We start from the raw sequence: 56,301 nt of genomic DNA on the forward strand, positions 1-56,301 counted from the left end.
CGTACGCGCACAGTAACGGCCGGGGCCGCGATCCATGAGGATCGCGGCCCCGGCCTTTTGTCGTCCCGTTCCGGTGGTTCCCCGGGCCCGGACGACCGGGGCGTCCCGGACGACCGGGGCGGCCGGCGACTCGGCCGGCGAGAACAGGGCTGGGAAAAGAGAAGAGCCGCGTACGGACGCCCTCACCGACGTCCGTACGCGGCGTCTCCGCCTGCCGGGGCGCTCTGCGCACCGCTCTCGCCCGTCCGCGTGTCATCGCGGCCGCGGCCTCCCCGGCGGCACCGCTCCCCGTCCCCAGGGGTTCGGTGCCCGTCTTCGACCGGCCTCGGGGCCGGAGTCCTTCTTTCCCCGCTCAGCGGGTGATCAGATCGGCGACGGCCTGGGCCTGGTTCGCCATCTGCTCCCACCCGCCGAACAGCAGCACCAGGAGCACGGCGCACGGCAGGGCCATGGCCAACGCAACGGCGGGGTGCCGCGTGGGCTGCTCGGTGGACCGGGACTGGACGGAGGCCGGCCGACGGCGGGGGGTTCCCGTGATCTGCGGTGCCATGTCCTTGCTCCTGATCCGGTCGAGTTGGCGCGGTGGACGGCTTACCTCGGGGGACGAGCTCCCCGTCCACCGCTGGACACAACGCTATTGGCCGGAGGGTCCTCCGGGCGTCATGCCGTCGTACTGTTCCTCGGACGTCCGGGAGGATGACGATCCGACTCGGGGCCTACTACCGCAGGGGGACGGAAGGCTCATCCGACCCCCGAGGGAACCCTGAGGGGCAACCCCGAGAAGCCCTTCGACGTCCTTGTGACCTGCAGGTCAACGCAAGATCCGACAATCGCACGGTGGCTTCAGGTGTTGCGTATCAGCACACCGCAGCGGGCAGTCCGTAAGCTGTGCCAGACAGGAACTGACGATGGCCCAACCGACGGGGCCTCACCCACAGGCTGACGGGGAACGAAACATGGCGATGATGCGGCTGAGGCGTGAGGACCCCCGCATCGTCGGGCCGTACCGCCTGCACCGGCGACTGGGCGCCGGCGGCATGGGCGTGGTCTACCTCGGCTCCGACCGCCGCGGGCAGCGCGTCGCCCTCAAGCTGATCCGCGCCGAGCTCGCCGAGGACCAGGAGTTCCGCACCCGCTTCGCCCGCGAGATCGCCGCCGCCTCCCGGATCCGGGGCGGCTGCACCGCGCGCGTGGTCGGCTCGGACATCGAGACCGAACGGCCCTGGCTGGCCACCGCGTACGTGCCGGGGCCCTCGCTCTACAAGCGGGTCGGCGACGAAGGACCGCTCAACTGGCCCGAGGCCGCCCGGATCGGGGCCGCGCTCGCCGACGGACTGGTCAAGGTGCACGAGGCGGGAGTGGTCCACCGGGACCTCAAGCCGTCCAACATCCTGCTCTCGCCCCGAGGCCCGCGGATCATCGACTTCGGCATCGCGTGGTCGCGCGGCGCCAGCACGCTCACCCACGTCGGCACCGCGGTCGGCTCCCCCGGCTTCCTCGCGCCCGAGCAGGTGCGCGGGGTCGCCGTCACGCCCGCCACCGACGTCTTCGCCTTCGGGGCCACCCTCGCGTACGCACTCACGGGGGACACCCCGTTCGGCTCCGGGGCGTCCTCCGAAGTGATGCTGTACCGGGTCGTCCACGAGGAGCCCGACCTCTCCGCCGTACCGCCGCAACTGGCGCCGCTGATCCGGGCCTGCCTGGCCAAGGAGCCCGCCGAACGCCCCGGAGCCGCCGCGCTGCACGAGCGGCTCAGCGAACTGGCGGCGCGCGGTGCGGCCGCCGGGAACGCCGGCGGCGCCCGCGGCACACGACCCGCACGGACCGCCCCCGCACCCGCACCCGCCCAGCAGGAGAACGGCCGGCAGAGCGTGCCGGCCCCCGGACGCCCGCCCGAGCCGCCCGCCGCGGCACGGGCCCGGGCTGCGGCGGGCCGCCCCGGCGCGCAGGCGGCCGGGGCCGCCGGACGGCGACCCCAGGGACCGGCCGCGCCCGCGCCGCGGCCCGAAGCCACACCGGTGACCCGCCCGCTGCGGGCACGTCCGGACCGTCCGCAGACCCCGCCCCCGGGCCGCCCCGGCCCCCACGACCGGGCACGCCCCCGGGACCGCCAGCACACCCCCGCCCCCGGCGGGCGGCCCGGCACCGCCCGGCAGCGGCTGCTCCGGCAGCGGCTGGTGGTCTTCGTCACCGTGACCATCGGGGTGGCGCTGGCCATCGCGGCGGCGCAGGGCTGCGAGAACCGGGACAACCGGAGCGTGCGGCCACCGAGCGCGGTGGTGGTGAATACGGGCTCCGGCGGCGAACAGGCGGTGCCGGGGACCTCGGCCGACGTCGTGCCGCAGTCCTCGACCGCGCCACAGGCCTCGACCGCGCCGCTCCCGGCGGCGGCGCGCGGTGGCGCGGACAGCGGGCTGACAGCCCCGCAGGCGCCCGTGCCACCGGTGGACTGGCCCAACCGCGGCTACCCCGACGGGGCCGGCGGACCGGCCGTCGCCCTGCAGAACGGGCACTCGGTCGGGCCCGGGCCGCAGGTCACACTGAGCGCGGTGCTGCCGGCCCGGTACAAGGGCCTGCCGGCCGCGGTGGTCGTCCTGCGGCGGGCGGAGGGTTCGACCCAGGTCGACCTCGTCCAGCTCTACACCTTCACCGGGGACACCCCGGTCGCCACCACCTCCCGCACCTCGGTGGCGGACCCGCAGGCGGCGGCCACCTGGCGACTGGACGGCAGCACGGTCGTCCGCGAGGAACGCTCGGCCGTCACCGGCGCCGTCGCCTCCACCCGCTACACCGTCCGCCCCGACGGCACCCTCGACGAATCCTGGCCCGGCGCCACTACCCCACCCCCCGCCGCCGCCCCGGCCCCACCCACCTCCCCCACCGGCTGAAGCCACCCGGACCCCGTCCGCACCACGACGGCCGACACGAGAAGTCGGGCGGGCCGACTTCTCATGCGGCGCGGCTCCGGAAGACGCTGCGGGCGAGCGCCTGGAATGCGGTCTCGGCAAAACCGGCACGCGCGAGAAGTCGATCCAGCCGACTTCTCGTGCAGGGCCCCCGGAGGACGCTGCGGGCGGGGGCGGTGGGGGCTCCGGTGGACCGGGCGTGCGTGAGGAGTCGGGCGGTCAGGGAGTGGGGGTGGTGACGGCGTAGAAGGCCACGGCTGCGGCGGCGCCGACGTTGAGGGAGTCGATGCCGTGGGCCATGGGGATGCGGACGGGGTGGTGGGCGGCGGCGATGGCACGGGGGGTGAGGCCGTCGCCCTCGGCGCCGAGCATCAGGGCGGCCTTGGGGAGGCCGTGCGGGGTGAGGGTGTGGAGGTCGACCGCGGCCTCGGCCGGGGTGAGGGCGAGCAGGGTGAAGCCGGCCTCGCGGACGGTGTCGAGGGCGGCGGGCCAGGGGTCCAGGCGCGCGTACGGGACCGCGAAGACGGCGCCCATGGAGACCTTGACCGCGCGCCGGTAGAGCGGGTCGGCGCAGTCGGGCGAGAGCAGGACGGCGTCCATGCCGAGGGCGGCGGCGCTGCGGAAGATGGCGCCGAGGTTGGTGTGGTCGACGAGGCCCTCCAGCACGGCGACCCGGCGGGCCCCGGCGAGCACCTCGGCGGCGTCGGGGAGGGGCTTGCGCTCCATCGAGGCGAGGGCGCCGCGGTGCACGTGGTAGCCGGTGACGGCTTCGGCGAGCGCGGGCTCGACCACGTGGACGGGGGCGTCGGCCTCGGCGATGACGTCGCCCATCACCTCCAGCCACTTGGAGGTGAGCAGCATCGACCGCATCCGGTAGCCGGCGGCCAGGGCGCGGCGGATGACCTTCTCCCCCTCGGCGATGAAGAGGCCCTCGGCGGGTTCGCGGCGGCGGCGCAGTTCGACGTCGGTCAGGCCGGTGTAGTCGGCGAGGCGGGGGTCGGCCGGGTCGGTGATGGTGCGGGGTTCGGACACCCTGCGATCTTGCCAAGCCCGGGCGGGGAAGGCCAAACGGCGGAGGGAGCGGGGTGGTCCCCGGCTGGCCGTAGTGCAAATATGACCGTATGGCCCGAAATCCGGGCCGATCCTGGGCTCCGTCGGCCTCTGGCGCCACTGGCTCCGCCGGCTCCCCCGGTGGGCGCCCACACGGTCGGCCACAGCTGCCGCACGCGAAGCGGCGGTGGCCGGTCTGGCACCGGTCGGTGGCGGGGCAGGTCTTCGCACTCCAGGTGCTGGTCGTGCTGCTGCTCGTGGTGGCGGCCGCGGTGGCACTGGTGGTGCAGTCGCGCAACGACGCCACGCACGAGGCCCGCAACCGTTCGGTGGCGGTGGCGCAGACCTTCGCCAACTCCCCGGGCATCGTCGCCGCGCTGCGCTCCCCCGATCCGACGGCCCTCCTGCAGCCGAGCGCGGAAGCCGCACGGGTCGCCTCGGGCGTGGACTTCATCGTCGTGCTGAACGACCAGGGCATCCGCTACACCCACCCGAACCCGGCCCGGATCGGCCAGAAGTTCGTCGGCGTCTACGAGCCCGCCCTGCACGGGCAGGTGGTGACGCAGCAGGTCTCGGGCACGCTCGGCCGCCTGGTGCAGGCGGTGGTCCCGGTGTACGCGCCGGACGGCTCGGTGGTCGGGGCGGTCTCGGCGGGCGTCACGTTGAAGAACATCAGCAGCGCCAGCCAGCGGCAGCTGCCGGTGGTGCTGGGCGCGGCGGCGGCCGCGGTGGGGCTCGCCACGCTGGGGACGGCGCTGATCAGCCGGCGGCTGCGGCGCCAGACGCACGGGCTGGGCCCGGTCGAGATGACCAGGATGTACGAGCACCACGCGGCGGTGCTGCACGCGGTGCGCGAGGGCGTGATGATCATCGGCGGGGACGGGCGGCTGCTGCTCTGCAACGACGAGGCGCGCCGGCTGCTGGACCTGCCGCCGGACGCCGAGGGCCGCCCGGTGACCGGGCTGGGCCTGGAGCAGGCGCCGCTGGAGCTGCTGACCGCCGAGCGCCAGGTGACCGACGAGGTGGTGCTGGCCGGGGAGCGGCTGCTGGCGGTGAACGTCCGGCTGATCGACCGGCCGGGCGGCCTGCCCGGATGCGTCGCCACGCTGCGCGACTCCACCGAGCTGGCGGCGCTGTCCGGCCGGGCCGAGCGCGCGCAGCGGCGGCTGCGGCTGCTGTACGACGCCGGGGTGACGGTGGGCAGCACCCTGGACGTGACGCGGACGGCGGAGGAGCTGGCGCAGGTCACGGTGCCGCGGTTCGCGGACTTCGTCACGGTGGACCTGGCGGACCAGGTGCTGACCGGCGAGGAGCCGCCGCCGGGCCCGTCGCTGGGGCGGATGCGCCGCGCCGCGGTGGCGGGCGTACGGGACGACGCGCCGTTCTACCCGGTCGGCACGGTGCTGGACGTGGTGCCCGAGACCCCGCTGGCCGGGGCGCTGCACAGTGGTGAGCCGGGCATCGAACCGCACCTGGCGGAGGTGGACGAGTGGCGGGACCAGGACCCGGAGCGGTCGGCGCAGGTACTGGCGTACGGGGTGCACTCGCTGGTGCGGGTGCCGCTGCGGGCGCGCGGGGTGCTGCTGGGGGTGGCCCGGTTCTGGCGGGCGCAGCGGGCCGAGCCGTTCGAGGCGGACGACCTGGCGCTGGCGGTGGAGCTGGTCGCGCACGCGGCGGTGTGCATCGACAACGCCCGCCGCTACACCCGGGAGCACACCATGGCGGTGACGCTCCAGCACAGCCTGCTGCCGCGCAACCTGCCGGAGCAGACGGCGCTGGACGTGGCGCACCGCTACCTGCCGGCGCAGGCCGGGGTGGGCGGGGACTGGTTCGACGTGATCCCGCTGCCGGGTGCGCGGGTGGCGCTGGTGGTCGGGGACGTGGTGGGGCACGGGCTGCACGCGGCGGCGACGATGGGCCGGCTGCGCACGGCGATCCACAACTTCTCGACCCTGGACCTGCCGCCGGACGAGCTGCTGGGGCACCTGGACGAGCTGGTGAACCGGATCGACCAGGACGAGGCGGCGGGCGGCGGGCGCGCGGAGCTGGCCGGGGCGACCTGTCTGTACGCGATCTACGACCCGGTGTCGCGGCGCTGCACGCTGGCCACCGCCGGTCATCCGCCGCCGGCCGTGGTGGACCCGCAGGGCCGGGTGGTGTTCCCGGAGCTGCCGACCGGGCCGCCGCTGGGGCTGGCGGTGCTGCCGTTCGAGACCGCCGAGCTGGAGCTCGCCGAGGGCAGTCGCCTGGTGCTGTACACGGACGGGCTGGTGGAGGACCGGGAGCGGGACATCGACGAGGGGCTGGAGCTGCTGCGGGCGGCGCTGACCGGGCCGCCGCGCACGCCCGAGCAGACCTGCGCGGACGTGCTCGGGGCGATGCTGCCGGCGCACCCGCAGGACGACATCGCCCTGCTGGTGGCCCGGACCAGGGTGCTGGCCCCGGACCACGTGGCGCAGTGGGAGGTGCCCTCCGACCCGGCGGCGGTGCGCGAGGTCCGGGCCGCGGTGGCGGAGCGGCTGACGGCGTGGGGGCTGGAGGAGGCCGCGTTCGTCACCGAGCTGATCCTGAGCGAGCTGGTGACCAACGCGATCCGGTACGGCTCCGGGCCGATCCGGGTGCGGCTGCTGCGGGACCGTTCGCTGATCTGCGAGGTGTCGGACGGCAGCAGCACCTCGCCGCACCTGCGGTACGCGGCGACCGAGGACGAGGGCGGGCGCGGGCTGTTCCTGGTCGCGCAGTTCGCGGACCGCTGGGGGACGCGCTACACGGCGACCGGGAAGGTCATCTGGACGGAGCAGCCGCTGGAGTAGCCGCGGAACGGCCGCGGAACGGGAGGTCGGACCGGCCGACTTCCCGCTCCGGCGCGTTGGCCGCAGCGCGTTCGCCCCCGCGGCCGCTGCGGCGCGTTCGCCCCGGCGGGTCGACGCCGGCGGGTCCGCGCCGGCCTACGGCTGGAAGGCCGCGGCCAGCACGTTGACGACGTCGCCGATGACGATGACCGCCGGGGGCTTGACGCCCTCGGCCTCGACCACCGCGGCGACGGTGCCGAGGGTGGCGTCCACCCGGCGCTGGGCCGCGGTGGTGCCCTCCTGGACGACGGCGACCGGGGTGTCCGCCGGCCGGCCGTACTCGACCAGCCGGGCGGCGATCGCGCCGATCTTGTCCACGGCCATCAGCAGCACCAGGGTGCCGCTCATCCTCGCGGCGGCCTCCCAGTTGGTGAGCGAGCGCTCGTCGTCCGGGCCGACGTGGCCGGAGATCACGGTGAACTCGTGGGTCATGCCGCGGTGGGTGACCGGGACGCCGGCCGCCGCGGGGACGCTGATCGAGCTGGAGATCCCGGGCACCACGGTGACCGGAAGCCCGGCCTCCGCGCAGGCCAGCAGTTCCTCGCCGCCGCGGCCGAAGACGTACGGGTCGCCGCCCTTGAGCCGGACCACGAACTTGCCGGCCTTGGCGTGCTCGACCAGCGTGCGGTTGATCGCCTCCTGGGCCATGAAGCGGCCGTACGGGATCTTGGAGGCGTCGATCACCTCGACGTGCTCGGGCAGTTCGGCGAGCAGCTCGCGCGGGGCGAGGCGGTCGGTGACGACCACGTCGGCGTCGGCGAGCAGCCGGCGGCCCCGCACGGTGATCAGGTCCGGGTCGCCGGGACCGCCGCCGACCAGGGCCACGCCGGCGCCGTGCGCGCGGTACTGGCGGGCGGCCAGCGAGCCGTCCCGCAGGCCGTCGACGATGGCGTCGCGCAGGGCGGCGGAGTGGCGCGGGTCGCCGGTGAGGACCGCGACGGTGGCGCCCGCGTCGCGGCCGCTGGCCGGGGTCCAGGCGGTGGCCGCGGCGGCGTCGTCGCTGCGGGAGCAGAACACCCGCTCGCGCTCGGCCTCGGCGCTGACCGCCGCGTTGACGGCCGGGTCGTCGGTGGCGACCAGGGCGTACCAGGTGCCGGCCAGATCGCCGTCCCGGTACGGGCGGGCGTGCCAGGTGAGCTCGCCGGCGTCAGCCATCGCCTGGACGGCCGGGGTGGTGGCCGGCGATATCAGGTGCAGGTCGGCACCGGAGGCGATCAGGGCCGGCAGCCGCCGCTGGGCGACCTGGCCGCCGCCGACCACGACGACGCGGCGGCCGGCCAGCAGCAGGCCCACCGGGTAGGGGGTACGGCCCTCGGTGCTCGGGTGCGGGGTGGGCGCGCTCATCGGCGGTGCTCCTGATCGGGGGTGAGGGTTGGGGAAGGTACGGCACCGCTCCGCGGTCCGGCGCGCCCTCGGGCCGGTCCGCGGAGCGGTGACGGGGTGCGTCAGGCCTTCTCGGTGACCCCGGCGGAGTCGAAGGTGGCTACATCGTGCATCGCCCGGGCCGCGCTCTGCACCAGCGGCAGGGCCAGCAGGGCACCGGTGCCCTCGCCGAGCCGCAGGTCCAGGTCGATCAGCGGGCGCAGGCCGAGCTTCGCCAGCGCGGCCTGGTGGCCGGGCTCGGCGGAGCGGTGCCCGGCGATGCAGGCGGCCAGCACCTCGGGGGCGATGGCCTTGGCGGCCAGCGCGGCCGAGCCGGCGATGACGCCGTCCAGGACCACCGGGGTGCGCAGCGAGGCGGCGCCCAGCAGGAAGCCGGCCAGGGCGGCGTGCTCCAGGCCGCCGACGGCGGCGAGGACGCCGACCGGGTCGCTCGGGTCGGGCCGGTGCAGGGCCAGCGCGGCGCGGATGACCTCGATCTTGCGGGCGTGGGTCTCGTCGTCGATGCCGGTGCCGCGGCCGGTGACCTCGGCCGGGTCGAGGCCGGTGAACACCGAGATCAGGGCCGCCGAGGCGGTGGTGTTGGCGATCCCCATGTCGCCGGTGACCAGTGCCTTGTTGCCCGCCGCGACCAGGTCGCGGGCGGTCTCGATGCCGACCTCGATGGCCTTGAGGGCCTCCTCGCGGGTCATCGCCGGGCCCTGGGTCATGTCGGCGGTGCCGGGGCGGACCTTGCGCGGCAGCAGGCCGGTGGCGCGGCCCTGCTGGACGGCGTCCGGCAGCTCGGCGGCGACGCCGACGTCGACCACGCAGACCTCGGTGCCGATCTGCTTGGCGAAGGAGTTGATCACCGCTCCCCCGGCCAGGAAGTTGGCGACCATCTGGGCGGTCACCTCCTGCGGCCAGGGGCTGACGCCCTGGGCGTGCACACCGTGGTCGCCGGCGAAGATCGCCACGCAGGCGGGCTCCGGGATCGGCGGCGGGCACTTGCGGGACAGCCCGCACAGCTGGGCGGAGATGATCTCCAGCATGCCGAGCGAACCGGCCGGCTTGGTCATCCGCTTCTGACGGTCCCAGGCCTCGCCGAGCGCCTTGGCGTCCAGCGGCCGGATGCCGCGCAGGGTCTCGGCGAGCAGGCTCTGCGGCTCCTCGCCGGGCAGCGCGCGGTTGCCGTACTGCTCCTCGTGGACGACCCAGGACAGCGGGCGCTTCTTGGCCCAGCCCTGCTGCTCCAGCTCGGGCTCGTCCGGGAACTCGTCGACGAAGCCGACGCACAGGTAGGCGACGACCTCCAGGTGCTCGGGCAGGCCGAGTTCGCGGACCAGCTGCTCGTCGTCGAAGAAGCTCACCCAGCCGACGCCCAGGCCCTCGGCGCGGGCGGCCAGCCAGAGGTTCTCGACGGCCAGGGCGGCCGAGTACGGGGCCATCTGCGGCTGGGTGTGCCGGCCCAGGGTGTGCCGGCCGCCGCGGGTGCGGTCGGAGGTCACCACGATGTTGACCGGGGTGTCGAGGATGGCCTCGATCTTGATTTCCTTGAACTGCTTGGCCCGGCCCTTGGGCAGCGAGTCCGCGTACGCCTCGCGCTGGCGCTCGGCCAGGGCGTGCATCCGCTTGCGGGTCTTCGCCGAGCGGATCACCACGAAGTCCCAGGGCTGCGAGTAGCCGACGCTGGGCGCGGTGTGGGCGGCCTCCAGGACGCGGATCAGCACCTCGTGCGGGATCGGGTCCGGGCGGAAGCCGTTGCGCACGTCGCGACGCTCGCGGATCACCTGGTGGACGGCCTCGCGGCCGGCCTCGTCGTATCCGGGGGCGGCCGGGCCGCGCGGCTCGGCCGGCTCCTCGGGCTGCTGCTCCGGCTGCTCCTGCGCCTCCTCGGCGGCGGTGCCCTCAGGGGCCTCAGGAGCCTCGGTGACCTCAGCGGCGTCAACGGCCTCAGCGGCGGGCTGCTCGACGGCTCCGGCGGTCGCCTCGCCGGCCTGCTCCTGGGCGGGCTCCGCCTCCGGAGCGGCGGCGGCGGCCTGCGCGACGGCGGCGGGTTCGGCCTCGGCCGGGACCTGCGCCGGCTCGGCGGCCGGCTCCGCGGGGGCCTCGGCCTCCGCGACGGCCTCGACGGGCTGCTCGACGGCGCCCTCGGCGGGAGCGGTCTCCTCGGCCTCTCCGGCCGGCTCGACGGCCTCGACGGCCTCGGCCACGGGCTGCTCCACGGCTTCGGCGGGCTGCGCCGCCGGAGCCTCGGGGGCGGCCTCGGCCGGAGCCTCGGCGGGCGACTCGGGGGCCGGCTCGACGGCTTCGGCGGCCTCGGCCTCCGCGGGCGCCTCCACGGCCTGCTCCACGGCCTGTCCGGCGGGTGCCTCGGCCTGGACCTCGGCCTGCTGCTGCGGCTGCTCGGCCTCCGCGGCGGGCTCGGCGACGGCCTGGCCGGAGGGCATCTCACCGGTGCCCGCGGCGGTCTCCGCGACCGGCTCGGCGACGGCCTCCGACGCGGTCTCCGCCGGGTGGGCCTGCTCGGCGGCCTCGGCCACCACGGCGACCGGGCCGGACTCGGCGACCGCGACGGCCTCGGCGGGCTGCGCGGAATCAACGGCCTCGACGGCCTCGACGGCTTCGACGGCCGCGACGGCCTCGGCCGCGGGCTGCGGCGCGTCGGCGGCCGCTATGGGCGCGGGCTGCTGCGGAGCCGTCTCCTCGACGACCTGGGCCTGCCCGGCCTTCTCGACCTTGGGCAGGCCGTGCGGGGTGGGAGCGGCCAGGAAGGCGGAGATCCGGCGCGGCTGGCCGGCCGGGGCCGCGGCCTCGGTCTGCTCGACGGGCACGGCGGCGCCGTCGGCGGCCACGGCCTCGGCGGCAACGCCCTCGGCGACGGGCTCGACGACGACGGGCGCGTCGGCCGTCCCGGCCACCGGCTGGGCGGACTCGGCCGGGGCGGCCTGCGCCGCCACGGCGACGGCCTCCACGGCCTCCACGGCGGGCGCGGTGGCCTGGGCGGCCTGGGTGGCCTGGGCCGTCACGTCCTGCGCGGGCTGGACCGGGTCGGCGTGGACGGCCTCCGGCGTCTCGACGACCTCGATCACCTCGATCGCCCCGACCGTCTCCACGGCCAGCACGACCTCGACCGGCGGCCCGGCCAGCGGCACCTGCTGGGCGTGCTGAACCTGCTGGAAGTCCTGCGCCTGCGGCAGCTGCTGCCCGTCCACGACCGGAACCCCGGCAACCGCCGGGGCGACCGGCGCCGTCGGGACGGCCTGCGGGGCGGCGGCGTGCGCCGGGGCGACGGCCTCGGCCATCGGCGGGCGGCCGACCACCGGGATGCCGTGCGCGGGCGTGCCGCCCTGCGAGGGGCCGCGGTCGGCCAGCGAGCGGACCGGCACCTGGCCGGTCATCAGCGACGGGTCCGGGATCGGCGGGCCGGCGTGCAGCGGCCGGCGCGGCTGCTGAGCCTGCGTCATCGGCTGCTGCGGCTGCGTCTGGACGGGCTGCTGCGGAACGGCGTGCTCGGCGCCGAGCACCGGCGGGTCCACCGGCGGCCAGGACGGCTCGACCGGCGTGCCGTCCTGCTGCGGCGCGAGCGGCATCTGCTCGGCCGGCACGGCCGGCTCGCCCCAGGAGCCCTGCGGGCCGGGCATCAGCAGCACGTCGTCATCGTCGTCCAGGCCGTCCGGCGTGTCGGGCTGGTCGAGGAAGTGGAAGGCCGGGCGCGGGGCGCCCTGGTCGACGGCCCAGCCGTCGCCGGGGTGGCCGGGCTGGGGCACGCCGGGAACGCCGTACCCGTGCTGGCCCTGCGGCGGGATGACGCCCGCACCCGGGGGCATCGCGCCGGGGACGCCGCCGACCGGAGCCGGGTTCGGGATCGCACCGCCGTCCGTCGCGACGCCCTGGAGGGGTGCAACGCCCGCGACGCCCTCCGGTCCGCCGAGCGGGTCATGCCCGGCGTGCAGGTGCTCCGGCAGTCCCTCGCCCGGGACGTGGCCGCCATCGGTCATTGTCAAAGCTCCTTCCAGGCCGCTGCCGCGCCCTCGGCGACACGATCACCGATCGCAGCGCCCATCCGCACGGGCCGCACCAGCACCGGCCCGCCCCTAACCACACGCGGCCGCCGCGCCGTGGCGCTGCGGCCCAAGTCCATCCGGCGCACTGCGGCACCCCGGCCCGGCGCGCCGCCCGTACGGGGCGGCACATCGTCTGAAACAACGACAACCCGGAGCAACCGGCACGACCGCACCGGACCCTACGGCATTCTCCAGGTCCGGCACGCGGCCCGTCGAATTGCCCACACTCCGAGCGGAATCGGATTGCACCGCGTCAAAAAGGTGACAAACCGACCGAATCGGGTGGGTCGCCGACCGATACGGCCGTCCAGGACGTCACACTACCGGCACGGCGCGGTCACCTCTCGAATCGGTGTCCGGATGCGACCTGGATCACCGTCGGCGCCACCGGACGGCCCCGGCACGCGCCCACGGCCTTCACACGATCTGCTCACCCCAGAGCACCAGCGCGCCGGTCCCGCCGGCCCCCAGCGCCAGACCGTCGCCCTCCCCCACCGGCCGCAACGGGGTCGCCTGGAGCAGCGCGCCGTCCGCCCGGTAACCGGCCCCGGCGATCGCCCGGTGGACCTCCTGCGCCTCGGCGAGGGTCCGGGGCAGCGCGACGAACCGCTCGGGCCGGCGGGCCAGGACGGCGCGCACCACGTCGAGTCCGCCGGACTCCACCACCGCCGCGTCCGGCTCCGGCAGGCCGCCCAGCACCTCGGGGCCGCTCCCGTACACCGTCTCCACCTCGACGCCGTAGCGGCGGGCGTTGACGGTCAGCCGGGCGCAGGCCGAGCGGGAATCCTCGACCGCGACGACGGCGGCGCCGAACCGGGCCGCCTCCACCGCGAGGGCGCCGCTGCCGGCGCCGACCGACCAGACCAGGTCCCCGGGGCGCGCGCCCAGACGGGCCAGTACCAGGGCGCGCACATGGGCGGGGAGCGCCTCCGGTGCGCCCGGCTCACCCTCCGTGCGCCCGGCGCCCGCATAGGCGTCACCGGGGAGCGCCCAGCCGCGTTCCGCGCCGGGGTAGCCGACCGGGCGCCCCGCGAGCCAGCCGGCCGCCTCGTCCACGGCGGAGGCCTGGGCGCCGCCGCCGATCACCAGCACCACGTTCGGGTCGCGCCACACGTGGTCGGCGATCCGGTCGGAGGTGAGGACGGTGACGTCCTCGTCCGGGGTGCCGAGGGCCTCGCAGACCACGAAGGTCCGGTGCACCCCGCGCAGCATCAGGGCGAGTTCGGCGGGCCCGGCGCCGGGCGCGGTGAGCACCGCGACCTTGGGGTGGGCCCGGCAGATGTTGGCCGCACGGCGCAGCCGTCCGCCGTGGACGCTGACCACCTGGGCGTCCTCCCAGGGCATGCCGGCCCGGGCGAAGGCGGCGGCCACCGAGGAGACGGCGGGCAGCACCTCCAGTTCGAGGCCGTACTCGGGGCGGCGCAGGGTGCGCACCACCCCGAAGAAGCCCGGGTCGCCCTCGGCGACCACGACGGCGGCGCCGCGGTGCTCGGCGATCCGGCGGGCGGCCTGCCGGACGTTGCCGAGGGTGATCCGCTCGGCGGCCTCCGGCACCGGGAGGGCGTTCAGTTGGTAGGGGGCTCCCGCCACCAGGGTCGCCGCGGCCAGGGCCGCGCCGGCGGCCTCGGTCAGCGGTGTGCCGTCCCACCCGATGACCGTGATCCGGTCAGCCATCTGCGGCCGTTCTCCCTCGCCTCGGTGCGCCACGCGATCCGCCGTCGTGCGGTGCCGGTCCAGAGGCTACCGGGTGCGGTACCCCGGACCCCGACATCTCGCACACATGTCCACGCCGGGTCAGGGGCTTCGGGGCTCAGTCGCGGAGCACGTAGCGCTGGTCGCCGTGCCAGCCCCCGCGGAGCGGCTCGGGCGACTCCAGGTCCTCCGGGAGCAGGCTCCACAGGATGAGGTCGCTGCGGCTCTCTCCCCCGGTCCGGCCGCCGGGAGATGCCTCCGGCACCGCCTCGCCGGACTCTCCCCGGACTATCCAGGCGCTGCGCAGCACGCCCTCGCTGATGCCGCCGATCTTCTGGGCGACCTGCTGGGCGGCGGTGTTGCCGGCGGCGGTGCGCAGCTCCAGGCGCAGGAAGCCGCGGTCCTCGAACAGCCACTGGGCGACGCCGAGGACGGCCTCCGGGGCGTAGCCCTCGCCGCGCGCCCAGACGGCGGTGACGTAGGAGATCTCGGTGCTGCGCAGCCGCCAGTCGGTGTTGCGCAGCTCGACCAGGCCGACCAGGCGCTGGGTCAGGTTCTCGGTGACGGCGAAGACGATGCCGCGCCCGGCGGCCCGGTGGGCGGGGGCGAGGGTGCGGGCGAGCTCGGCCGCGTACTCCTCGGTGAAGGGGTGCGGCAGGTCCGTCCAGGCGAGGACCAGGTCGTCGGCCATCATGGTGGCCAGCCCGGGGGCGTCGTCCTCCGCCAGGGGCCGGAGCAGCAGCCGTTCGGTGCTGATGGCGGTCTCGGGGAAGCTCGCTGCCATGCCGTCTCTCCTCGCCGGGTCGTGAACACAACACCGTACGCCTCCGTCGTGCCCCGGGTGCCACGCGGTGCGCTGCCCGCACGACGGTACGTCAGAACGCGGTCGGCCGGAGTGTCCCTGCCGCATACTGCCCGACCGGGCCCCCGCCGAGGTGCGGCGGGGGCCCGGTCGGGATCGGGGTGTCGAGCGGACCGCGGCTCAGAAGGCCGGGATGACCGAACCCTGGAAGGTGTCGTTGATGTACTTCTTGACCTCGTCGGAGTGCAGCAGCTCGGCCAGCTTCTTGACCCGCGGGTCGTTCTCCTTGCCCTTCTTGACGGCCAGGATGTTGGCGTACGGGTTGCCCTCGGCCTTCTCCAGCACCAGGGCGTCGGTGGCCGGCTTCAGGCCGGAGTCGATCGCGTAGTTGCCGTTGATGACGGCGGCGTCGAGGTCGGCGACGGAGCGGGGCAGCTGGGCGGCCTCCAGCTCCTTCCACTTGAAGTTCTTCGGGTTGCCGGTCACGTCCGCCGGGGTGGCGGCGGTGGTGACGCCGTCCTTGAGGGTGATCAGCTTGTTGTCCGCGAGCAGCTTGAGCGCGCGGCCCTCGTTGGTGGCGTCGTTCGGCAGACCGATGGTGGCGCCGTCCGGCAGGTCGGCGATCGCCTTGACCTTCTTGGAGTAGACGCCCAGCGGCTCCAGGTGCACGGGCTCGACCGACACGATGTCGGTGCCGCGCTTCTTGTTGAAGTCCTCCAGGTACGGGACGTGCTGGAAGTAGTTGGCGTCGGCCGAACCGTCCTGCACCGCCGTGTTGGGGGTCACGTAGTCGGTGACCTCCTTGATGTCGAGCTTGAGGCCCGCCTTCTCCGCGAGGTTGTCCTTGACGAACTTCAGGATCTGACCGTGCGGGGTGGGGCTGGCCACGACCTTGAGCGGCGCGTTCGCGTCCGACGAGGAGGAGGACCCGGAGCTGCCGCAGGCGGCGAGCGAGAGGGCGACGCCGGCGGTGGCGAGGATGCTGGTGAACTTCAGAACGTTGCGCACGAAAAGTGCCTTTCTGCGTGGAACGGGGAGCCGCGCCCGGGGTCGGACGGGGGAGGTCTAGGAGGCGACGAGGTCCTCGTCGGGAGTCGTCCGGGAGCGGCCGAGCAGCCGGGTCCGGCCGCCGGTGCGCCCGCGGTGGGAGAGCCGCTGGACGACGAAGTCGCCGATCAGCTGGACGGCGGTGACGATGATCACCAGCTCGGCCACGATGACCCACATGAAGGTGGTCTCGAAGCGCTGGTAGCCGTAGTTGACGGCGAGGGTGCCGAGGCCGCCGCCGCCGACCGTGCCGGCCATCGCGGAGTAGCTGATCAGGGTGATGACCGTGGTCGTGACCGAGGCCACGATGCCGGGCAGGGCCTCGGGCAGCAGGGTCTTGCGGACGATCGTCCAGGTGCTGCCGCCCATCGACTGGACCGCCTCGACCAGGCCCCGGTCGACCTCACGGACCGAGGTCTCGACCAGGCGGGCGAAGAACGGGATGGCGCCGATGGTCAGCGGCACGGTCGCCGCCTGCCAGCCGATGGAGGTGCCGACCAGCCAGCGGGTGAAGGAGATCAGCGCGATCATCAGGATGATGAACGGCACCGACCGGGCGAGGTTCACGACGAAGCCGATGCTCTTGTTGACGGCCCGGTTGGCCAGCAGGCCGCCCTTGTCGGTGAGCACCAGCAGCACGCCCAGCGGCAGGCCGAGCAGGACGGTGACGACCGCGGACACCCCGACCATCTGGAAGGTCTCCTGCGTGGCGGGCCCCATCAGGGCCCACATCTCGTCCCAGGTCATGCCACCGCTCCGTCCGTCGCACCGATCACGTCCACCTGCAGGCCCTGCTCGCGCAGGTAGCCGATCGGCACCACGTTGTCCTGGTGGCCGCCGGACAGCTCGACCCGCATCCGGCCGACCATCCGGCCGGCGATGGTCTCCACCGCGGCGCCGAGGATGTTGATGTCGATCTGGTAGGTGCGGGCGAGCTGGGAGACGAAGGGCTGGGCCGAGCTGTCGCCCTGGAAGGTGATCTCCAGCACGGTGGAGCCGGGGTGGCCGGTGCCGAACTCGCTGAGCGGGAACAGTTCGCGGGCCAGCTCGGAGCCGGGCCTGGCGAGCAGGTCGGTGAGCTCGCCGGACTCGACCACCCGGCCGCCGCGCATCAGGGCGGCGGAGTCGCAGACGGACTTGATGACGTCCATCTCGTGGGTGATCAGCAGGACGGTGAGGCCCAGCTGCTGGTTGAGCTCGCGCAGCAGCTTGAGGATCGAGCGGGTGGTCTCCGGGTCGAGCGCCGAGGTGGCCTCGTCGGAGAGCAGCACCTTGGGGTCGCCGGCCAGCGCCCGGGCGATGCCGACGCGCTGCTTCTGGCCGCCGGACAGCTGGTTGGGGTAGCTGCGGGCCTTGTCGCCCAGGCCGACCAGGTCGAGCAGTTCGGCGGCCTTGCGGCGGCGCTCGGTGCGGTCCAGGCCGATGATCTCCAGCGGGAGCTCGACGTTCTGCTGCACCGTCCGCGAGGAGAGCAGGTTGAAGTGCTGGAAGACCATGCCGATCCGGCGGCGGGCCTCGCGCAGCTCCTTGCCGGCCCGGTTCTCGCCGCCGGCCAGCGCGGTCAGCTCGACCCCGTCCACGGTGACCGTGCCGGAGGACGGGCGCTCCAGCATGTTCACGCAGCGGATGAGGGTGGACTTGCCGGCACCGCTGGTGCCGACGACTCCGTAGACCTCGCCCGGGCGGACGTGCAGGTCGACACCGGCGAGGGCGGTCACCTCGCGGCCTCGGGAACGGTAGACCTTCGTCAGGTCCGTGGTGGTGATCACAGCGGCTTTCCGTGGGTCGGGGGCGGGCGGCGCGGGTCGACCGCCCGACCTGCTTGCGGTCGGCGGGGCGACCTCACGGCGCTGCGCCAGGAGGGTCCGGACCTGGCGTCCCTCGATCGTGGCCGTTGGACGCCGGGGCCGCGCGACGGCGTGGCCCCAACGGGTCAACGGCACCCGCGCGGATGCGGGCACGACGGGGGAAGGGGTCCGGGAGGAGGGGCGCGCTCGCACGGGCGGGAGCGCTGCCGGAGTCTCGCTTCGGGGCGCGAGGGGGAGGCGCCCTCAGCGGGGCGCCGGGGGCGGTGGCCCTCAGCAGTGACACATTCGACGACACATGGCACGCTCACCTGCCGGCAGGGTGCCGGTGGGGGTCCAGTTCGTCGTCGCAGTCATGTGAGCCAGTAAAACAGATGGGTCGAATTCCGCCCAATTGTTTGGCGGAGCTGTCCGCAATGCGGACAGATACCCCTGTGACCTGCATGGATACGGCTCGGCGCCGCCACCGGTGGTCCGGATGGTGGCGGCGCCGGGAAACGTGCGCGGGGCGGCGGGCTCAGGCCGTCGCCGCGAGCGGCGTCGCGGCGGGCTTCTCCAGGTGGACGTAGCTCAGCCGGCTGGTGATCTGCTCGACCCCGGTCTGGCGGTACCCCTGTCGAGCGTACAGCCGCAGGTTGCCGAGGCTGCGGTGGCCGGTGGACAGCCGGTAGGCGCTCACCGGGCCCTCCTGGGCCATGCGGCGCTCCAGCGCGTCCAGCAGGCGGCCGCCGAGGCCGTGGCGCTGCATCCGCGGGTGGACGACCAGGCGCCCTATCCGGGCGACGCCGTCGTCGCCGACGCGGCCGCGGACGGTGCCGACCACCTCGTCGCCCAGCCGGGCGACCAGGAAGTGGTCCTCGGACAGTTCGGCGCGCAGGCTCTCCAGGCTCTGCGTCAGGGGCTCGATCGCCCAGTCGCCGTACAGCTCGGCCTCGGGCTGGTAGCCGAGGTACTGGAGCTTGAGGATCTGCTCCGCGTCCTCGGCCTCCGCAGCCGAGATGATCACGCTCATGCCCATGTGGAGGGGCCTCCCCAGTCGTCGTGCCCGGCGCGCAGAGGGTGGCGCGCTCACGCTCAGTATCCGAGTGATCGCACCACCGTCAAGAGCTGCGTTCGCCAGCGCTCTACCCGGGTGTCAGCTCCGCTCAACCTTCGCGGGGGCGGACGTGAGCAGGGTCACCTCCCGTGCCGCACGGGTTCCGCCCGGCCGCACGGGCTGCTCAGGGGTGGCGCTCAGGGGTAGCGCTCCGCGTGGAGCAGCATCCGCAGGCAGGCCAGGCAGCGCGAGCGGGTGGGGCCGATCGAGCCGCGCGGCATGCCGAGCCGCTCGGAGAGCTCACGGTACGTGGGCGGCGGGTCCTCGGCGAGCGCGGCGATCAGCTGCGGACAGCGGCCGGGCAGGGCGGCGACGGTCTCGCGGACCGCGCGGCGGCGGGCTTCGGCGAGGTAGACGTCCTCGGCGGAGGGGGCGGGCGGGAGGGGGGTGCACACACCGTGCATGACGGCCCGGGGCGGGGCCGGTTACGCCCGGGCCGGGGCGCGGACACGGGAGGGGCGCGCCGGTCGGACCGCCGCGCCCCTCCCCCGCCGCACCGGGGGTCGATCCCGTCGCGCCCGGGCGTCGATCCCGACCGTGCCGGGGGTCGACCCCTCCGTCGGCGGGCCGGCCGCCCGCGAGGGGTCAGCCCCGGACCCACTCCTGCTGCCGCGCCAGGTCCGCCTTCACCTCGGCGAGCTGGACCGCGACCGCCGAGGGGGCCGTTCCGCCGCGCCCGTTGCGGGCGGCGATGGCGCCGTGGACGCTGAGCACCGAGCGCACCTCGGGCGTCAGGTGCTCCGAGATCGCGGCGAACTGCCCGTCCGTCAGGTCGGACAGTTCGATGCCCTCGGCCTCGCAGACCTTGACGCAGGCGCCGGCCACCTCGTGCGCGACCCGGAACGGCACGCCCTGCTTGACCAGCCACTCGGCGATGTCGGTGGCGAGCGAGAAGCCGGCCGGGGCCAGCTCCTCCAGCCGCTCCCGGTGCACGGTGAGGGTGGCCATCATCCCGGTGAACGCGGGCAGCAGCACCTCCAGCGTGTCGCAGGAGTCGAAGACCGGCTCCTTGTCCTCCTGGAGGTCCCGGTTGTAGGCGAGCGGCAGCGCCTTGAGGGTGGCCAGCAGGCCGGTCAGGTTGCCGATCAGCCGGCCGGACTTGCCGCGGGCGAGCTCGGCGATGTCCGGGTTCTTCTTCTGCGGCATGATCGAGGAGCCGGTGGAGAAGGCGTCGTGCAGCGTGATGAAGCCGAACTCCTTGGTGTTCCAGATGATCACCTCCTCCGCGATCCGGGAGAGGTTGACGCCGACCATCGCGGTCACGAAGGCGAACTCGGCGACGAAGTCGCGCGAGGCGGTGCCGTCGATGGAGTTGCCGGCCGAGCCGCCCTCGAAGCCGAGCTCGGCGGCGACGGCCTCCGGGTCGAGGCCGAGCGAGGAGCCGGCCAGCGCGCCGGAGCCGTACGGCGAGACGGCGGTGCGGGCGTCCCACTGGCGCAGCCGCTCGGCGTCCCGGCCGAGGGCCTGCACGTGCGCGAGGACGTGGTGGGCGAAGAGCACCGGCTGGGCGTGCTGGAGGTGGGTGCGGCCCGGCATCGCGGTGTCCGGGTGCGCCTCGGCGAGGCCGACGAGGGCCTGCTGGAGGTCGAGCAGCAGGCTGCCGATGGTCTTCGCGTGGTCCCGCAGGTACATCCGGAACAGGGTGGCGATCTGGTCGTTGCGGGAGCGTCCGGCCCGCAGCTTGCCGCCGAGGTCGGGGCCGAGGCGCTCCAGCAGGCCGCGCTCCAGGGCGGTGTGCACGTCCTCGTCGGCGACGGTGCCGGTGAAGGTGCCCGCCCGGACGTCGGCCAGCAGCCGGTCCAGGCCGCCCAGCATGCCGGTCAGCTCCTCGTCGGAGAGCAGGCCGGCCTTGTGCAGGACCCGGGCGTGGGCCTTGGAGCCGGCGATGTCGTACGGCGCGAGGCGCCAGTCGAAGTGGACCGAGGCCGAGAGCCGGGCGAGCGCCTCGGACGGGCCGTCGGCGAAGCGCGCGCCCCAGAGGCGGACGTCGGAGGGCTGCTCGGCGGTCATCGCGTGACTCCTTCATGCATGTGCAGTGGACGGCATAAGTATGCACGACGCCGTATGAAACACAAAACCCCGGCCGGAGGGTTCTCCGTCGGCCGGGGTTCGTCGAGGTCAGGCGCTGCGCGGCGCTACTGGGCCTTCGCCTGGGCGAGTTGCATGAGGTGGTCGGCGAGCGCCTGGCCGCCGGCCGGGTCGCGGCTGATCAGCAGCACGGTGTCGTCGCCGGCGATGGTGCCGATGATCTCGAAGACCTCGGCCTGGTCGATCGCCGAGGCCAGGAACTGGGCGGCGCCCGGCGGGGTGCGCAGCACCACCAGGTTGCCGGAGGCCGTCGCGGAGACCATGAGTTCGCCGGCCAGCCGGGCCATCCGGCCCTCGCTGGCCGACTCCCCCATCGGCGCGCGCGGCGTGCGGTCGCCGCCCTCGGCCGGGACGGCGTAGATCAGCGCGCCGTCCCGGTTGCGGATCTTGACCGCGCCCAGCTCGTCCAGGTCCCGGGAGAGGGTGGCCTGGGTCACCACGAGTCCATCGTCGGCGAGCAGCTTGGCGAGCTGGCTCTGCGAACGCACGGGCTGGCGGGTGAGCAGGTCCACGATCCGCCGGTGGCGCGCGGTGCGGGTCTGCGGGACCTGCGGCGTCGGGCCGGCGGCGGACGAGCCGGAGCGGGAAGCGGTCATGTGATTATTCTCCCGGACGACGGTCAACTCGCATCGGCCGGGGCACTCTCGCGCACCGTCCGGAGGATGCCCGGCAGCGCGGCCAGGAAGGCGTCCGCCTCCTGCTCGGTCAGCACCAGCGGCGGGGCCAGCCGGACGGCGTCCGGGACGGCCGCGTTGACCAGGTAACCCGCCTCCTGGGCGGCCGCCTGGACCCGCGCCGAGACCGGCTCGGTGAGCACGATGCCGAGCAGCAGGCCCGCCCCGCGCACGTGCGAGACCAGCGGGTCGCCGAGCGCCTCGATTCCGTGCCGCAGCCGCTCGCCCAGCTTGCGGGTGTGCTCCAGCAGGCCCTCGGACTCGATGGTGTCCAGCACCGCGAGCCCGGCCGCGGCGGCCACCGGGTTGCCGCCGAAGGTGGTGCCGTGCTGGCCCGGGGTGAGCAGTTCGGCGGCCGGCCCGAAGGCGAGCACCGCGCCCATCGGCAGACCGCCGCCGAGCGCCTTGGCCAGGGTGACCACGTCCGGCTCGACGCCCTCGTACGCCTGGTGGGCGAACCAGTGGCCGGTGCGGCCGACACCGGTCTGGATCTCGTCCAGGACCAGCAGGGTGCCGGTGGCCCGGGTGATCTCGCGCGCCGCCCGCAGGTAGCCCTCGGGCAGCGGGACGGCGCCGTTCTCGCCCTGGATCGGCTCCAGGAAGACGGCGGCGGTCCCGGTGGTGACGGCCGCGCGCAGCGCCTCGACGTCGCCGAACGGGACGTGGGTGACGTCGCCGGGCAGCGGCCGGAACGGCTCCTGCTTGGCGGGCTGGCCGGTGAGCGCGAGGGCGCCCATGGTGCGGCCGTGGAACGCGCCCTGGAGGGCGACCAGGTGGGTGCGGCCGGTCCGCCGGCTGATCTTGAAGGCGGCCTCGTTGGCCTCGGCGCCGGAGTTGCAGAAGAACACCCGCCCGCCCGGGCGGCCGTCCAGCTCCAGCAGCCGCTCGGCGAGGGCGATGGTGGGCTCGGCCATGAAGAGGTTGGAGACGTGGCCGAGGGTGGCGATCTGCCGGCTCACGGCCTCGACGACGGCCGGGTGGGCGGTGCCGAGGGCGTTGACGGCGATGCCGCCGAGCAGGTCGGTGTACTCCTTGCCGTCGGCGTCCCAGAGCTTGCTGCCCTCGCCGCGCACCAGCGGGATGCGGGGGGTGCCGTAGTTGTCGGTGAAGGAGTGCTGCCACCGCTGGGCGAGCTGCTCGTTGTGCGTCACGTCGGTCATGTCGGTCCCGCCGGTCATGCCAGTCCCCCGGTCACGGTCGCTTCGTCGTCCGGCACGACCATCGTGCCGATGCCCTCGTCGGTGAAGATCTCCAGCAGCAGGCTGTGCTGGACCCGGCCGTCCAGCACGCGGGCGGTGCCCACGCCGGAGCGGACGGCGCGCAGGCAGCCCTCCATCTTGGGGAGCATGCCGCTGGCCAGGTCGGGCAGCAGCTCCTCCAGCTCGCTCGCGGTGAGCTGGCTGATCACGTCGTCCGAGTTCGGCCAGTCCTTGTAGAGGCCCTCGACGTCGGTGAGGACGACGAGCATCTCGGCGCCGAGCGCGACCGCGAGGGCGGAGGCGGCGGTGTCGGCGTTGATGTTGTAGACGTGGCCGTCGGTACCGCGGGCGATCGAGGAGATGACCGGGATGCGGCCGTCGGCGATCATCGCCTTCACCGCGCCGGACTCGATGTTGACGATGTCGCCGACCAGGCCGATGTCGACCTGCTCGCCGTCCACCACCGCGTAGCGCTTGACCGCCGTCATGGTGTGGGCGTCCTCGCCGGTCATGCCGACCGCGAACGGGCCGTGCCCGTTGAGCAGGCCGACCAGCTCGCGCTGCACCTGGCCGGCGAGCACCATCCGGACCACGTCCATGGTCTCCGGGGTGGTGACCCGCAGGCCGTTGGTGAAGCTCGACTCCAGGCCCAGCCGGTCGAGTTGGGCGCTGATCTGGGGGCCGCCGCCGTGCACCACGACCGGGTGCAGACCGGCGTAGCGCAGGAAGACGACGTCCTGGGCGAAGGCGGCCTTGAGGCTCTCGTCCACCATCGCGTTGCCACCGAACTTGATCACGACGGTCTTGCCGTGGAAGCGCTCCAGCCACGGCAGCGCCTCGATCAGCGTCATGGCCTTGGGCAACGCGGTGTTGTTGCGGGCCTGTTCGCCCTTGGGTGCGATCTGCACGGGATTCCCTCGTCGATGGGGGTCCCCCCGGCCGCAGGCTGGGGGAGGATGTCGCGGATCAGGTGCCGCGGCTCGGGGTGTCGCGGCTCAGGGTGTCGCGGCTCAGGGTGTCGCGGACGAAGTGACGCGGATCAGGTCGAGTAGGCGCTGTTCTCGTGAACGTAGTCGGCCGTCAGGTCGTTGGTCCACAGCGTGGCGCCCGCCGTACCGGCGTTGAGGTTCGCGGTGACGACGACCTCGCGGCCCTTCATGTCCACCAGGTCGCGGTCCTCGCCCACGCCGCCGGCCCTGCAGACCCAGACGCCGTTGATGGCGACGTCCAGCTCGTTCGGGTCGAAGGCGGCGGAGGTGGTGCCGATCGCGGCCAGCACCCGGCCCCAGTTCGGGTCCTCGCCGTGGATGGCGCACTTGAGCAGGTTGTTGCGGCTGATCGTCCGGGCGACCTCGACCGCCTCGTCCTCGGTGGCGGCGCCGGTGACGTCGATCCGGATCTCCTTGCTCGCGCCCTCCGCGTCGCCGATCAGCTGGCGGGCCAGGTCGGCGCTGACCGTGCGGACGGCCTCGGCGAACTCGGCCTGCTCCGGGGTGGTGCCGGAGGCGGCGGAGGCCAGCAGCAGCACGGTGTCGTTGGTCGACATGCAGCCGTCGGAGTCGATCCGGTCGAAGGTGGTGCGGGTGGCGCCGCGCAGCGCGGCGTCCAGGGCGGCGCTGTCCAGGTCGGCGTCGGTGGTGAGGACGACCAGCATGGTGGCGAGGCTCGGGGCGAGCATGCCCGCGCCCTTGGCCATGCCGCCGACCGTCCAGCCGGCCGGGCTGGTGTACTGGGCGGTCTTGTGCACCGTGTCGGTGGTCTTGATGGCGATCGCGGCGGCCTCGCCGCCGTCCTCGCCGAGCTCGCCGGCGGCCAGGGCGACCCCGGGGAGCAGGATGTCCATCGGCAGCCGTACCCCGATCAGGCCGGTGGAGGCGACGGCGACCTCGCCCGCGCCGAGGCCCAGCTCCGCGGCGACCTTCTCCGCGGTGGCGTGGGTGTCCTGGAAGCCGAGCGGGCCGGTGCAGGCGTTGGCGCCACCGGAGTTGAGGACGACCGCGGAGACCCGGCCGCCCTTGAGGACCTGCTCGGACCAGAGCACCGGCGCGGCCTTGACCCGGTTGGCGGTGAAGACGCCGGCGGCCGCGAGCGAGGGGCCGTCGTTGACCACCAGGGCGAGGTCGGGAGTGCCGGAAGCCTTGATGCCGGCGGTCACGCCGGCGGCGCGGAAGCCCTTGGCTGCGGTCACTCCGACGTTGGTGGTCGTGCTCACGGTGCGACTCCGTTCACGGGAAGGCCGAGCTCCTCGGGCAGGCCGAGGGCGATGTTCATGCTCTGCACCGCGCCGCCGGCGGTGCCCTTGACCAGGTTGTCGATCGCGCTGATCGCGATGATCCGCCCGGCGGCGGCGTCCAGGGCGACCTGGACCAGGGCGGTGTTGGCGCCGTAGACGCTGCTGGTCTGCGGCCACTGCCCCTCGGGCAGCAGGTGGACGAAGGGCTCGTCCGCGAACGCCTCGGTGTAGGCGGCGCGCAGGCTCTGCGCCGTCACCCCCGGCCGGGCCTTGGCCGAGCAGGTGGCGAGGATGCCGCGCGGCATCGGGACGAGGGTGGGGGTGAAGGAGACGGAGACCGGCTCGCCCGCGAGCGGGGTGAGGTTCTGCGCCATCTCCGGGGTGTGCCGGTGGACGCCGCCGACGCCGTACGGGCTGACGCTGCCCATCACCTCACTGCCCAGCAGGTGCGGCTTGGCGGCCTTGCCGGCGCCGGAGGTGCCGGAGGCGGCGACCACCACGGCCTCCGGCTCGGCGAGCTGCGCGGCGTAGGCGGGGAACAGCGCCAGGGAGACGGCCGTCGGGTAGCAGCCGGGCACGGCGATCCGGTTGCTGCCCTTCAGCGCGGCGCGGTGGCCGGGGAGTTCGGGCAGGCCGTAGGGCCAGGTGCCGGCGTGCGCGGAGCCGTAGAACTGCTCCCAGTCGGCGGCGGCCCTGAGCCGGAAGTCGGCGCCGCAGTCGATCACCAGGACGTTCGGGCCGAGCTCCTCGGCGACCGCGGCGGACTGGCCGTGCGGCAGCGCCAGGAACACCACGTCGTGGTCGGCCAGCACCTCGGGGGTGGTGGCCTCCAGGACGCGGTCGGCGAGCGGGAGGAGGTGCGGCTGGAGCGCACCCAGTCTGGTGCCCGCGTTCGAGCCGCCGGTCAGCGCCCCGATCTCGATCTCCGGGTGGCCGAGCAGCAGGCGCAGCACCTCGCCGCCCGCGTAACCGCTCGCGCCGGCGACGGCGACTCGCAATGCCATGGCGTTCCTCCTTAGTCGTGGCATGAATATACGCGTGACGGAAAATTCATGCAAGGAGTGCGTGCCGGACCCCGCCGGGGCGGGGCGGCCCGGTCAGCGCTTGACGGCCCGCAGCACCACGAACTTGGGGTTACCGGCGACGAGTTGGCAGTTGCCGAAGAGGCGGCGCAGCTTGACGTGGTAGCCGAGGTGGCGATTGCCGACCACCCAGAGTTCCCCGCCGGGCCGCAGCGCCCGCTTGGCGCCGGTGAACATCCGCCAGGCGGTGGCGTCGGTGGTGGCCTGGTGGGAGTGGAACGGCGGGTTGTTGAGCACCAGGTCCACCGAGCCGGCGGCGACCACGTCCGGGGCCAGGGCGTCGGCGGTCAGGAACCCGGCCGGGGCGTCCGGGCCCAGGTTGGTGCGGAAGGTCTCCTCGGCGGAGGCCACCGCCTGGTGCGACTCGTCCACGAAGACCAGCTCCGCGCCGGGCCCGGCCAGCGCGGCGGCCGTACCGACCACCCCGTTGCCGCAGCCGAGGTCCACCACCCGGGCGCCGGGGGCGGGGACGGGCAGGTGGGCCAGGAAGAAGCGGGTGCCGATGTCCAGCCGGTCCGCGCAGAAGGTGCCCGCGTGGTTGACGACCGTACGGCCGGAGGCGGCACCGATGTCCGACGGCAGCGCGTAGCGGTGCGGCCACGGGTTGGGACCGGCGTCGAGCGCCCGGTCCGGGGTGCAGAGGATCAGCCGGGCCTTGCGCACGGCCAGTGAGGTGCGGGTCGGCCCGAGGATCCGCTCGAAGAGCTGGAGCGTGGAGGTGTGGATCTCGGTGACCATGCCGGAGCCGATCACCACGGTGCCCTCGTGGAGCGCGGGGGCGAGCCGGTGCAGCTGGTCCTCCAGCAGGGCCAGGCTCTTGGGGACGCGCACCAGCAGCACGTCGATCCGCTCCGGCGGGGCGTCCCGGGTGGTGAGCAGCCGGGTCTCGTCGACGGCGGCGCCGGCCCGGGCCAGATTGGCCAGGGTGGCCTGCCGGCCGAGGTGGGAGTCGGTGATCTGGACCGGCCGGTACTCGGCGAGCGCGGTGGTCAGCGCGCCCCAGCGGTCGCCGAGGACGGCGACCGTACGGCCGGCCAGCTCCGTCGCGGCGCCGGCCGCGCTGTCGGCCTCGCCCGCCAGGTGGCGCAGCAGGTACTCGTCGGCGGCGTCCCAGGCCCGCAGCCGCTCGCGCGGGTCCACGGGGAAACGGGTGAGCTCGAAGGCGCCCCACGGGGTGGCCAGGGCGGTGTCCGGCGGGGTCGCGGCGGGCGTGGTCTGGGGATTCATCGTGTTCTCAGGCTATCCGACGGCCCCCGGGAGCGATTACGGACGGATACTGGAAGAGCCCGACCGAGAGGGGTGAGGGCGATGGAGTGGAAACTCGAAGTCGTGGTGGTCCCGGTGTCGGACGTGGACCGCTCGAAGCTCTTCTACGAGGAGCAGGCCGGGTTCACCGTCGACCACGACACCCTGCTGCGGGACGGGATCCGGGTGGTCCAGCTGACGCCCCCCGGCTCGCCCTGCTCCATCGTGGTGGGCAAGGGGGTGATCGACTCTCCGCCCGGATCGGTCAAGGGGCTCCAGCTGGTGGTGCCGGACATCGAGAAGGCGCACGCCGAACTGGCGGCGCGGGGCGTGGCGGTCAGCCCGGTCCAGCACTTCGTGGCGGGGGGCCGGGCGAACGGGCACGGCGAGGCGTGGAACAACTTCGTGTTCTTCAACGACCCGGACGGGAACGGCTGGGCGGTCCAGGAGGCGCCGCGCGGCGCCCGGGGCTGACCGGCGGCCGGCCTTGGATAGGCTCCGGGGATGGCTGAACACGAGGGAAGCGTGCGGGTGGACAGCTGGATCTGGTCGGTCCGGCTGGTCAAGACGCGGGCGCTGGCGGCGGCGGCCTGCCGGGCCGGACACGTCAAGGTGAACGGCGAGCGGGCCAAGCCGGCCCAGGCGCTGAAGCCCGGGGACGAGGTGCGGGTCCGTGAGGAGGGCCACGAACGGGTCGTGGTGGTGCAGAAGCTGATCCGCAAGCGGGTCGGCGCCGAGGTCGCGGCGCAGTGCCTGGTCGACAACAGCCCGCCGCGGCCGCCGCGCGAGTTCGTCGCGGCGGCCGGGACGCGGGACCGGGGGGCCGGGCGGCCGACCAAGCGGGAGCGCCGCGAGCTGGACCAGCTGCGCCGGACCTGAGCCGCGCGGGCGCCGAACCGTGCCCGGGCACGGACAGGCCCGGGCACGGAGAGGTACGGGCAGGGACAGGCCCGGGCACGGACAGGCCCGGAGCCGTTACACGGCAGCGGTGGCGAGCACCTTGGCGAGGAAGCCGCCGAGGTTGCCCACCGTCCGGTCGATCTGCAGCTCCAGCGGCAGCGACTCGTCGGGCCGGGTGACCAGGGTGGACTTCTTCAGCCCGCGCACGTAGAGGGAGCAGGCGAGGTCGGCGCAGATGTAGGTGCCGACCGTGTTGCCCTCGCGCCCGGCCGCCCCGGCCCGGCGGGCGGCGAGCAGCGCGACCCCGGACCCGGCGTGCGCGGTGATGCACAGCGAGCACACGTTGGTCTTGGTCAGGCTGCGCCGGATCACCGGCGAGCGCAGCGTCAGGCCGACCGTCTCGCCCTGGTACGGCGCCACCAGGTACGCCCGGTCGGGCGCGCCCTGGTCCCGCCAGCCGAGGAAGTCCAGGTGCTCCCAGGGCAGCTCCGCCAGGCCCCGGGGCAGGTTGAGCCGGCGGGCCTCGCCCTTGGAGCAGTTGACGAAGGACGCGCGGATCTCGTTCTCGCTCAGGGGTTCCATGTCGCGGAAGCTAACACCGGCCCGCCCGTCGTGTCGCGCCGATTTTCACCCGGTCCGCACCGGGTGGGCGGCCTGGACGGCGAGCCGCCGCGGGGCGTCCTCGCCGATCCGGGCGAGCAGGTCGTCCAGGGCGAGGAAGGCCTCCCAGCGTTCCTGCCCGCCGGCGGCGGCGAGGCGCTCGACCACCAGGTCCTCCAGGTCCGGGACCCGCTTGTTCTTCCAGGCCTTGTCGGCCAGGCTGACCAGCAGTGACTCGACGGTGACGCCGGGACCGTCCCAGCTCGCGTGGCCGCGGGCGAAGCGGGCGAGGTGCTCGGGGACGCCGCGGGCGAGCAGCAGGGCGTACCCGGCGGGCTCGTGCAGGGAGCCGGGGGCGGAGAGCTCCTCGGGGTGGACGGTCTTGCCGATGTCGTGGGTGGCGGCGCCGTACAGGACGGCCTCGTGGTCGAAGGCCAGGCCCGCGCGGGCGCAGAAGCCGACGATCTCCCCGGCCACTTCGTGCACCAGGGCGAGGTGGGCGACCAGGCGGGGCGGGGCGTCGACGGCCCGCAGCAGTTCGGCGACGCCGGGGGGCAGCGGGGGCAGGTCGGTGGTGGTCACGCCGCAGGGTACCCGCGGCGGTGAGGGACTGTCAGTGGCGGTCCATAGGCTTCGACGGTCCGGTCCCGGCGCAGGAGGGGGGCACCGGGACCGGACCCCGAGGGATGCTCGGGGCTACTTCTTGAAGGCGACACCGGCGTACGCCGAGACGTCCTGCCAGCCCTCGGGGAGTTCGGAGGTGGGCACGTGGCCCGGGACGGGGCGCCAGAGCGGGAGCTGGACGAGCCCGGGGCCGGCGAACTCGAAGTCGCCGAAGAAGGGTTCGACGCCGGACCGCGGGCGCAGCACGAGCGGGGCGCTGGCGCTGCGGTAGATGCGGGTGCCCTCGGAGGCGCTCTCGCGGGAGGCGAAGTCGGGGCTGCCGTGGGAGAGGATCAGCGCGCTGCCCGGGGCGAGCGCGTCGCGCAGGGTGCGGACGATCTGCTGCGCACCCTCCTCGTCGCGGATGAAGTGCAGCACGGCGACCAGCATCAGCGCGACCGGCCGGGAGAGGTCGACGGCGCCGGCCAGCGCGGGGTGGCCGAGGATCGCGGCCGGGTCGCGCAGGTCGGCCTCGATCACCGAGGTGTGCCCGGCGGGGTGGCCGGCCAGCAGGGCGCGGGCGTGGGTGGCGACGATCGGGTCGTTGTCCACGTACACCACCCGGGCGTCCGGGGCGACCCGCTGGGCGACCTCGTTGGTGGAGCCGACCGCCGGGATGCCGGTGCCGATGTCGACGAACTGGCGCACGCCCCGGCTCGCGACGAACTCCACGGCGCGGCCGAGGAACTGCCGGTTGGTGCGGGCCAGCAGCGGCAGCGCGGGGTAGGCGGAGATCGCGGCCTGGGCGGCCTTGCGGTCGGCCTCGAAGTTGTCCTTGCCGCCGAGGTAGTAGTCGTACATCCGGGCGGTGTGCGGGACGCCGGTGTCCAGCTCGCTCGGGGGCTGCCAGTCCTCGGCTCTGGCCCAGTCCCACTCGGTGTCCGTGCTCCGGCCGGTCGCCGCGCCGTCCTCGTACATCCTGTCCGCCCCCAATGCGCAATGCCGGAAGAGTTTGGCCACCGCCGGTCAACTCACGGTGCGCGGTGATCGTATCCAAGGACACACCGCGGAAACAGCGGGAGTTCAGGTTTACGCAACACCCGGTCACAGAGTGTGTGCACGTCAAAGCCGGTGCCGGCCCGGTCGGGTCGGATCGCCCGCCGGAGCCGTCCTCTCTATGCTGGCTGCCGATGACTGCCGACCGCCGCACCGTACTGCGCGCCACCGCCCGGATCGCCGCCCTCGCCGCCACCGGCGGCCTGCTCGCCGCGTGCGGCACCGGAACGCTCCGCCGGGCCGACCCGGGGGCACTCGCCGCGCACCCCGGGACCGTGGACCCGCAGCACACCACCGACCCGGCCTGGAACGGCGCGGAGGGCCCTGCCTCCCCCGCGCCCACCGCCCCGGCGGAGCCCGGGCCCGACGGTGGGCCGACCGCCGCCGCGGCCGCCGCCCAGCCCTCCGCCCCGCCGGCCCCGCCCGTGCTGCCGCCGCTCGCGCCCGGCACCCCGGCCGAGGTCGCGTACGGGCCGCGCACCGGGAGGAACGTGGCGCTCACCTTCCACGGCAGCGGCGACCCGAAGCTGGCCACCGCCCTGCTGGAGGCCGCCGAGCAGCGCGGCGCCAAGGTGACCGTGATGGTCGTCGGCAGCTGGCTCGACCAGCAGCCGCAGATGGCCCGGCGGATCCTGGACGGCGGCCACGAGCTGGGCAACCACACCCAGAACCACCTCAACATCTCGGCCATGGCGCCCGACCAGGCGCGCGCCGAGATCGCCCAGTGCGCCGAGCGCCTGCAGCGGCTCACCGGCTCGATCGGCCGCTGGTTCCGCCCCTCCGCCGCGCAGTACGCCACCCCGATGGTGCGCGAGCAGGCCAGGGCGGTCGGGTACGAGCACGTGCTGTCCTTCGACGTCGACCCGCGCGACTACAACGACCCCTCGGCCGCCGAGCTGCAGCGCCGGGTGCTGAACTCGGTGCGCGGCGGCTCGGTGGTGGCGCTGCACATGGGGCACCAGTGCACGGTGGACGCGCTGCCCGGCATCCTGGACGGCCTGGCCAAGGCGGGGCTCAAGCCGGTGACCGCCAGCCAGCTCTGCGCCTGAACGCCCTGGTCAGAGCATCGGGTCGTCGTCCTTGTACGGGCGCAGCCGCAGCGTGCGGGCGTCCGCGGCGCGGATCGCGTCGGCCCGGTTGACCAGTTCCTCCAGGTCGTCCCGGCCGGCGTGGATGAAGCGCCCGTGCAGCCCGTCGAAGCGGCCGCGGGCCGCGTCCACGGTGACCGCGACCATGTACGGGATGGAGCCCCAGTCCGTGGTGCCCTTGAACATCGGCATCCCGGCGGTCATGTCGGTGGCCACCGCGCCCGGGCTGATGTCGAGGACGACGATGCCGTTGCGGGCCAGCGAGTCCGCCATGTTGTCGGAGAGCTGGAGCAGCGCGCCCTTGGAGGTGGCGTACGCGGTGTAGTCGCCGTCCGGGCGCAGCGCGAAGCCGGAATTGAGGTTGATCACCCGGCCGCGCCGGCGGGCGACCATGCCGGGGAGCACGCAGCGCAGCAGGTTGTAGGGGCCGCGCAGGTTGGTCTCGATCACCTGCCACCACTGGTTGGCGTCGGTCTCCCAGAGCGGCACCTCGGCGCGGTCGACCAGGCCGGCGTTGTTGACCAGCAGGTCGATCGGCCCGAGGTCGCGCTCGACCAGCCGGACCGCCTCGCGCACCGAGCCGGGGCGGGTGACGTCGGCGGTCACGGCGACGCCCCGGGCGCCGCGCCTGACGCACTCCTTGAGGGTGTCGGTCAGTGTCTCGTGGGTCCGGCCGACCAGGCCGACGGACATCCCCTCGGCGGCCAGGCCGATGGCGAGTTCCCGGCCGATGCCCCGGCCGGCCCCGGTGATCAGGGCGACCTGTCCTGCGAGCGATCCCGTCGACACCCCGTACTCCCTTCGCGTGCCCGGCCCTGTCCTCTTCCGCCCCCGGCCCCCGTCTGCGGCATTCTGTCGGGCGCCGGGCGGAGCCGGGCCCGGGCACACGGGTCCGGGGTCGCCGCCTCACTCGTTCGGGGGACTCCCGGCCGTGGCACCCTGCCGGGGAGGGGGTGACCTACTGGCCGGTACGGAGTAGTAACGTCGTCGGGGCGGTGACCGGTGCACCCATTCCGGCACACCGGCCCGTTGTCCAGCAGCTCGCTGGGCCACCCGCTGGCTGGGCGACCCCCAGCACCGTCGAAGGGCAACTGAGTGAGTGACATCGCGCGCGTCGGAGTGATCGGCTGCGGCCTGATGGGGTCGGGAATCGCCGAGGTCTTCGCCCGGGCCGGGCTGGACGTCCTGGTGTCGGAGGCCAGCGGTGAGGCGCTGGAGTTCGGCCGCACCCGGCTGACCAACTCCCTGGAGACGGCCGTCAAGCGGGGCAAGCTGACGCCCGAGGAGCGGGACGAGGCGCTGGCCCGGCTGTCCTTCACCGTCGAGCTGTCCGACTTCGCCGACCGCGACCTGGTGGTCGAGGCCGTCGCCGAGCGCGAGGACATCAAGGTCCGGATCTTCGAGACCCTGGACCGGGTGGTCGAGCGCCGCGACGCGATCCTCGCCTCCAACACCTCCTCGATCCCGATCGTGAAGCTGGCCGCCGCCACCAGCCGCCCGGAGCAGGTGATCGGCCTGCACTTCTTCAACCCGGCGCCGGTGCAGAAGCTGGTCGAGGTCATCCCGACCCTGACCACCTCGGCGACCACCACCGAGCGGGTCGAGGCCTTCGCCTCCCAGGTGCTCGGCAAGGAGCCGATCCGCGCCCGTGACCGGGCCGGCTTCGTGGTCAACGCGCTGCTGGTGCCGTACCTGCTGTCCGCGGTGCGGATGTTCGAGACGGGCGTGGCCACCGCCTCGGACATCGACAAGGGCATGGAGGCCGGCTGCGCCCACCCGATGGGCCCGCTGCGGCTGTGCGACCTGATCGGCCTGGACACCATCGTCTCGATCGCCGAGTCGATGTACGACGAGTACAAGGAGCCGCTGTACGCCGCTCCCCCGCTGCTCTCCCGGATGGTCGACGCCGGCCTGCTGGGCCGCAAGTCCGGCCGGGGCTTCTACGACTACACCGCGAGCGCCTGACACCCGCGGCGGGACGGACGGCGGGGCCCGGCGGCCGGTTCACGGCCGCCGGGCCCTTTCGCCTGTCGGGGCGTCAGCTGTTGATGGCGTAGCTGTCGCCGTAGACCTTCCACTTCAGCGGCGGGTTGAGGTCGAAGTTCTTGGCGTTGAGGAAGACCAGCTGCTCGGTGTCGACCCGGCTGGTGTCCGAGTGCGCCTCCTCCTTCTTCATGACCACCTTGCGGGCGTCCAGGAAGGCCTTGAGGTAGGTGGCCTCGTCGCCGCCCTGGGCGGGCGTCCTGGCCTTCTTCATGGCGGCGGCGCGGATGCCGCCGAAGCTGTCCGAGCTGTTGCCCGGGCCGTGCATGACGATGGCGTCGTAGTAGGCGAACTGGCCGAGCGCGCGCAGGCCGTCGCTCTTCGCCTGGTTGACGGCGGGGTTGAAGTACACCCGGTCGCGCTCGTCGTTCTGGGCCTGCTGGAAGACGGTGTCCTTGGCGGCGGTGGCCCAGTCCTTCTCGAAGGCGGAGCCGAGGCCGGCGTGCGATTCGCTGCCGTTGACCTTCTTCAGGGCCGGCAGGTACTTGGCCAGGATGTTGCCGGGCTTGAGGTCGGTGTAGTGCTGGACCAGGTCCAGCATGTCACCGGTGCCGGAGCAGAAGCCGATGATGCCGGCGGTGTAGCCGCGGCCGTCCTTGATGTCCTCGATGTACTTGTACTGGGCCTTCCAGTCCAGCGACGAGTTCTCCGCGCTGGACACCAGCTGCATGGCGATGTCCTTCTTGTGCGGGTCGTCCAGCCCGACCCCCTTGAACTGGACGGCGGCGGCCGGCGACGGGGCGGCCTGGGCCGCCGAGGTGGCCGCGACGGTCAGCGGCGCGGCCACCAGGGCGGCGGCGAGGGCGATGCGGAGGGCACGACGGGGCTGAGGGCGCATGGGACGCTCCGATTCCTCGTGGGTTAGGAAACTTTCCTAACGAGAAAAAGGAAAAGCCCTGACGCCGCACTCCCGCAAGGGTTTTGACGGAACCTCTTCAAGAGATCTTGGCGGCCGGGGCTCAGAACGCCCGGCGCCGCACCCACCAGACCGCCGCCGCGCACAGCGCCACCGCGAGCAGGAGCGTCCAGCCGAACTCGATGAACTGGAACGGCCAGAACCTGCTCGCCGGCTGGTACACCTCGTGCGCGGTGTAGCCGCCGTCGCGCACCAGCTCCTGGAGGTGGGCGAAGTCCCCGCCGATGTCGTAGAAGGCGCCGGTCGAGATCCGCTTCCCGGCCGGGTCGGAGAACCAGACGTTCAGCACCCAGCGGTCGTCCAGCGCCATGGGCTTCATGGAGTGCACCGCGTCCTCCAGCGGAGGCAGGTAGTGCGCGCGCACGGAGTGGGCGAGGAACGGCAGCGCCACCGAGGCCAGCAGGCCGGCCCCCACCGCGACCACCGTACGGCGGAGCACCGCACCGGCCAGCACCGCGACCCCGAAGGCCACCAGCACCCGTCCGACCAGCACCGGCGGAGTCTGCACGAAGACCTCCGGGCTGAACCCCCCGACCCGGAGCGTCAGCGGCCCGCTCCACCAGCGCAGCAGCAGTCCGAACAGCACCGCCACGACGGCCAGCACCGCACCGCCCATGACCAGGCCGCCCACCGTCCAGCGGGTCCGCCCGGCGCCCTGGGTCCAGGCGAAACGCACCGTGCCGTACTCGAACTCCCGTGCCAGCAGCGGGCCCCCGAGGAAGGCCCCGAAGGCCCCGCCGAGGACGTAGAACACGGAGTCGAGCGCCAGCAGACCGTCGCCGTACTCGTGCAGGAACTGCTTGTACATGGCCATGCAGGCGTCGGTGGCCGGGTCGCAGGAGGCCGCGCCGGTGCGGGCCAGGCCGTCGTGCAGGTACCAGCCGTGGACCAGCAGCGCGAGGGAGATCGCGGCCATCACCGTCAGCAGGGTCAGCAGCGCGGGCCGGTGCCGCAGCCCGGCCGCCCGCAGGACGGCGGAGCGGGGCGGGGCGAGGGACAGGGAGCTCACGGCAGCAGCACCTTCTCGTTCGGGTGGACGGCCCCGCGCGGACCGGGGAGGGCGGAGGCGGCCGGCTCGCGCAGGTAGGCGAGCACCAACTCCGTCAGCCCGACGCGCTGTTGGTGCCAGGAGCCGGAGACCGGGGCGTCCACGCCGCCGGTGCGGACCAGCAGGTGGGACTGGGCGCCGGCCCGGCGGTCGCGGACCACCGGCAGCTGCCCGGCCACCCGGTCGGCCTCGGCGGTCGGGCCGGTGAGCATCCGGTGGCCGGCCAGCAGGTCGTCCACCTCCCCCGCGACCTGGACCCGGCCGGCGCCGAGCACCACCAGGTAGTCGCAGCTCTGCTCCAGTTCGTTGACGGCGTGCGAGGAGAACACCACCGACATCCCGTCCTCGGCCACCGCGGTCAGCAGCACGGCCATGAAGTCGTGCCGCGCGAGCGGGTCGAGAGCGGCCAGGGGCTCGTCCAGCAGCAGGAGTTCGGGGCGCTTGGCGAGTGCCAGCGCGAGCGAGACCTGGGCCTGCTGACCGCCGGAGAGGCGGCCGTACTTGCGGTCCAGCGGGATGCCCAGGCCGTCCAGGTGGGTACGGGCCCGGGCGTCGTCCCAGCGGCGGTTGAGGTGACGGCCCATCGCCAGCAGGTCGCGTACGGGCACGCCGGGGTAGAGCGCGGCGTTCTGGGCGACGAAGCCGATCCGGTCCAACGCGCGCGGGGAGCCGGGCAGCTGGTCGCCGAGGACGGTCAGCGCGCCCTCGCTCGGCAGGGTCAGTCCGGCGGCCAGGCTGAGCAGCGTGGTCTTGCCGGCGCCGTTGGGGCCGACCAGGGCCACCACGTGCCCGGCGGGGACGGCGAGCCGGCAGTCCCGCAGCGCCCAGGAGCGCCGGTAGCGCTTGCCGAGCCCGGCGCAGTCGATCACCGTGTCCACGGCCATCAGGCCACCACCCCGTCCCGGTCCTCGCGCAGGTCGCGCAGCGCGTCCTCGAACACCGCGGCCATCCCCTCCTCGTCCAGCCCGGCGGTCCGCGCCGAGCGCATCCAGTCCAGCAGCCCGCGGCGCAGCGCGGCCCGCTCGCGCAGCGGCACCACCCCGGCGGGCAGGCCCCGCACGAAGGTGCCCTGGCCCCGGCGGCCGGCCGCGAGGCCGCGGTGCTCCAGTTCGCGGTACGCCTTGAGCACGGTGTTCGGGTTGATCGCCAGCCCGGCCACCACCTCGCGCACCCGGGGCAGCCGGTCCCCCTCGGTCAACCAGCCCATCCGCAGCGCCTGTTCGACCTGCTGCACGAGCTGCAGGTAGGTCGGGACGCCGGAGGCCGGGTCCAGGCGGAACTCGATCGGGGAGGGCTGGTCGGCATCGTCTTTATCTACTTCCATAGGTAAAGAGATAAACGATGAACCGACGCACCGTCAACCCGAGGAAGTGTCAACCCGAGGAAACGGAAAGGGCCCCGCCCCGGACTCGTGGTCCGGGGCGGGGCCCTCCTGGGTACTACGGCCGCGTCAGACGCCGCGCAGCACCGCGCCGGTGCGGGCGACGGCCTCGGCGACGGCCGCCTCGCGGGCGGCGGTCGCCTCGTCGGCGGTCAGGGTGCGGTCGGTCGCGCGGAAGCGCAGCGCGTACGCCAGCGACTTCTTGCCCTCGCCGACCTGCTCACCGGTGAACACGTCGAACAGCCGGATGGCCTCCAGCAGTTCGCCCGCGCCGGAGCGCAGCGCGGCCTCGACCTCGGCGGCCGGGACAGCGGTGTCGACGATCAGCGCGACGTCCTGGGTCGCCACCGGGAAACCGGAGACGGTCGGACCGCCGACCCGCTCGGCGCCGTCGGCGGTGAGCAGGTCGATGTCGATCTCCATCGCGGCGGTGCGGGCCGGCAGCCCGAGCGCCTTGACCACCCGCGGGTGCAGCTCACCGGCGTGGCCGACCACCCGGTCGGTGCCGGCCACCAGCAGCTCGGCGCAACGGCCCGGGTGCCACGGGGCCAGCTGGCCCTGCCGGACGGTCAGCTCGATGCCGGCCGCCCGGGCCACCGTGCGGGCCGCCTCGACGGCGTCCGCCCAGGAGGCCTGGGCACCCTTGCCCCACCAGCCCGACGGCAGCCGCTCGCCCGCGAGGGCGACGGCGATCCGGCGCGGCTGGTCCGGCAGCGCGGCGTCCAGCGCGGCCAGCTCCTCGTCGCTGGGCCGGTGGTCGACCGCCGGACGCGGGGCCACGCTCAGCTCGTCCTTGGGCAGGAAGACGGTGCCGGTCTCGAAGATCGCCAGGTCGGTGTTGCCCCGGCCGACGTTGCGGCGCAGCGCGCCGAGCAGGCCCGGCAGCAGCGTGGTGCGCAGCGCCGGCTCCTCGTCGTTCAGCGGGTTGACCAGCTTCACCGTGCGGCGGCGCCGGTCGTCCGCCTCCAGGCCGAGCGCCTCGAAGGCGGTCTCGCCGAGGAACGGGTAGTTGTTGACCTCGACGTAGCCGGCCCCGGCCAGCGCGACGCCGATCCGGCGGTGCACCCGCTGGGCCTCGGTCAGGCCCTTGCCCGGGGGAACGTCGGGCATCCGGGCGGGGACGTTGTCGTAGCCCTCCAGCCGGATGACCTCCTCCGCGAGGTCGTACGGGTCGGTGAGGTCCGGGCGCCAGGTCGGCGGGGTGACCTCCAGGACGTCGGCGCCGGAGACCGAGCAGCCGATCTCCTGCAGGCGCCGGGTGACGGTCTCGCGGCCGTACCCGGTGCCGGCCACCCGGTCGGGCAGGTCGGCGGCGATGGTGATGGTGCGCACCGGGTGCGGGGCCGCGATGTCGGTGACCCCGGCCTCGGCGGTGCCGCCGGCGATCAGGACCAGCAGGTCGACGGCGCGCTGCGCGGCTGCACGGGCGGCCTCCGGGTCGACGCCGCGCTCGAAGCGCTTGGACGCCTCGGAGGGCAGCTTGTGCCGCTTGGCGCTGCGGGCGATGGCGACCGCGTCGAAGTGCGCCGCCTCGATGATCACCTCGGTGGTGCCCGGCCCCGCGGCCGGGTCGAGGATCTCGGTGGAGGCGCCGCCCATCACACCGGCCAGGCCGATCGGGCCGCTGTTGTCGCAGATCAGCAGGTCCTCGGCGGAGAGCTTGCGCTCGACCCCGTCGAGAGTGGTGAGGCTCTCGCCCTGCTCCGCCCGGCGGACCGTGATCGGGCCCGACACGCGCTGCTTGTCGTAGGCGTGCAGCGGCTGGCCGACCTCCAGCATCACGTAGTTGGTGATGTCGACGGTCAGCGAGATCGGGCGGATGCCCGACTTCTGGAGCCGGCGCTGCAGCCAGATCGGGGACTTGGCGTTCGGGTCGACGCCGACGACCGTACGGGCCACGAAGCGGTCGCAGCCGGCCTGGTCGTTGACCTTCACCAGGTAGCCGAAGGAGTTCGCCGGCGGCACGTCGAGCAGCGCCGGGTCGGCCAGCGGCAGCCCGTACGCGGCGGCGGCCTCACGGGCCACGCCGCGCATGGACAGGCAGTAGCCGCGGTCCGGGGTGACGGCGATGTCGAGCACCTCGTCGACGAGCTGGAGCAGCTCGATGGCGTCGGTGCCGGGCTCGAACTCCGGCGGGAGCACGATGATGCCGTCGTGGTCGTCGCCCATGCCCAGCTCGCGGGCGGAGCAGATCATGCCGGCCGAGGTGTGGCCGTAGGTCTTGCGGGCCGCGATCGGGAACGGGCCGGGCAGCACGGCGCCCGGGAGCACGACCACGACCTTGTCGCCGACGGCGAAGTTGGTCGCACCGCAGACGATCTCCTGCGGCTCGCCGGTGCCGTTGGCGTCGCCGACGTTCACGAAGCAGTGCCGGATCGGCTTCTTGAAGCCGGACAGCTCCTCGATGGAGAGCACCTCGCCGACCACCAGCGGACCCTTGAGGTCCGTGCCGATCTGCTCGACGGTCTCGACCTCCAGGCCGGCCCGGACCAGGCGCTCCGCGACGTCACGGCCGGTCTCGCCGGCCGGCAGGTCGACGTACTCGCGCAGCCAGGAAAGCGGGACGCGCATCAGATCTCCATCCCGAACGGGAGGGTGAAGCGGACGTCACCCTCGACCATGTCGCGCATGTCGGCGACGTTGTGACGATTCATCAGGATCCGCTCCAGGCCCAGGCCGAAGGCGAAGCCGCTGTAGCGGTTGGGGTCGACGCCGCAGGCGACCAGCACCCGCGGGTTGACCACGCCGCAGCCGCCGAGCTCGATCCAGCCCTCGGAGGAACAGGTCCGGCACGGCCGGTCCGGGTTGCCGACGCTCGCACCCCGGCACACGAAGCACTGGAGGTCGATCTCCGCGCTCGGCTCGGTGAACGGGAAGTAGGACGGGCGCCAGCGCAGCTCCAGGCCGCCACCGATCAGCTTCTCGACCAGCACCTCGATGGTGCCCTTGAGGTCGGCGAAGGTGATGCCCTCGTCCACCGCGAGGCCCTCGACCTGCCGGAAGACCGGGGTGTGGGTGGCGTCCAGCTCGTCGGTCCGGTAGACCCGGCCCGGGCAGACCACGTAGACCGGGGGCTCGCGGTCGAGCATGGTGCGGGCCTGGACCGGGGAGGTCTGGGTGCGCAGCACCACGCCGGAGTCGGCGGAGCCGTCCGGGGCCTGGACGAAGAAGGTGTCCTGCATCGAGCGGGCCGGGTGGTCCGGGCCCAGGTTGAGGGCGTCGAAGTTGAGCCACTCCGCCTCGACCTCGGGGCCCTCCGCGACCTGGTAGCCCATCGCGACGAAGGTGTCCTCGATGCGCTCGGCCATGGTGGTCAGCGGGTGCCGGGCGCCGCGCGGGGCGCGGTCGTACGGCAGCGTGACGTCCACCGCCTCCTCGACCAGCACGCGGGCGTCGCGCTCCGCCTCCAGCTCGGCCTGCCGCTTGGCGAGGGCCTGGTTGACCGCCCCGCGGGCCTGGCCGATCAGCTTTCCGGCCGCCGCCTTCGCGTGCGGGGGCAGAGCGCCGATCTCGCGATTGGCGAGCGAGAGCGCGGAGCGGTCGCCGGTGTGGGCGACCTTGGCCTGCTTCAGTTCGTCCAGGGAGCCGGCGGCGGCGAACGCGGCGATCGCCTCGTCCCGCGCCTGCTCCACCACCTCGGGCTTGAGGGCCTCGACCTCGACCGGGTCGTACGACTTGTTGGGTGCCGACATCTCTATCTTTCCCGTGCTCCTGCTCGTCCGTGCTCAAGGTCTTTGGGCCAACGCCAAAGGTCGAGTGTAGTCGCAGCGGGTATCACCGCTGCCGCGAAGCCCGTCCGGGGAGACGACGTCCGACCTGCTCGGGAACTCCGAGCATGCCGTGCGCCTGCCGCGCATGCTCTTTCAGAGCATGCCGTGCTCGTCGTTCATGCTCTTTCAGAGCATGCCGTGCTCGTCGTTCATGCTCTTTCAGAGCATGCCGTGCTCGTCGTTCATGCTCTTTCAGAGCATGAAGTCGGGCACCCCGGCGGGCAGGATGAATCGGAACCGGGCGCCGCCGCCGGGCGCGCGGTCGACGCGGATCGAGCCGCCGTGGGCCTCCACGATGCCCTTGACGATGTAGAGGCCCAGGCCCGTGCCGCCGCGCTTGGAGCCGCGCCAGAAGCGGGTGAAGACGCGGGGCATCGATTCCTCGGGGATGCCGCTGCCTTCGTCGCTCACGGTGACCGCTGTGCCTTCCACGATGCGGGGCGGGGTGCCGCTGCGCTCCCAGACGGGCGCCTCGACGACCTCCTTGGCCGGTGCCACCTCGATGGTGACAGTTCCCTCGCCGTGCCGCACCGCGTTTTCCAGCAGGTTGGCCAGCACCTGGTCGACCTTGTCCGGGTCGGCCCACAGGACGGTCAGCGGTTCGCCGATCCGGATGTCGAAGCGGTCCTCGGGGATGCCGGTGGCGACCTTGCGCTCGACGTGCCGGCGCACCGCCGCGGCCAGGTCGACCACCTGCTTGCGCAGCTCCAGCCGGCCGGAGTCGATCCGGGAGATGTCCAGCAGCTCGGCGATCAGCCGGGTGACCCGGTCGGCGTCCGCGTCCACGGTCTCCAGCATCAGCCGCTTCTGCCCGTCGGTGAACCGCTCCCACTTGGCCAGCAGCGTCGCCGTGAAGCCCTTGACGCTGGTCAGCGGGGAGCGCAGCTCGTGCGCCACGGTGGCGATCAGCTCGGCGTGGCTGCGCTCGGTGCGGCGCCGGGCCTCGGTGCCGCGCAGGGCGATCACCAGGCGCTCCAGCGGCCCGCCCGGCGCGCTGCGCACGTACCGGGCGGAGACCAGCACCTCGCGCCCCCCGGGCAGCAGCAGGTTGCGCTCCGGCTGGCGGGTGCGGGTGGCCAGACCGCCGTACGGGTCGGTCAGCGGCCACCAGCGGCGGCCGTCCAGGTCCTCCAGCGGGAGGACGTCCTCCAGTCCGCTGCCGAGCGCGGCCTGCGGGAGCACGCCGGTGAGCCGGGCCGCGGCCCGGTTGAAGCAGACCACCCGGCCCAGCGCGTCGGCGACCACCAGGCCGTCCGGCAGGTCGTCCGGGTCGAGCTCGGGTCCGCTGCCGACCATGGGTTGCCTCCCCGATTACCCACCGTGCCGTTCCCCCCACCGAGGCAGACCCTAGCGCCTCCCAGGCCCGTGCAGTAGGGCTTGCCGCGTGGATCCTGACGCGCCCCCGGGTGCGTCAGGCGTTCGAGCGGCAGCCGCCGGGCGAGCGCTGGGCGCGCGCGGAGGCGTACAGGCAGACCGCCGCCGCGGTGGCCAGGTTGAGGCTCTCGGCGTGGCCGTGGATCGGGACGCGCACGACCTCGTCGGTGAGCGCGCGGGTCTCCTCCGGAAGCCCCCAGGCCTCGTTGCCGAACACCCATGCGCCGGGCGCCCCCAGGGTGCCCTCGTCGAGCTCCTGGTCCAGGTCGCGCTCCCCCGCGCCGTCCGCGGCGAGCACCCGGACGCCGGCCTCGCGCAGCCTGCCGACGGCCTCCTCGACCGGCACCCCGACCGCCACCGGCAGGTGGAACAGGCTGCCCACGGAGGCCCGGACGGCCTTCGGGTTGTAGAGGTCCACGGAGGCGTCGGTGAGCACCACGGCGTCCGCCCCGGCCGCGTCGGCGGTGCGCAGCACCGTGCCGGCGTTCCCGGGGTCGCGCACGTGGGCGAGGATCGCGACCAGCTTCGGACGGGCCTTGAGCACCTCGGCGAACGGGGTGTCGATGAAGCGGCAGAGCGCCACGATGCCCTGCGGCGTCACCGTGTCGCAGATCTCGGCGATCACCTCGTCGGTGGCGGTCAGCACCGGCAGTCCCTCGACCAGGGCGGCCTCGACGATGCCGGCGTGCCGCTCGGCGGCCTCCGGGGTCGCGTAGACCTCGACCACGGCGTGCTCGCCGCTGCCCGGCAGCCTGCCGAAGGCGATGGCCTCCCGGACGGCCTGCGGGCCCTCGGCCAGGAAGCGGCGCTCCTTGGTGCGCTGGTTGCGCTTGGCCAGCCGGCGGGCGGCCACGACGCGCGGCGAGCGCAGGGAGGTCAGCAGGGGGGTGTCGGTGCTCGGCATGGTCTCGTTCTCCGGAGGCGCTGAAGGAGGGGGAAAAGCAGGACCGGACCCGCAGGCGAGCCTGCGGGTCCGGTCAGAGCTCAACCGATCTCGGAAGATCAGGCGGCGTCGGCGGCGGCCTTCGGGGCGTTCACGTCGGCCGGCAGCGCCTTCTGGGCGACCTCGACCAGGGAGGCGAACGCACCCGGGTCGTTGACGGCCAGGTCGGCCAGCATCTTGCGGTCGATCTCGACGCTGGCGGCCTTCAGGCCCTGCACGAAGCGGTTGTAGGTGATGCCGTTGGCACGGGCCGCAGCGTTGATGCGCTGGATCCACAGCTGACGGAAGTCGCCCTTGCGCTTCTTGCGGTCGTTGAAGTTGTAGACCAGCGAGTGGGTGACCTGCTCCTTGGCCTTGCGGTACAGGCGCGAACGCTGGCCACGGTAGCCGCTGGCGCGCTCCAGGATGACCCGGCGCTTCTTGTGGGCGTTGACTGCCCGCTTGACGCGTGCCACTTGATTACTCCTTGGGTTGGACCACGGACTACTTCACGTGGTCCGTCATTCGAATGGGTCGGGAAGGATCAGCTGCCCCGCTCGCGGCTCGCGCCGGGCGGGAGGGCGATCACTTGCCGAGAAGCTTCTTGATCTTCTTGGCGTCAGCGGGGGCCAGCTCGACGGTCCCGGCCAGCTTGCGGGTCAGCGTCGAGGGCTTGTGCTCCAGGAGGTGGCGGCGGCCGGCGCGCTCGCGCAGCACCTTGCCAGAGCCACTGATCTTGAAGCGCTTGCTGGCGCCACTGTGCGTCTTCTGCTTCGGCATTTCGCCGTATCTCCTCGTCAGTCCCGTCCGCGCCCGCGCGACGTGCGCCGCGCGGGCGTGAACTGGATGGATCTGCGGTGACCGGGCGGGCCGCCCCGTCACCCTGGGGGCCGGTCTCCCGGGCCTCCTGGCCGGTGAGGGCTCAGGCGCCCTGGGAGGCGGCCGGCTGCTCGACCGGAGCGTCGGCCTCGACGGCCGGCGCCTCGGCCGGGGCGTCCTGCGCCTCGGTCGTGACGTCCTCGTCCTCGGTCACGACGTCCTCGACGTCCTCGACCTCGGTCACGACGTCCTCGTCCTCGATGTCCGCAGCGGCGTCGGAGCCGGCGGTGCGGCCCTGACGCTCGGCCTTGCGGGCGTCCGCGAGGGCGCGGGCCTCGGCCATCGCCTCGGTCTTCTTCTTGTGCGGGCCAAGGACCATGATCATGTTACGGCCGTCCTGCTTGGGCGAGGACTCCACGAAGCCCAGGTCCTGGACGTCGTCGGCGAGCCGCTGAAGCAGACGGAAGCCCAGCTCGGGGCGGGACTGCTCACGACCGCGGAACATGATCGTGATCTTGACCTTGTCGCCCTGCTTGAGGAACCGGACGACGTGACCCTTCTTGGTGTCATAGTCGTGCGGGTCGATCTTCGGCCGGAGCTTCATCTCCTTGATGACCGTGTGCGCCTGGTTCTTGCGCGCCTCACGGGCCTTCATGGCCGACTCGTACTTGAACTTGCCGTAGTCCATGAGCTTGCACACCGGCGGCCGGGCGGTCGCCGCGACCTCGACCAGGTCGAGGTCGTACTCCTGCGCGAGCTCCAGCGCCTTGGCAAGCGGCACGATGCCGACCTGCTCGCCGCTGGGACCGACGAGTCGCACCTCGGGGACGCGAATCCGGTCGTTGATGCGGGGCTCGGTGCTGATGGGGCCTCCTCGGTTGCACCTTCTGCGATGCGGCCGTCGGACGGCGGTCGCACGTAGTGGACTCGACCACTGGGCGGGGCTTCATTCGTGCTGCGCTGTCCGGTACGTACACCGCCACACGAAAAAAGCCCCGCTCGGTACAAGCGGGGCTCCACACAACCGGGGGCGACGCCCGGTGAGGGGCGCTGCGGCGACTCGGCGCCAGTGGCGCCCGTCGCGGACCGGGACCCGTCGACCCTGAGGCCGACCAGGTGGGAGACTTTCGCGGTTGCCCTCTCGGGCCTCCTCAGTGGAGCCTCCACTTGCTGGCCGAGTGCCCATACGGGATCCCGGCCGGTCAGTCTCGAAGCTTACAGCGTCGGGGGGGCGAACGCTATTCCGCCCCTCCGCGCGGCCTCCTCCCGGCGCGGGGAACGGCCGCCTCCCGGCGCGGATACGGCCGCGTCCTGGTACCGAAGGGGCCCTTGTACGCTCCATGGGTACGGACAGACCGACACGATGGAACGAGCCCACCTTGAGCAGCGAGCCCACCCAGAACCCCGGCGCGGACGACGACGCGATCGGCTTCGACGACCTCACCCGCGACATCGCCGAGGTCCCGGCCGTCGAGGTGATCACCACCGTCGCGGTGCACCTGATGAGCGCCGCCGCCGTCAAGTGCGGTCTCGCCGAGGGCGGCGACAAGGACAAGGACCTGGACGAGGCCCGCAAGCTGATCACCGCACTGGCCGGGCTGGTCACCGCCGGCGCCCCGGAGATCAGCAACTTCCACGCCGCGCCGCTGCGCGACGGGCTGCGCTCGCTCCAGCTCGCCTTCCGCGAGGCCTCGATCGTCCCGGACGCCCCGGGCGCGGGCCCGGGCGAGAAGTTCACCGGGCCGGTCTACTCCTGAGACCGCTCGCGGGAGGTCCGGCACGCGCGTGCCGGACCTCCCGCTCCGTCAACGCCTGTAGAGCGGCTCCCCCGGCAGCTCCGCGCTCGCCGGCAGCACCGCGAGGTCCAGCCCCCGGTCCAGCCGCACCCGCAGCAGCGGGTCCGCGGCCACCGCCCGCCCGACCCGCTGCGCGGCGGCCTGCAGGCCCGCCTGGTCCAGCGCCGGGTCGAACACCACCGCGAGCACCCCGTCGGAGCCCTCCGAACCCGCCAGCAGCCCGGTGACCACCTGCGGCTCCGCCGCCAGCAGCCCGCGGACCGCCTCGCGCACCTCCGGGTCCAGGGCCGGCGGCAGGAACGGCCGGTTCTCCGCCAGCGCCCGCAGCCGGGCGCCGCCCAGCCGGAACGGCACCGGCCCGGCCGGGTCGATCAGCAGCGTGTCGGCCCGCTCCGAGAAGGCGACCATCGCGGCCTGCGGGGCCGCCGTCGGCGCCGGACGGGCGTCGGCGCGCCAGCGGGCCAGCGCCTCCAGCGACGTGAAGGCCGGCAGCGCGCGGCGCCCGTCCGGGGCCTCCAGCACCGGGACGGCCATGTCGCTGGTCTTCTCGTGCCGGTGCCCGTGCGCGTCCACCTCGACCTCGCCGAGGATCGCGACGATCGGGACCATCAGCCGGGTGGGGGTCAGCGCCGCCAGCACCTCCGACTCGGCCGCGCCGTCCCGCGACCAGCGCGCGAGGGCCTCGGTGAGCGCCGGGTCGGCGGTGCCGTCGTCGTCGGAGAAGCCGGGGTTCGGGATGCTCTTGCCGACGAACGCCGGGTTGGAGAAGTCTTTGCGGTCCACCCGCCCGACCCTATGCCACCGCGCGCGAGCGGCCCCATTTCCCTGCACGTTCCCCGTACGCGGGGCCTACCCACCGGTAGCGCGGTGTGGCACCCTGCGCCCATGGTGATCCTCGACGCACCCGCGACCGCGCCCGCCCCGGTCTCCGACCGCCTCCGGTACGACCGCGTCACCGCCCACCTGGACGGGCCGGTGGCCGTCGTGGACCTCGCCGCGTTCGACGCGAACGCCGCCGACCTGGTCCGCCGGGCGGGCGGCAAGCCGATCCGGCTGGCCAGCAAGTCGATCCGCTGCCGGGCGCTGCTGGAGCGGGCGCTGGCCGTGGACGGCTTCCTCGGGGTGATGAGCTTCACCCTGGACGAGTCGCTCTGGCTGGCCCGCACCGGCGTCCGCGACATCCTGCTCGCCTACCCCTCCGCCGACCGGGCCGGCTTCGCCGAGCTGACCGCCGACCCCGGGGCCGCCCGCGAGATCACCGTGGTGCTGGACGACCCGGCCCAACTGGACCTGATCGACCGGGCCCGCGGCGGCGACGCCGAGGTGCGGGTCTGCCTGGAGCTGGACACCTCGCTGCACCTGCTCGGCGGCCGGGTCCGGGTGGGCGCCCGGCGCTCGCCGCTGCGCACCCCCGAGGACCTCGGCGCCTTCGCCGAGCTCGTCCAGCGCCGCCGGGGGTTCCGGGTGGTCGGCCTGATGGCGTACGAGGGGCACGTCGCCGGGGTGGGCGACCGGGTGCCCGGCCAGCCGGTGCGCTCCGGGCTGATCCGGCTGATGCAGGCCAAGGCCCGGACCGAGCTGGCCCAGCGGCGCGCGGCGACGGTCCGGCGACTGCGACAGGTGGCCGACCTGGAGTTCGTCAACGGCGGCGGCACCGGCAGCGTGGAGTCCACCGTGGCCGAACGCGCCGTCACCGAGGTCGCGGCCGGCTCCGGGCTGTACCAGCCGCAGCTGTTCGACAACTACCGCACGTTCCGGGGCCGCCCGGCCGCGCTCTTCGGCCAGCCCGTGGTGCGCCGCCCCGGCCTCGGCGTGGTGACCGTCCTCGGCGGCGGCTACCCGGCCTCCGGCGCGGCCGGCCCGGACCGCTCGCCGGTGCCGTACCTGCCGGCCGGGCTGCGCTACGACCCGATGGAGGGCGCCGGGGAGGTGCAGACCCCGCTGCTCGGCTCCGCGGCGGACGACCTGCTGATCGGCGACCGGGTCTGGTTCCGCCACGCCAAGGCGGGTGAGCTGTGCGAACGCTTCGCCGAGCTGCACCTGATCGAGGACGACCGGATCGTACGGACCGTGCCGACGTACCGGGGCGAGGGCAGGACGTTCCTCTGACACTTCGTCCGGTTCTGCCCTACCGTGGTGCCGACACTGAAGCTGGAACCGGGAGGGGCCGCATGGATGCCGAGCTCGTGCAGGAGATGGTGAGGTCCGGAGCGACCTCCGTGGCCGGTCTGATGGCCACGGCCGCCTGGAATCAGGCCGGTTCACGGATCGCCCGGCTGTTCGGTCGCGGCGAGCGGGACGAGGAGGCGAGCGCCGAGCTGGAGGTGATCCGCGCCGAGGTGCTGGAGGCCGGCGGCGACCAGGAGGTCCTGGCCGACCAGGCCGCGGCCCTGCGCAACCGGCTGCGCACACTGTTCCGGACGGAGCCGCAGGCGGCCGAGGAACTCTTCGAGATCCTCGCGGAGTTCGCCCCCGGGCGGTTCAACAAGGTGGGCGGGACGTACATCATCAACACCATCGACGGGAACTCGACCGTCAACAGCGACCTCGTGATCCAGGCCGGCATCATCCACGACATGCGGCACTGACCTTTCCGGAGCCTTAACGGGGCCCGATGGAACGGCTAACCACGGCCGTCCGTCGGGCCTTTGCGCTGCTCGGGGGCCTACAGTCCGTCAACAAGCACAGTACGCGCGGCTATTGCCATCTGGTCCAGACCAATCCTACGCTCTGGCCGGGGGCCGTGCGCCGGGCCGGCGGCCTCCGAACGGGCAGGCGTGCCCGCTCCTCCCCCACACGTGCCCGGAACGACGGTCAAGGAGTCCCCACCCCATGTCCATCAAGCGCAATGCCCTGTCCGTCGGCGTGATCGGCGCCGCGCTCGTCGCGGTGGCCGGAGCCACCGCCGGCACCGCCAGCGCCCACGGCACGATGACCAACCCCGTCAGCCGGGTCGCCGCCTGCTACGCCGAGGGCCCCGAGCACCCGGTGTCCCAGATCTGCAAGGACCTCGTCGCCGCGAGCGGCACCCAGCCGCTGTACGACTGGAACGAGGTCAACATCGCCAACGCCAACGGCAACCACCAGGCGCTGATCCCGGACGGCAAGCTCTGCTCGGCCAACCGCGACAAGTACGCGGCGCTGGACTGGCCGCGCACCGACTGGCCGGCCACCGCGGTGAAGGCCGGATCCTTCACCTTCCAGTTCCGCACCACCGCGCCGCACGTCGGCACCCAGACCGTCTACATCACCAAGGCGGGCTACGACCCGACCAAGCCGCTGAAGTGGTCGGACCTCGACCCGGCCCCGGTGGCCAAGGTGCAGGTCGACCGCAACGCGGTCAACGGGTTCTACACCTACTCCGGCACCCTGCCGCAGCGCACCGGCCGCCAGGTCCTCTACACGGTGTGGCAGCGCAGCGACAGCCCGGAGGCCTTCTACTCCTGCTCCGACGTCGACTTCGGCGCCTCCACCACGGCCGTGTCGGCGCTCGCCGCCCAGGCCCCGGCCGCTCCCAGCGACGCCCAGATCGCGGCCGACGCGTCCAAGTCCACGGTCGCCCACCACGGCCACGGCGGGGACCCGAACTCCCCGGCCGGCCAGGTGATCCCGACCGCCTCCGCGGCCGTGGGCGGCACCTCGGCCACCGGTCCGCTGCTGCTCGCGGGCGCTGCCGCGATCGGTGTCGGCTGGGCCGGCATGGTGCTCCGGCGCCGTCGCGTCGAGGCTGTTCGACGCGACTCCTGACGCCGGGCACGGGAGCCGGGCCGGCACACCCCCGTCCGGCCCGGCTCCCGTGGCACCACCCGTACGACGACGAACGGCGGCCCACCCGGAGGGTTCCCTCCCGGGTGGGCCGCCGCCGTGTGAGGAGCGCGGTGCTCAGGTGGTGGTGCCCCCGGCGCCGCCGTCCGCACCGGACCCGCCGGAGCCGGAGCCCGAGCCGGTCCCGGGCAGCCCGGGGATGCTCGGCAGCTTGCCCTTGTAGGCGGAGATGCCCTGGACGACGGTGTCCATCACCGCGACGTCGGGCGACTTGTCGGCGATGTCGAAGCCGAAGTGCACCGAGACCAGCGACTTCCCGTCGGCGGACGGGAAGACCACGGTCTGCACGTAGCCGTTGTTGCCCTTGGGCGCGTCCACCTTCCAGCGGACCAGGTAGCCGTCCTGGCCGTTGACCTTCACGGCCTCGGACTTGAGCTCCTGGTGCCCGGTGACGTCGCCGTACGCGGCCTTGGCGGCCGTCGCGATGTCGGCCTTGGCCGCCGCCTGGGCGTCGGTGCCGCCGCCGTCGATCCGGCCGGTGTTCACGCCGCCGAGGGAGCAGCTGCCCTTGCCGTCCGCGCAGGTGTACGAGCCGACGCTGAGCGAGGCGTAGCCGTCCGTGGTGGTGCCGGCCTCCCAGCCGTCCGGGACCGGCAGGGTGAGCCGGTTGACCACGTCGATCGCCTTGTCGGCGTTCGGGCTGGTCCGGCCGCCGCCGTTTCCGCCCTTGCCGCCGTTTCCGCCCTTGCCGTTCCCGCTCCCGCCGTTGCCGCCGTTGCCGGGGTCCCCGAAGTCCGGGGCGCCGCCCCACGGGCCGTAGCCGCCCTGCGGGGCCGGGCGGGCGTTGCGCGGGGCGCGGTCCTGGTGGCCGTCCGTCGCGAGGTAGGTGACCCCGGCGCCGACGCCCAGGCCGAGCAGGGCGGCGACGGTGGTCGCCAGCACCAGCTTGGAGGGCCTGCGCCGGGCCTTGCGCGGCGGCCCGCCGGGCGTGCCGTAGGCGGCGCCGAAGGGCGGCGGCTCCGGGTAGCGGACGGTCGGGCCGCTCTCCAGCACCTCGCCCTCCAGCACCGTGGGCTGCTCGGCCGCTCCCGGCGCGGGGATGTCCGAGGCGGGGGCGTCCGAGGGTGCGGGCCGGGTGTCGGCCGTCCAGCCCTTGCCGTCCCACCACCGCTGCGGCCTCGGGTCGCTCGTGGTGTCCTTGGGATCCGGGTACCACCCGGCGGGAATCTGCTCGCTCACAGAAGAGAATCTAAAGGCAGCCGGATAAACGCGAAATCAGCGCAGCCGGGAATTCCCGCCGTTTTCGATGAGATTCCGGTGAGAACCCCGTCCGGCGCGGCCCGGCGCGGCCGGGATTCCCACCGGCGGCGGCTACAGCGGGGTGACGTACGCCCCGGAGATGCCGCCGTCCACCAGGAACTCGCTCGCCGTGATGAAGGAGGAGTCGTCGCTGGCCAGGAAGGCCACCGCGGCGGCGATCTCCTCGGCCCGGGCGAACCGGCCGAGCGGGATGTGCACCAGCCGGCGGGCGGCCCGCTCCGGGTCCGCGGCGAACAGCTCGCGCAGCAGCGGGGTGTCCACCGGTCCGGGCGAGAGCGCGTTGACCCGGATGCCCTCCCGGGCGAACTGCACGCCCAGCTCGCGGGACATCGCCAGCACCCCGCCCTTGGAGGCGGTGTAGGAGATCTGCGAGGTGGCCGCGCCCATCCGGGCCACGAAGCTGGCGGTGTTGATGATCGAGCCGCGGCCGTGCCGGCGCATGTACGGCAGCGCGGCCTTGCAGCACAGGTAGACCGAGGTCAGGTTGACCTCCTGGACCCTGCGCCAGGCGTCCAGGCCGGTGGTCAGGATCGAGTCGTCCTCGGGCGGCGAGATGCCCGCGTTGTTGAACGCGACGTCCACGCTGCCGCAGGTCTCGTACGCCTCGTCGAACAGCGCCTCCACCATGTACGGGTCGGTGACGTCGGTGTGCACGAACAGCCCGCCGACCTCCTTGGCGGCGGCCCGCCCGGTCTCCTCGTCGAGGTCGGCGCAGACCACCTTCGCCCCCTCCGAGGCGAGCCGGCGGGCGGCGGCCAGGCCGATCCCGCTGCCCGCGCCGGTGACCACGGCGGTGCGGCCGACCAGCCGGCGGCAGACGGCCTCGTCCCGCGCGGCGTGCTTCTCGCTCATCGGGCTGTCACTCCTCGCTGTGGATGAAGACGTTCTTGGTCTCGGTGAAGTGGCGCAGCGCGTCCGGGCCCAGCTCGCGGCCCACCCCGGACTCGCCGTAGCCGCCGAAGGGCGTCCAGTAGCGCACCGAGGAGTGCGAGTTGACCGACAGGTTGCCCGCCCGTACGCCGCGGGCCAGGCGCAGCGCCCGGCCGACGTCCCGGGTCCAGATCGAGCCGGCCAGGCCGTAGCGGGTGGCGTTGGCCAGGCGCAGCGCGTCGGCCTCGTCGGTGAACGGCAGGACGGCGGCGACCGGGCCGAAGATCTCCTCGGTGACGGCCGGGACCTGCGGGTCCTCGGGGCCGACGACCGTCGGCGGGTACCAGTAGCCGGGCCCGTCCGGGACCTTGCCGCGGGCCAGCACCGGCAGGTCGGGGGTGAGGTAGGAGGCCACCCGGCGGACCTGGGCGGCCGAGATCAGCGGGCCGAGCTCCGTCTGCGGGTCGGTCGGGTCGCCGGTGCGCAGGCTCTCGACGGCGGGCAGCAGCAGGGCGAGGAAGTCCTCGTACACCTCGCGCTGGACCAGGATCCGGCTGCGGGCGCAGCAGTCCTGGCCGCTGTTGTCGGCGAAGGACATCGGGTCGGCGGCGCGGGCCAGGTCGGCGTCGGCGAAGACGATGCTGGGGCTCTTGCCGCCGAGTTCCAGGGTGACCCGCTTGGCGCGGGCGGCGCAGCGGGCGGCGACCTCCTTGCCGACGACGGTCGAGCCGGTGAAGACGATCTTGCGGACGGCCGGGTGGTCCACCAGGGCCCGGCCGGTGGTGGTGCCCGCGCCGGGGACGACCTGGAACAGGCCCTCGGGCAGGCCCGCCGCGAGGCCGAGTTCGGCCAGCCGCAGCGCGGTCAGCGGGGTGGCCTCGGCGGGCTTGAGCAGGACGGCGTTGCCGGCCGCGAGGGCGGGGGCGAAGCCCCAGGCGGCGATCGGCATCGGGAAGTTCCACGGTGCGATCACCCCGACCACGCCGACCGGCTCGTGGAAGGTCACGTCCAGGCCGCCGGCCACCGGGATCTGCCGGCCGGCCAGCCGCTCCACTCCCCCGGCCGCGTACTCCAGCAGGTCCCGGACGTTGCCGGCCTCCCAGTGGGCGTTGGCCGGCAGGTGGCCGGCCTCCGCCACCTCCAGGGCGGCCAGCTCGGGGACGTGCGCCTCGACCTGGTCGGCGAACCGGCGCAGCAGCCGGGCGCGTTCGCCGGGGGCGAGCGCCGCCCAGCCGGTCTGGACCCTCGCCGCCCGCCGGACGGCCGCGTCCAGCCGTTCGGGGGCGGTGTCGGGGACGGTGGCGAGCACCTCGCCGGTGGCGGGATTGCGGACGGTGCTTCTCCCGGCGCTCGCGTCGGGCTCGGTCATGCGTCACATCCGTTCGAAGGATCGGTAGCGCTCCCAGTCGGTGACCGCCCCGTCGTAGGCGGCCTGCTCGACCCGGGCCATGTTCAGGTAGTGCTCGACCACGTCGTCGCCGAAGGCCTCGCGGGCCAGTGCGCTGTCCGCCCACAGCTCGGCCGCCTCGCGCAGCGATCCGGGCACCCGGACGTACTCCTCGACCGCGTAGGCGTTGCCGAGGCAGGGCGCGGGCAGGTCCAGCTTGCGCTGCAGCCCGTGCAGGCCGGCCGCGATCATCCCGGCCACCGCGAGGTACGGGTTGACGTCGCCGCCGGGCACCCGGTTCTCCATCCGCAGGCCGGGGCCGTGGCCGACCACCCGGTAGGCGCAGGTGCGGTTGTCCCGGCCCCAGGCGACGGCGGTCGGGGCGAAGGAGCCGGGGCGGTAGCGCTTGTAGGAGTTGATGTTCGGCGCGTACAGCAGGCTGAACTCGCGCAGCGCGACCAGCTGGCCGGCCAGGAAGTACCGCATGGTGTCCGTCATCCGGCCGTCCCGGTCGGCGAAGGCGGGGGCGCCGACGGCGTCGCGCAGCGAGAGGTGGATGTGGCAGCTGTTGCCCTCGCGCTCGTCGTACTTGGCCATGAACGTGAGCGCGCAGCCGAGCTGGGCGGCGATCTCCTTCGCGCCGGTCTTGTAGACGCTGTGCTGGTCGCAGGTGGTGAGGGCGTCGGTGTAGCGGAAGGCGATCTCGTGCTGGCCGAGGTTGCACTCGCCCTTGGCGGACTCCACCACCAGGCCGGCGCCGGCCATCTCGGTGCGGATCCGGGACAGCAGCGGCTCGACCCGGGCGGTGCCCAGCATCGAGTAGTCCACGTTGTAGAGGTTCGCCGGGGTCAGGCCGCGGTAGCCGCCCAGCCAGGCCTGTTCGTAGGTGTCGCGGAAGACCAGGAACTCCAGTTCGGTGCCGATGTCGGCGGCCAGGCCGTGCTCGGCGAGCCGGGCGATCTGGCGGCGCAGCAGCTGGCGCGGGGCGGCGTCCACCGGGTGGCCGCCGTGCCGGGCGAGGTCGGCGGTGACCTGGGCGGTGCCGGGCTGCCAGGGGGTCAGCCGCAGGGTGCCGAGGTCGGGGCGCATCGCGAAGTCGCCGTAGCCGGTGGCCCAGGAGGAGAAGGCGTAGCCGTCCACGGTGTTCAGGTCGACGTCGACGGCCAGCAGGTAGTCGCAGGCCTCGGCGCCGTGCTCGGCGACCTCGTCGAGGAAGAACCGGGCGGCGAAGCGCTTGCCCTGGAGGCGGCCCTGCATGTCGGTGAAGGCGAGCGCGACGGTGTGCACCTCGCCGGAGTCCACCAGGGTCCGCAGCCCGTCCAGGGTCAGCGGCGGCCGGGCCGGCGAGCCGGCGGCGGCCTGTTCGGGCAGTTCGGACATGCCGAACCCTCCTCCTCGATCACTCTTCGAGATCAAGCGGTCACAGCGAACCGTACGGCCTGCGACTCGCGGGGCGGAAGAGGGCGGGTGGGTGTCGGGTGCCCGTGGCGCGCCGACGCGCGTGGCTGACGGTGGATCAGGTGCTCCGGGGGGAGAATGCGCGCCATGGATCGCAGGCCTTTGATCGGCGTCAGCACCTACCTGGTGGACGCGAGTTGGAGCGATTGGCGGGGCCGCCGGGTGGCCCTGCTGCCCGAGCGGTACACCGCGCAGGTCCGGGACTCGGGCGGGATCGCGGTCCTGCTGCCGCCGGACGTCCCGGAGCGCGCCCCGGAGGTGCTGGCCCGGCTGGACGGCCTGGTGATCGCGGGCGGGCCGGACATCGACCCGGCGTACTACGGGCAGCCGGCCCATCCGGCGACCGAGGTCGAGTCGCCGGAGCGGGACGCCTGGGAGGTCGCGCTGCTGCGATCGGCGCTGGCGGCGGGGATGCCGCTGCTGGCGGTCTGCCGGGGCATGCAGATCCTGAACGTGGTGTGCGGCGGGACGCTGGTGCAGCACCTGCCGGACGTGGTGCCGGTGGACGTGCACGGCGGCTCGCCCGGGCTCTACGGCTCGCACCCGGTGCGGCCGGTGCCGGGGACGCTGCTGGGCGGGCTGCTGCCGGAGAGCGAGCTGGAGGTGCCGACCTTCCACCACCAGGCCGTCGACCGGCTGGGGGCCGGCCTGCGGGTGAGCGCCCACGCGCCGGACGGGACGGTGGAGGCGGTGGAGGGTCCGGGGTTCGCGCTCGGGGTCCAGTGGCATCCGGAGCAGGGGGAGGACCTGCGGCTGATGCGGGCCCTGGTCCGGGCGGCCACCGCGGCGGCCCTCGACCCGCTGGCGCTGGGGTAGCGCAACTGGGCATGAGGGAACGGGAGTTCGGCCCGCCGGGCGGCTGCGGAGTGCGCCGGGTCCGGCCGCCCGGACGGGAACGACAACGGTCACCAGTACAACCTTTGGATCTTTGTCGATTCTGCGGTTCACTTCGGTTGCGGGGCGGTCGCGCCGCGCCCCCTTTCCCACCCGTGCGCCCAGAGAGGACCTCCATGGCCGGGCACGAGCATTCGCACGATGATCATGCGCATGACCAGAAGCACTCGCACGGCTCCGGCGGACACTCCCACGGCCCCGGAGGGCACGGGCACGGCGGCCACTCGCACGGCGTAGCCGCCGACGCGGACCGCCGCTGGCTGCTCAGCGCCCTCGCCCTGATCGTCGTCTTCATGGCCGGCGAGGTCGTGGTCGGCTTCGCCGCCCAGTCCCTGGCCCTGATCTCGGACGCGGCCCACATGCTCACCGACGCCGCCTCGATCGTGCTCGCGCTGATCGCCATGCGGCTCGCCGCCCGCCCGGCCCGCGGCGGCTACACCTACGGCCTCAAGCGCGCCGAGATCCTCTCCGCGCAGGCCAACGGGGTCACCCTGCTGGTGCTGTCGGCCTGGCTGGGCTACGAGGCGATCACCCGACTGCTCGAACCGCCGGAGGTCACCGGCTCACTGGTGCTGGTCACCGCACTGGTCGGGATCGTGGTCAACCTCGCCGCCACCTGGTGCATGTCCAAGGCCAACCGCAGCTCGCTGAACGTCGAGGGCGCCTTCCAGCACGTACTGACCGACCTCTACGCCTTCATCGCCACCGCCGTCGCCGGTGCGATCGTACTGACCACCGGCTTCGCCCGGGCCGACGCGATCGCCTCGCTGATCGTCGTCGCGCTGATGCTCAAGGCCGGCATCGCGCTGGTCCGGGACTCCGGGCGGATCTTCCTGGAGGCCGCCCCGGCGGGGATCGACCCGGACGCGGTGGCCGACCGGATGGTCACCGAGCCGCTGGTCGAGGAGATCCACGACCTGCACATCTGGGAGATCACCTCCGGTCAGCCGGCCCTGTCCGCGCACATCCTGGTCACCCCCGGCGGCGACTGCCACGCGGTGCGGCGCTCCCTGCAGCGCCGGCTCTCGGAGGAGTACGGCATCACCCACTCCACCCTCCAGGTCGACCACGTCGGCGAGGACGAGGCGGGCGCG

Annotated in this window: 49 protein-coding genes and 1 pseudogene (1 of these 50 cut by a window edge); 12 read left to right on the forward strand and 38 right to left on the reverse strand. The window is 73.9% G+C overall.

What is annotated here, in order from left to right; all coding sequences use genetic code 11:
• Window positions 1-352: 352 nt before the first annotated feature.
• On the reverse strand, window positions 353-550 hold the full coding sequence (locus ACGFSC_RS08495; protein WP_359915397.1) for a hypothetical protein: 198 nt from the start codon (window positions 548-550) through the stop codon (window positions 353-355).
• A gap of 406 nt (window positions 551-956) precedes the next feature.
• Between ACGFSC_RS08495 and ACGFSC_RS08500 the strand changes: the two are divergent.
• A pseudogene (locus ACGFSC_RS08500) lies at window positions 957-2,240 on the forward strand (serine/threonine-protein kinase); the annotation flags it as partial.
• 885 nt (window positions 2,241-3,125) lie between these two features.
• On the opposite strand, the gene ACGFSC_RS08505 reads toward ACGFSC_RS08500, so the two are convergent.
• Window positions 3,126-3,938 carry an RNA methyltransferase gene (locus tag ACGFSC_RS08505; RefSeq protein WP_359906008.1) on the reverse strand — a complete coding sequence of 271 codons (813 nt, stop codon included), beginning with the start codon at window positions 3,936-3,938 and terminating at the stop codon, window positions 3,126-3,128.
• A gap of 89 nt (window positions 3,939-4,027) precedes the next feature.
• Between ACGFSC_RS08505 and ACGFSC_RS08510 the strand changes: the two genes are divergently transcribed.
• Window positions 4,028-6,769, forward strand: a complete 2,742-nt coding sequence (locus ACGFSC_RS08510; RefSeq protein ID WP_359906005.1) for a SpoIIE family protein phosphatase — start codon at window positions 4,028-4,030, stop codon at window positions 6,767-6,769.
• Window positions 6,770-6,904: 135 nt separating this feature from the next.
• Here the strand turns inward: ACGFSC_RS08510 and cobA are convergent, their stop codons facing one another.
• The 16 genes from cobA to ACGFSC_RS08590 form a co-directional block, all read right to left on the reverse strand.
• Window positions 6,905-8,152, reverse strand: coding sequence for a uroporphyrinogen-III C-methyltransferase (gene cobA, locus ACGFSC_RS08515; RefSeq protein WP_359906002.1), 1,248 nt, complete (start codon window positions 8,150-8,152; stop codon window positions 6,905-6,907).
• Window positions 8,153-8,253: 101 nt separating this feature from the next.
• Complete coding sequence (gene cobT, locus ACGFSC_RS08520) at window positions 8,254-12,168, reverse strand: nicotinate-nucleotide--dimethylbenzimidazole phosphoribosyltransferase (protein WP_359905999.1); 3,915 nt, start codon at window positions 12,166-12,168, stop codon at window positions 8,254-8,256.
• 483 nt (window positions 12,169-12,651) lie between these two features.
• Window positions 12,652-13,908, reverse strand: coding sequence for a precorrin-6y C5,15-methyltransferase (decarboxylating) subunit CbiE (gene cbiE / locus ACGFSC_RS08525; protein ID WP_359905996.1), 1,257 nt, complete (start codon window positions 13,906-13,908; stop codon window positions 12,652-12,654).
• Window positions 13,909-14,044: 136 nt separating this feature from the next.
• Entirely contained in the window at window positions 14,045-14,710 is a 666-nt protein-coding gene (locus ACGFSC_RS08530; protein ID WP_359905994.1) for a GNAT family N-acetyltransferase, read from the reverse strand.
• Between the two features lie 198 nt (window positions 14,711-14,908).
• A complete protein-coding gene (locus ACGFSC_RS08535; protein WP_359905991.1) occupies window positions 14,909-15,736 on the reverse strand; it encodes a MetQ/NlpA family ABC transporter substrate-binding protein in 828 nt (275 codons plus the stop codon).
• A 57-nt stretch (window positions 15,737-15,793) separates the two neighbouring features.
• Window positions 15,794-16,522, reverse strand: coding sequence for a methionine ABC transporter permease (locus ACGFSC_RS08540; protein ID WP_359905988.1), 729 nt, complete (start codon window positions 16,520-16,522; stop codon window positions 15,794-15,796).
• Window positions 16,519-17,544 carry an ATP-binding cassette domain-containing protein gene (locus tag ACGFSC_RS08545; protein ID WP_359905985.1) on the reverse strand — a complete coding sequence of 342 codons (1,026 nt, stop codon included), beginning with the start codon at window positions 17,542-17,544 and terminating at the stop codon, window positions 16,519-16,521. The genes ACGFSC_RS08540 and ACGFSC_RS08545 overlap by 4 nt, the downstream gene beginning before the upstream one ends.
• Window positions 17,545-18,097: 553 nt before the next feature.
• On the reverse strand, window positions 18,098-18,598 hold the full coding sequence (locus ACGFSC_RS08550; protein ID WP_359905982.1) for a GNAT family N-acetyltransferase: 501 nt from the start codon (window positions 18,596-18,598) through the stop codon (window positions 18,098-18,100).
• A gap of 215 nt (window positions 18,599-18,813) precedes the next feature.
• Complete coding sequence (locus ACGFSC_RS08555) at window positions 18,814-19,071, reverse strand: hypothetical protein (RefSeq protein WP_359905979.1); 258 nt, start codon at window positions 19,069-19,071, stop codon at window positions 18,814-18,816.
• Window positions 19,072-19,261: 190 nt separating this feature from the next.
• Window positions 19,262-20,686 carry an argininosuccinate lyase gene (argH, locus tag ACGFSC_RS08560; RefSeq protein ID WP_359905976.1) on the reverse strand — a complete coding sequence of 475 codons (1,425 nt, stop codon included), beginning with the start codon at window positions 20,684-20,686 and terminating at the stop codon, window positions 19,262-19,264.
• A 125-nt stretch (window positions 20,687-20,811) separates the two neighbouring features.
• Window positions 20,812-21,360 carry an arginine repressor gene (locus tag ACGFSC_RS08565; protein WP_359905973.1) on the reverse strand — a complete coding sequence of 183 codons (549 nt, stop codon included), beginning with the start codon at window positions 21,358-21,360 and terminating at the stop codon, window positions 20,812-20,814.
• Between the two features lie 23 nt (window positions 21,361-21,383).
• Window positions 21,384-22,616: an acetylornithine transaminase gene (locus tag ACGFSC_RS08570; protein ID WP_359905970.1), complete on the reverse strand. Its 1,233-nt coding sequence runs from the start codon at window positions 22,614-22,616 to the stop codon at window positions 21,384-21,386.
• Window positions 22,613-23,488, reverse strand: a complete 876-nt coding sequence (argB, locus tag ACGFSC_RS08575) for an acetylglutamate kinase (protein WP_359906023.1) — start codon at window positions 23,486-23,488, stop codon at window positions 22,613-22,615. Before argB ends, ACGFSC_RS08570 begins: the two co-directional genes overlap by 4 nt.
• Before the next feature lie 188 nt (window positions 23,489-23,676).
• Window positions 23,677-24,849 carry a bifunctional glutamate N-acetyltransferase/amino-acid acetyltransferase ArgJ gene (argJ, locus tag ACGFSC_RS08580; protein ID WP_359905967.1) on the reverse strand — a complete coding sequence of 391 codons (1,173 nt, stop codon included), beginning with the start codon at window positions 24,847-24,849 and terminating at the stop codon, window positions 23,677-23,679.
• Window positions 24,846-25,874 (reverse strand): N-acetyl-gamma-glutamyl-phosphate reductase, encoded by a 1,029-nt coding sequence (gene argC, locus ACGFSC_RS08585; RefSeq protein ID WP_359905964.1) that lies wholly within the window; start codon window positions 25,872-25,874, stop codon window positions 24,846-24,848. Before argC ends, argJ begins: the two co-directional genes overlap by 4 nt.
• A gap of 93 nt (window positions 25,875-25,967) precedes the next feature.
• Window positions 25,968-27,134 (reverse strand): methyltransferase, encoded by a 1,167-nt coding sequence (locus tag ACGFSC_RS08590; RefSeq protein WP_359906020.1) that lies wholly within the window; start codon window positions 27,132-27,134, stop codon window positions 25,968-25,970.
• A 126-nt stretch (window positions 27,135-27,260) separates the two neighbouring features.
• On the opposite strand from ACGFSC_RS08590, the gene ACGFSC_RS08595 reads away from it, so the two are divergent.
• Complete coding sequence (locus tag ACGFSC_RS08595) at window positions 27,261-27,671, forward strand: VOC family protein (protein WP_359905961.1); 411 nt, start codon at window positions 27,261-27,263, stop codon at window positions 27,669-27,671.
• Between the two features lie 30 nt (window positions 27,672-27,701).
• Window positions 27,702-28,076: a S4 domain-containing protein gene (locus ACGFSC_RS08600; RefSeq protein ID WP_359905959.1), complete on the forward strand. Its 375-nt coding sequence runs from the start codon at window positions 27,702-27,704 to the stop codon at window positions 28,074-28,076.
• A 96-nt stretch (window positions 28,077-28,172) separates the two neighbouring features.
• Here the strand turns inward: ACGFSC_RS08600 and ACGFSC_RS08605 are convergent, their stop codons facing one another.
• The 3 genes from ACGFSC_RS08605 to ACGFSC_RS08615 form a co-directional block, all read right to left on the reverse strand.
• Window positions 28,173-28,679, reverse strand: a complete 507-nt coding sequence (locus tag ACGFSC_RS08605) for an FBP domain-containing protein (protein WP_359905956.1) — start codon at window positions 28,677-28,679, stop codon at window positions 28,173-28,175.
• A gap of 45 nt (window positions 28,680-28,724) precedes the next feature.
• Complete coding sequence (locus tag ACGFSC_RS08610; RefSeq protein ID WP_359905953.1) at window positions 28,725-29,279, reverse strand: HD domain-containing protein; 555 nt, start codon at window positions 29,277-29,279, stop codon at window positions 28,725-28,727.
• Between the two features lie 114 nt (window positions 29,280-29,393).
• Complete coding sequence (locus ACGFSC_RS08615; RefSeq protein WP_359905950.1) at window positions 29,394-30,278, reverse strand: SAM-dependent methyltransferase; 885 nt, start codon at window positions 30,276-30,278, stop codon at window positions 29,394-29,396.
• 212 nt (window positions 30,279-30,490) lie between these two features.
• Between ACGFSC_RS08615 and ACGFSC_RS08620 the strand changes: the two genes are divergently transcribed.
• Entirely contained in the window at window positions 30,491-31,405 is a 915-nt protein-coding gene (locus tag ACGFSC_RS08620) for a polysaccharide deacetylase family protein (protein WP_359905947.1), read from the forward strand.
• A 9-nt stretch (window positions 31,406-31,414) separates the two neighbouring features.
• Here ACGFSC_RS08620 and ACGFSC_RS08625 read toward each other — a convergent pair whose 3' ends face one another.
• Window positions 31,415-32,233 carry an SDR family oxidoreductase gene (locus ACGFSC_RS08625; protein WP_359905945.1) on the reverse strand — a complete coding sequence of 273 codons (819 nt, stop codon included), beginning with the start codon at window positions 32,231-32,233 and terminating at the stop codon, window positions 31,415-31,417.
• 306 nt (window positions 32,234-32,539) lie between these two features.
• Between ACGFSC_RS08625 and ACGFSC_RS08630 the strand changes: the two genes are divergently transcribed.
• A complete protein-coding gene (locus ACGFSC_RS08630; protein WP_359905942.1) occupies window positions 32,540-33,409 on the forward strand; it encodes a 3-hydroxybutyryl-CoA dehydrogenase in 870 nt (289 codons plus the stop codon).
• 73 nt (window positions 33,410-33,482) lie between these two features.
• Here ACGFSC_RS08630 and ACGFSC_RS08635 read toward each other — a convergent pair whose 3' ends face one another.
• From ACGFSC_RS08635 to infC, 11 genes are all read right to left on the reverse strand, one after another.
• Window positions 33,483-34,325, reverse strand: coding sequence for a chitosanase (locus ACGFSC_RS08635; RefSeq protein ID WP_359905939.1), 843 nt, complete (start codon window positions 34,323-34,325; stop codon window positions 33,483-33,485).
• Between the two features lie 121 nt (window positions 34,326-34,446).
• Window positions 34,447-35,412 carry a hypothetical protein gene (locus ACGFSC_RS08640; protein WP_359905936.1) on the reverse strand — a complete coding sequence of 322 codons (966 nt, stop codon included), beginning with the start codon at window positions 35,410-35,412 and terminating at the stop codon, window positions 34,447-34,449.
• The gene (locus tag ACGFSC_RS08645) at window positions 35,409-36,335 is read right to left on the reverse strand and encodes an ABC transporter ATP-binding protein (protein WP_359905933.1); all 927 of its coding nucleotides are present in this window, start codon (window positions 36,333-36,335) and stop codon (window positions 35,409-35,411) included. The genes ACGFSC_RS08640 and ACGFSC_RS08645 overlap by 4 nt, the downstream gene beginning before the upstream one ends.
• Complete coding sequence (locus ACGFSC_RS08650) at window positions 36,335-36,775, reverse strand: GntR family transcriptional regulator (RefSeq protein ID WP_359905930.1); 441 nt, start codon at window positions 36,773-36,775, stop codon at window positions 36,335-36,337. The genes ACGFSC_RS08645 and ACGFSC_RS08650 overlap by 1 nt, the downstream gene beginning before the upstream one ends.
• Window positions 36,776-36,901: 126 nt before the next feature.
• A complete protein-coding gene (pheT, locus tag ACGFSC_RS08655) occupies window positions 36,902-39,403 on the reverse strand; it encodes a phenylalanine--tRNA ligase subunit beta (RefSeq protein ID WP_359905927.1) in 2,502 nt (833 codons plus the stop codon).
• Window positions 39,403-40,524 carry a phenylalanine--tRNA ligase subunit alpha gene (pheS, locus tag ACGFSC_RS08660; protein ID WP_188299334.1) on the reverse strand — a complete coding sequence of 374 codons (1,122 nt, stop codon included), beginning with the start codon at window positions 40,522-40,524 and terminating at the stop codon, window positions 39,403-39,405. Before pheS ends, pheT begins: the two co-directional genes overlap by 1 nt.
• Before the next feature lie 270 nt (window positions 40,525-40,794).
• Complete coding sequence (locus ACGFSC_RS08665; protein WP_359905924.1) at window positions 40,795-41,898, reverse strand: ATP-binding protein; 1,104 nt, start codon at window positions 41,896-41,898, stop codon at window positions 40,795-40,797.
• A 115-nt stretch (window positions 41,899-42,013) separates the two neighbouring features.
• Window positions 42,014-42,880 (reverse strand): RNA methyltransferase, encoded by an 867-nt coding sequence (locus ACGFSC_RS08670; RefSeq protein ID WP_359905921.1) that lies wholly within the window; start codon window positions 42,878-42,880, stop codon window positions 42,014-42,016.
• Between the two features lie 98 nt (window positions 42,881-42,978).
• Window positions 42,979-43,374 (reverse strand): 50S ribosomal protein L20, encoded by a 396-nt coding sequence (rplT, locus tag ACGFSC_RS08675; protein ID WP_030055649.1) that lies wholly within the window; start codon window positions 43,372-43,374, stop codon window positions 42,979-42,981.
• A 109-nt stretch (window positions 43,375-43,483) separates the two neighbouring features.
• Window positions 43,484-43,678 carry a 50S ribosomal protein L35 gene (gene rpmI / locus ACGFSC_RS08680; protein ID WP_030055648.1) on the reverse strand — a complete coding sequence of 65 codons (195 nt, stop codon included), beginning with the start codon at window positions 43,676-43,678 and terminating at the stop codon, window positions 43,484-43,486.
• A 142-nt stretch (window positions 43,679-43,820) separates the two neighbouring features.
• Window positions 43,821-44,582: a translation initiation factor IF-3 gene (infC, locus tag ACGFSC_RS08685; protein ID WP_359906017.1), complete on the reverse strand. Its 762-nt coding sequence runs from the start codon at window positions 44,580-44,582 to the stop codon at window positions 43,821-43,823.
• Window positions 44,583-45,057: 475 nt separating this feature from the next.
• Here infC and ACGFSC_RS08690 point away from each other — a divergent pair, with 475 nt between their 5' ends.
• Window positions 45,058-45,474 (forward strand): DUF1844 domain-containing protein, encoded by a 417-nt coding sequence (locus ACGFSC_RS08690; RefSeq protein ID WP_380352725.1) that lies wholly within the window; start codon window positions 45,058-45,060, stop codon window positions 45,472-45,474.
• A 48-nt stretch (window positions 45,475-45,522) separates the two neighbouring features.
• On the opposite strand, the gene ACGFSC_RS08695 is transcribed toward ACGFSC_RS08690, so the two are convergent.
• The gene (locus ACGFSC_RS08695; protein ID WP_359905918.1) at window positions 45,523-46,296 is read right to left on the reverse strand and encodes an SseB family protein; all 774 of its coding nucleotides are present in this window, start codon (window positions 46,294-46,296) and stop codon (window positions 45,523-45,525) included.
• A gap of 102 nt (window positions 46,297-46,398) precedes the next feature.
• Here ACGFSC_RS08695 and ACGFSC_RS08700 point away from each other — a divergent pair, with 102 nt between their 5' ends.
• The 3 genes from ACGFSC_RS08700 (at window position 46,399) to ACGFSC_RS08710 (ending at window position 49,260) form a co-directional block, all read left to right on the forward strand.
• Window positions 46,399-47,622 carry an amino acid deaminase/aldolase gene (locus tag ACGFSC_RS08700; RefSeq protein WP_359905915.1) on the forward strand — a complete coding sequence of 408 codons (1,224 nt, stop codon included), beginning with the start codon at window positions 46,399-46,401 and terminating at the stop codon, window positions 47,620-47,622.
• A 62-nt stretch (window positions 47,623-47,684) separates the two neighbouring features.
• Entirely contained in the window at window positions 47,685-48,101 is a 417-nt protein-coding gene (locus tag ACGFSC_RS08705; RefSeq protein ID WP_359905913.1) for a hypothetical protein, read from the forward strand.
• A gap of 244 nt (window positions 48,102-48,345) precedes the next feature.
• Window positions 48,346-49,260 (forward strand): lytic polysaccharide monooxygenase, encoded by a 915-nt coding sequence (locus ACGFSC_RS08710; protein WP_359905910.1) that lies wholly within the window; start codon window positions 48,346-48,348, stop codon window positions 49,258-49,260.
• Between the two features lie 135 nt (window positions 49,261-49,395).
• Here the strand turns inward: ACGFSC_RS08710 and ACGFSC_RS08715 are convergent, their stop codons facing one another.
• The 4 genes from ACGFSC_RS08715 to ACGFSC_RS08730 form a co-directional block, all read right to left on the reverse strand.
• A complete protein-coding gene (locus ACGFSC_RS08715; protein ID WP_359905907.1) occupies window positions 49,396-50,517 on the reverse strand; it encodes a DUF2510 domain-containing protein in 1,122 nt (373 codons plus the stop codon).
• Between the two features lie 132 nt (window positions 50,518-50,649).
• Window positions 50,650-51,450, reverse strand: coding sequence for a 3-oxoacyl-ACP reductase (locus tag ACGFSC_RS08720; RefSeq protein ID WP_359905904.1), 801 nt, complete (start codon window positions 51,448-51,450; stop codon window positions 50,650-50,652).
• 7 nt (window positions 51,451-51,457) lie between these two features.
• Window positions 51,458-52,837 carry an aldehyde dehydrogenase family protein gene (locus ACGFSC_RS08725; RefSeq protein WP_359905901.1) on the reverse strand — a complete coding sequence of 460 codons (1,380 nt, stop codon included), beginning with the start codon at window positions 52,835-52,837 and terminating at the stop codon, window positions 51,458-51,460.
• 3 nt (window positions 52,838-52,840) lie between these two features.
• Window positions 52,841-54,235: a glutamine synthetase family protein gene (locus tag ACGFSC_RS08730; RefSeq protein ID WP_359905898.1), complete on the reverse strand. Its 1,395-nt coding sequence runs from the start codon at window positions 54,233-54,235 to the stop codon at window positions 52,841-52,843.
• Between the two features lie 165 nt (window positions 54,236-54,400).
• Here ACGFSC_RS08730 and ACGFSC_RS08735 point away from each other — a divergent pair, with 165 nt between their 5' ends.
• Entirely contained in the window at window positions 54,401-55,129 is a 729-nt protein-coding gene (locus ACGFSC_RS08735) for a gamma-glutamyl-gamma-aminobutyrate hydrolase family protein (protein WP_359905895.1), read from the forward strand.
• A 194-nt stretch (window positions 55,130-55,323) separates the two neighbouring features.
• Window positions 55,324-56,301: the 5' portion of a cation diffusion facilitator family transporter gene (locus ACGFSC_RS08740; RefSeq protein WP_359905892.1), read on the forward strand. The gene runs 93 nt beyond the window's last position; the window shows 978 of its 1,071 coding nt (coding positions 1-978); the start codon lies at window positions 55,324-55,326; the stop codon falls past the right edge of the window.

The organism is Kitasatospora sp. NPDC048715 (assembly GCF_043198905.1).
GTDB lineage: Bacteria > Actinomycetota > Actinomycetes > Streptomycetales > Streptomycetaceae > Kitasatospora > Kitasatospora lactacystinica.

What these genes read in the sequence shown, in the direction of transcription:
- ACGFSC_RS08495 (WP_359915397.1), bottom strand. Translation starts at nt 550, where the DNA reads ATGGCACCGCAGATCACGGGAACCCCCCGCCGTCGGCCGGCCTCCGTC.
- ACGFSC_RS08510 (WP_359906005.1), top strand. Translation starts at nt 4,028, where the DNA reads ATGGCCCGAAATCCGGGCCGATCCTGGGCTCCGTCGGCCTCTGGCGCC.
- cobA (WP_359906002.1), bottom strand. Translation starts at nt 8,152, where the DNA reads ATGAGCGCGCCCACCCCGCACCCGAGCACCGAGGGCCGTACCCCCTAC.
- cobT (WP_359905999.1), bottom strand. Translation starts at nt 12,168, where the DNA reads ATGACCGATGGCGGCCACGTCCCGGGCGAGGGACTGCCGGAGCACCTG.
- cbiE (WP_359905996.1), bottom strand. Translation starts at nt 13,908, where the DNA reads ATGGCTGACCGGATCACGGTCATCGGGTGGGACGGCACACCGCTGACC.
- ACGFSC_RS08530 (WP_359905994.1), bottom strand. Translation starts at nt 14,710, where the DNA reads ATGGCAGCGAGCTTCCCCGAGACCGCCATCAGCACCGAACGGCTGCTG.
- ACGFSC_RS08540 (WP_359905988.1), bottom strand. Translation starts at nt 16,522, where the DNA reads ATGACCTGGGACGAGATGTGGGCCCTGATGGGGCCCGCCACGCAGGAG.
- ACGFSC_RS08550 (WP_359905982.1), bottom strand. Translation starts at nt 18,598, where the DNA reads ATGGGCATGAGCGTGATCATCTCGGCTGCGGAGGCCGAGGACGCGGAG.
- argH (WP_359905976.1), bottom strand. Translation starts at nt 20,686, where the DNA reads ATGACCGCCGAGCAGCCCTCCGACGTCCGCCTCTGGGGCGCGCGCTTC.
- ACGFSC_RS08565 (WP_359905973.1), bottom strand. Translation starts at nt 21,360, where the DNA reads ATGACCGCTTCCCGCTCCGGCTCGTCCGCCGCCGGCCCGACGCCGCAG.
- ACGFSC_RS08570 (WP_359905970.1), bottom strand. Translation starts at nt 22,616, where the DNA reads ATGACCGGCGGGACCGACATGACCGACGTGACGCACAACGAGCAGCTC.
- argB (WP_359906023.1), bottom strand. Translation starts at nt 23,488, where the DNA reads ATGACGCTGATCGAGGCGCTGCCGTGGCTGGAGCGCTTCCACGGCAAG.
- argC (WP_359905964.1), bottom strand. Translation starts at nt 25,874, where the DNA reads ATGGCATTGCGAGTCGCCGTCGCCGGCGCGAGCGGTTACGCGGGCGGC.
- ACGFSC_RS08595 (WP_359905961.1), top strand. Translation starts at nt 27,261, where the DNA reads ATGGAGTGGAAACTCGAAGTCGTGGTGGTCCCGGTGTCGGACGTGGAC.
- ACGFSC_RS08600 (WP_359905959.1), top strand. Translation starts at nt 27,702, where the DNA reads ATGGCTGAACACGAGGGAAGCGTGCGGGTGGACAGCTGGATCTGGTCG.
- ACGFSC_RS08605 (WP_359905956.1), bottom strand. Translation starts at nt 28,679, where the DNA reads ATGGAACCCCTGAGCGAGAACGAGATCCGCGCGTCCTTCGTCAACTGC.
- ACGFSC_RS08615 (WP_359905950.1), bottom strand. Translation starts at nt 30,278, where the DNA reads ATGTACGAGGACGGCGCGGCGACCGGCCGGAGCACGGACACCGAGTGG.
- ACGFSC_RS08620 (WP_359905947.1), top strand. Translation starts at nt 30,491, where the DNA reads ATGACTGCCGACCGCCGCACCGTACTGCGCGCCACCGCCCGGATCGCC.
- ACGFSC_RS08635 (WP_359905939.1), bottom strand. Translation starts at nt 34,325, where the DNA reads ATGCGCCCTCAGCCCCGTCGTGCCCTCCGCATCGCCCTCGCCGCCGCC.
- ACGFSC_RS08645 (WP_359905933.1), bottom strand. Translation starts at nt 36,335, where the DNA reads ATGGCCGTGGACACGGTGATCGACTGCGCCGGGCTCGGCAAGCGCTAC.
- ACGFSC_RS08650 (WP_359905930.1), bottom strand. Translation starts at nt 36,775, where the DNA reads ATGGAAGTAGATAAAGACGATGCCGACCAGCCCTCCCCGATCGAGTTC.
- pheT (WP_359905927.1), bottom strand. Translation starts at nt 39,403, where the DNA reads ATGCGCGTCCCGCTTTCCTGGCTGCGCGAGTACGTCGACCTGCCGGCC.
- pheS (WP_188299334.1), bottom strand. Translation starts at nt 40,524, where the DNA reads ATGTCGGCACCCAACAAGTCGTACGACCCGGTCGAGGTCGAGGCCCTC.
- ACGFSC_RS08665 (WP_359905924.1), bottom strand. Translation starts at nt 41,898, where the DNA reads ATGGTCGGCAGCGGACCCGAGCTCGACCCGGACGACCTGCCGGACGGC.
- ACGFSC_RS08670 (WP_359905921.1), bottom strand. Translation starts at nt 42,880, where the DNA reads ATGCCGAGCACCGACACCCCCCTGCTGACCTCCCTGCGCTCGCCGCGC.
- rpmI (WP_030055648.1), bottom strand. Translation starts at nt 43,678, where the DNA reads ATGCCGAAGCAGAAGACGCACAGTGGCGCCAGCAAGCGCTTCAAGATC.
- ACGFSC_RS08690 (WP_380352725.1), top strand. Translation starts at nt 45,058, where the DNA reads ATGGGTACGGACAGACCGACACGATGGAACGAGCCCACCTTGAGCAGC.
- ACGFSC_RS08700 (WP_359905915.1), top strand. Translation starts at nt 46,399, where the DNA reads ATGGTGATCCTCGACGCACCCGCGACCGCGCCCGCCCCGGTCTCCGAC.
- ACGFSC_RS08705 (WP_359905913.1), top strand. Translation starts at nt 47,685, where the DNA reads ATGGATGCCGAGCTCGTGCAGGAGATGGTGAGGTCCGGAGCGACCTCC.
- ACGFSC_RS08710 (WP_359905910.1), top strand. Translation starts at nt 48,346, where the DNA reads ATGTCCATCAAGCGCAATGCCCTGTCCGTCGGCGTGATCGGCGCCGCG.
- ACGFSC_RS08720 (WP_359905904.1), bottom strand. Translation starts at nt 51,450, where the DNA reads ATGAGCGAGAAGCACGCCGCGCGGGACGAGGCCGTCTGCCGCCGGCTG.
- ACGFSC_RS08725 (WP_359905901.1), bottom strand. Translation starts at nt 52,837, where the DNA reads ATGACCGAGCCCGACGCGAGCGCCGGGAGAAGCACCGTCCGCAATCCC.
- ACGFSC_RS08730 (WP_359905898.1), bottom strand. Translation starts at nt 54,235, where the DNA reads ATGTCCGAACTGCCCGAACAGGCCGCCGCCGGCTCGCCGGCCCGGCCG.
- ACGFSC_RS08735 (WP_359905895.1), top strand. Translation starts at nt 54,401, where the DNA reads ATGGATCGCAGGCCTTTGATCGGCGTCAGCACCTACCTGGTGGACGCG.